Raw genomic sequence first — 57,671 nt, 5'->3', positions numbered from 1 at the left:
AAACAATTAATGGTAAGGAATTCTGTATAACAGAAGCACAGATTGGTGCAATTTCTAACGGTGTTATTTATACAGATTTAAAGGCAGAAGGTCTTGGAGATACATTTACATACAACCTTAGTTCAGATTCCTACAAGGCTTCAGGTTACAGCTTAAACAGCGAAAACTTTAAGGCGGATAATGTTTTAGCAACAACAGTCCAGGACAAGTTATACGTTCTTTATGGTAACAATCAGATGGCCAATGATGACGACGATGATTGGAACTTTGGAAAAGGAACTACAAAGAAATCTAGTGCAGTTAGCATTAACGGTGACGAAGAAGAAGTCGCAGCAGGAATTGAATCAGTATACATTAATGTAACAAGTGGATATACAAATGTAGTAGACAGCAGTACAGACGGCGGTTATGTAGAAGGCACAGGCTACTATTTGCCAGGTGATACATTTAAACTTATTGCAAAAGCTGACGATAACTTTACAATAACAAAGTTTACTGTTAATGGTAAGAATGTTGCTAAAGGTAAAAAAGGATATGTTTATACAGCAAGAGCTAATTCATTAGGCAGCAAGGTAACAGCAAAAGTTTATACAAAACAGAAGGTTACTGTAACAAAGGTTGGCGCAACTTCAATTAAAAAAGCCAAGAGAACAGCAAAGAAACTTAAGCTTACTTTAGCAAAGGCTTCAAATGCAATAGGATATCAGATTGCTTACTCAACATCAAAGAAGTTTACAAAGAAAACAACTAAGTATGTAACTAGCAAGAAGACATCAGTTACTTTAAAGAAATTAAAGAATAAAAAGTATTATGTAAAAGCCAGAGCCTATACAAAAGCTGGCAAGAAATCTGTATACGGAAGCTGGTCAGAAGTTAAGACTATTAAAAAAGTTAAAGCAAAGAAGGATAAAACTAAAAAGTCAAAAAAGAAATAAAGTGTTTGTTGTAGATTAATTTGAATATTTAGTAATAATAAAGCACAATATTTTGAAATCATAAAAAGCGATTAATTGGAAAAAATAATACCGGTTAATCGCTTTTCTATGTAATAAAAAATTTATTATTTGCAAAGATTTAGAAAGTTGTTATAATAGTGAACTGTAAGTGACAATATCCTAGTAAATGAATATGGTTGCAGGATAAGGCACACAATAGTAAATGAACCGGAGTTGATGATTATGCCGGTTTGGAATACAAAATCTTGAAGGAGGATACAGTAATGGATGTAAAGATTACAAAGGAAATGACAATGGGTGAACTTTTATCAATAGACAGAGGCGTAGCCATCGTTCTTATGGAAGCAGGAATGCATTGCATCGGATGTCCATCATCAATTGGAGAATCTTTAGAAGAAGCTGCTATGGTACATGGAATTAACCCTGATGAATTATTAGTTAATATTAATAAATATTTCGAGAAAAAAAAAGTTGAAGAATAATCTTTAACTGTAGAGATAACAAGAGCAGTTGTGGGTATTGTTTATGCAAACAGTCTCACAGCTGTTTTTATATGTAATAAAAAATTACTTCAGAATTTCTTATTGCATATAAATCGTTCCACTAGGGATGTACACTCACGTGAAAGGAAGATAGTGTGGAAACAAAACGTGCTGGTTGCGTGGAATGTGGCTGGCCACATTCGTGGTTCCTTATTAATCAAAAAGTTGAAATATTCTCCAAAAACAGGTAACATTAAATATATCAAAGATAAAAGGGTGTAATAATATGCATTTTAGAATGAATAAATTTATGCAGGAGGGGGCTTTTAAACAGTTATTTAAAAAGCAGACTCAGGGCATACAGGAAAAATATAATATAAAAAAAGCAGATGTAAGAATAATAGGTTATTTGAAAAGTTGTGGAGAAAATAATACAGCAAAGGATATTCAGTTTGTATCAAAAATGAACAAGGGGCACATATCCACAGCAATGGAAAATCTCTGTAATCAGGGGTATGTGAAGGCAATTCACGATGAAAAAGACAAAAGAGTGATACATTATGTTTTACAGGAAAAGGCAATGCCGATTTTGGAAGAACTGGATAAGATAATGGAAGAAACAGAAAATGAGATAATGAAAGGTGTTACTGATGAAGAGAGAGAGGTCGTAAAAAGAGTATCCGGGAAAATGTGGGATAATCTTAACCGACTTCTTGAAAATAAGTAACAAATGAAAAAGAAATGTAAACTTTTAATGAATGTTGTTGACATTTCTTTTTTTTAGGAATAATATTGTTTGAAAACAAACTATCACCAAAGAGTGTGGAGTGCTAAAATATATTGGTACATTAGAATAAAACAAAATAAAATAATATGTCCTATTAGTTGGTATATTATTAAGGAATAACAAGGAGGAATTATGGTTCGTTTACTTAAACATATGAAAGCAAAAGAATGGGCGATGGTTATTGTAAGCATTGCGTTTATTGTTTTGCAGGTTCAGCTGGACTTGAAGTTGCCTGATTATATGTCGGACATAACAGTGCTTGTACAGACAAAGGGCAGTGAAATGTCAGATATATTTACGGCTGGAGGAAAGATGATGGGCTGTGCCCTAGGTTCATTGGCATCAGCAATAGTTGTTGGATTTTTTGCTGCAAAAATAGCAGCTAATTTTTCAAAGAGATTAAGGGAAGATGTTTACGATAAGGTAATGTCTTACACTGATAAGGAGATTAACAGCTTTTCAACTGCCAGTCTTATTACAAGAACAACTAACGATATTACACAGATACAGTTTGTTATAGCTTTAGGTTTACAGGTTATGATTAAAGCTCCAATTATGGCGGTAATGGCAGTAGCCAAAATCAGTTCAAAGAACTTTGAGTGGACAGCGCTTACATTGGCTATAGTTGCTTTTGTAATTTTTATTTTATTATTTGTGGTAATTTTTGCATTACCTAAGTTTAAGAAAATCCAGTGGCTTACTGATGATTTAAACAGAGTTACAAGAGAAAACCTGACAGGTCTTATGGTTGTGAGAGCTTACAATGCTGAAGATTATCAGGAAGAAAAGTTCGACAAGGCAAATAACAGATTAACAAAAAACAATTTACAGGCATATTTGGTAATGTCAATTATGAATCCGGGACTTAATCTTGCCATGAATGGTTTAACTTTAGGCATTTACTGGATTGGAGCAATATTAATAAACAATGTTGCACTTACAGGCATGGCTGCCATAAAGGAAAGAGTTGGACTTTTCTCTGATATGGTTGTATTTACATCTTATGCAATGCAGGTACTGATGGCATTTTTGTTATTGGTAATGATTTTTATTTTGTTACCAAGAGCAACAGTTGCTGCAAAGCGTATTAACGAGGTTCTTGACACAGAAGTCTCAATGAAAGATGGCGTAAGAGAACAGGGTGAAGAATCATTAAAAGGTGAAGTTGAGTTTAAGAATGTTTCGTTTGCATATCCTGACGCAGCAGACAATGTAATTCACAATATTAATTTTAAGGCACACAGAGGAGAAACGGTGGCTTTAATTGGTGCAACAGGTTCAGGAAAAAGTACAATTATTAACTTAATACCTAGAATTTATGATGCAACTGAAGGACAGATATTGGTAGATGGAGTAAACGTAAAAGATTATTCAGAGAAAGCTTTACGTGACAAAATAGGTTTTGTACCACAGAAAGCATATTTGTTCTCAGGAACAATTGAGCGCAACGTAGGTTATGGTGAAGCAAAAGTTAATATGGATGATATAGAAAAGGCTGTTGAAATAGCCCAGGCAAAAGAATTTGTGGAAAATCAGCCGGGTGAATATGACGGTATGGTTGCTCAGGGAGGTGGAAACTTCTCCGGTGGTCAGAAGCAGCGTTTATCAATAGCAAGAGCCATTGCAAAGCAACCTGAAATTCTTGTATTTGACGATTCATTCTCAGCCCTTGATTATAAAACAGATAGAGTTTTAAGGGAAACAATTAAGAAGGAAATTGCAGATACAACAAATATTATTGTTGCTCAGAGAATTGGTACAATAAAAGACGCAGACAGAATTTTAGTTATAGAAGATGGAGCAATTGTTGGCAACGGAACTCACAGTGAATTAATGAAGAATTGTCCGCTTTATCAGGAAATAGCGTACTCACAGTTATCAAAAGAAGAATTGGAAAAGGAGGAAGTGTAAAATGCATGGTAGAAGAATGACTTACGAAAAACCAACAGGTAACACCTTCCAATCTCTTGGAAAATTAGGGAAATACTGTAAACCATATTGGGCAGTAATGATTATTGCAGTTATATGCGACATGTTAGGTGTAGTTACAAAATTAATCGGCCCAAACAAAATAAGCGACATTACAAATAAAATCTCTGCAGGCCTAACAGGAAAAATGGACATTGACGGTATAGTGTCAATTTGTGTTTTCTTGGTAGTTTTGTATTTAGTGGGAACAGCTCTAAGTTACATTACATCGCTGATAATGACTATTGTCACCCAGAAATTAAACAAGGGACTTAGAACAAATATTTCTAAAAAAATTAACAATCTGCCAATTGGTTATTTTCATAAAACCACAACAGGTGACGTGTTATCAAGAGTAACAAATGATGTGGATACAATTGGTACAACAATGCAAAGTAGTATTACCACACTGGTTTCTGCAGTTACCATGTTTGTAGGTTCAATTGTGATGATGGTATATACTAATGTGGTTATGGCAATAACAGCAATTCTTGCATCAGTAATTGGATTTATTTTAATGTTCTTAATAATGGGTCATTCACAGAAATACTTTGCAGCTAAGCAAAAATGGTTAGGGGCAATGAATGGTCACATTGAGGAGGTTTACTCAGGTCATAACATTGTAAAATTATTTAATGGAGAAGCAAAGGAAAAAGAGAAGTTTATTAAATTAAATGAAAAAATGTGCGAAAGCGATTGGAAGTCACAGTTTTTCTCAGGCTTAATGCAACCAATTATGGCATTTATAGGAAATTTTGCTTATGTTGCAGTTTGTGTAATGGGTGCATATTTGGTAATGAACGACTATACAACTTTCGGTACAATTGTTGCATTCATGATTTATGTAAGATTATTTACAAATCCTTTGGCGCAAATGGCACAGGCGGCTACACAGCTTCAGTCCACAGCAGCAGCTTCAGGAAGAGTTTTCGAATTCCTTGAGTCTGAAGAAATGGAAGATGAAAGCCATAAGGTTGAAAGTCTGCCAAAAAGCATTAAAGGTGATGTGGAATTTGACCATGTTAAGTTTGGCTATACAAAGGATAAAGTTATCATACATGATTTTAATGAACATGTTAAACCGGGACAGAAGGTTGCCATTGTAGGCCCTACAGGTGCAGGAAAGAGTACATTAGTAAATCTTTTAATGAGATTTTATGAAGTTGATTCAGGCGACATAAAAATCGATGGCATTTCAACTAAAGATTTAACAAGAGAGAATATACATGATTTATTTGGCATGGTATTACAGGATACATGGACTTTTGAGGGATCTATCAGAGAAAATCTTGCTTATGGAAAAGAAAATGTTACTGATGAACAGCTTGATAAAGTATGTAAGGCAGCAGGGTTAAGTCATTTTATTAAGTCCTTACCAAAAGGTTATGACACAACACTTGATGAAAAGTTAAATATGTCAGCGGGACAAAAGCAGCTTCTTACAATTGCAAGGGCAATGGTTGAGGATGCTCCAATGATGATTTTGGATGAGGCTACAAGCTCTGTTGATACAAGAACAGAAATTAAAATACAGGAAGCAATGGACAAATTAACAAAAGGCAGAACTTCTTTTGTTATAGCTCACAGACTTTCAACAATTAAGAACGCTGATATAATTCTTGTTTTAAAAGACGGCGATATAATTGAAAGTGGAAATCATCAGCAGTTAATGGAGCAAAAAGGATTCTATGCTGACCTGTATAATAGCCAGTTTGAACAGGTGTCATAAGAAAAATATTGTACAAAATTAATATAATTTTATAGGATAGCAGAAAAGGGCTATTTTTCATCATAATTTTAGAGTAGAATGTATATGTTTGGAAAATTGGGAACATAAGAAGGGAAAAACTATGACTAAAAAAATGATAAGAAAAATAGCCCTTGTTTTGGCTATTGCAATGATTACACAATGTGGGTTTGGCTTAAAATTATTTTCTATAGATGTAAAAGCTTCCACAGGGACAGCTAATACGGTAACAGAAATAGAAGCCGGTAGCATTGAAGCTACTACAGGTCAAAATGAAAATACAGGTAGCGGTGACTCAGGAGAAGTGGTCCCTACAGGAAGTGGCGGAGAGACAGTTGAAACAGCTACAGATGAAACATCATCTGATTTACCTACAGAGACACCAACGGAAACACCATCAGAAACAGAAACACCAACAGAGCCTGTTACAACACAAAGTAGTGAAATAATTGACGGTTTATATAGAGTAAAAAAGGGTGTGCTTGTAGAGTATGTGGGAGACAAAGAGGACAAGACAATAACAACTCTTACAATTCCTGCAAAAGTAACAACTATTAATGAATATGTATTTGAAGACTGCAAGTATATTAAAACATTAAAATTTGCAGAAAACAGCAAAATTGCAACAATTTATAAATATGCATTTAAGGGTTGTGATGCTTTAAAAACAGTTACATTGCCAGGCACATTGAAGACAATAGGTTACAAGGCATTTGCATTATGTCCGGCACTTAAAAAACTGACAATTCCAAGTTCTGTTACATATGGAAATCAGATTTTAGGTTCAAAATCGAATGTTACTTCAGTTACTTTTAAGAAGGGTATGAAAACAATTCCTTCAAATATTTTAAAGAACGCTAACAGGGTTGAGACTGTTTCAATATCATCAACAACAATAACAGTTGGCACAAGTGCTTTTTATGGATGCTCATCTTTAAAAAAAGTATCCCTTCCAAGCACTACAACATCTATTAATACATATGCGTTTTATGGCTGTAAAAACATGACAAGTTTTACAATGTCAAGTAACATTAAAACCATTGGTAAATACGCATTTAAAAATTGCTCAAAGGTTGAAAAGATAACACTTTACAAAACTATTGTTTCAATTGGTGACGGGGCCTTTACAAATGACAGTAAATTAACACTGCTTGTATATGCAAACTCAAAAGGAAAGGCTTATGCAAGAGCAAAGAAGTTGAAGTGGGATTACACTAATTCAGAAAAGAAAAGAAGAGCAGCAAATAAGACAATTTACGACAATTATCTGGCAAAAGTAACTGCCGGTGACAAGAAAAAATACAAATTAAAATATTTATCAGACTATGTACCCCAGGGGACCTGTGTTCTTGGAAAATATGTAATAGTTTCCATGTATCATAAGCATTTGGCAAAGCGCTCAATACTGGTTGTTTACAGTAAGTCCACCGGAAAATTTGTAAAAAATATTGTCTTGCCTAATTATGATCATGTTGGCGCAATTACCAATGTAAAAGGAAGACTTGTTGTTTCTTTAAATAACATATCAACACCTGATTATGGAGCTGTGTACAGTTACAGCAAGATAAAGAAAGCAAAGCATGGAAAAGTATTAAAACCTGGCTATCGTGTGAGATTCTCGGGAGATGCAGACTTTGCAATTTTTGACGGGACTTATTTTTGGGCAGGTAAAAGTGCTAATACAAACTATGCAACAATGCAGGGCTACAAAGTTAAAATTAAAAAGAAAAAATTAACGTTCACAAGAAAGTTCAGTTATTATGTTCCGGCTAACAGTCAGGGACTAATTGTTCAGAAAATAAGTAAAACAAATAGAAGATTTATATTTGCTCAGTCTTATGGCAGATTAAAGAACTCATCCTTAATTACATACAAGAAAAAAGTAAGCAAGGCTGGTGGACTTGGCAGTCCTGTAAAAACGGAAACCTTGCCATGTATGCTTGAGGGAATTTGTATGAGCGGGAATAAGTACATATTCTTTACATTTGAATCAGGTGCATCGCTATATTGTGGAAATCCTGACAATACAAGTGAGCTACAGATAAAATTTGTTTGTAGAATAAGTAAAAGCAAAATGGGATTTTAAAATTACAATCAATAAACATGGAACTCCTTTGATTAGTAGGTTGGAACTATTAATCGAAGGAGTTCTTTTTTTGCCTGCCGTGTAAAACGTCATAAGAGTGCCATTCGTTGATTATAAATATCTACAAATGTAGAAAAATGTAATTTAAATGAAAATGTTTTTAGAAAACCCACAATAAAAAAAACTAAAAACAAACCGGTTTTCTCAAATCAAAAATCAATATTGATGAAGAAAAACGTTGCAAATATTTAAGAGAAACGTTTCAAATGTGCAAAATGCACAAAAATAATCATAAAACAATTTCAAATTTGTAAGATTATTGTAAAAAACGTTTTTATAATCTATTCTATAAAATGTGTTTTAAAATCCAAAGTTGATTTTGGGATAGGAACGGATATAGTGCTATATATTTTGATTTTATTTGCATACAGAATCCGGAAACTGTATGTACCTATAAGAAGGGAGAAAAAATGAGGAGAGGTAATTTTTTTGCCAAGGCTAAAAAGACAACAGCAGTTGTTTTAGCTACAGCTATGGTGTTTGGAATGGCACCAACACAGTGGAGCGTTAAAGCAGCAGACGATTCGCCATATGTAATTTCACAGGGAAGAATGGTTTATGCAAGTTCATCGGTAGTAAACAGTGATCCAACCTATGCAATTGACGGAACAAGAGGAACGAGATGGGAAAGTGCATGGGGAAATGATACAGAATGGATCTATGTTGATTTAGGAAAGGTTACAAATTTTTCGAGTATTAGTCTTCAATGGGAAGGCGCTTATGCTAAACAATATCAGATTCAAACATCAAATGATGAAGAAAACTGGAAAACAATTTACACAAATAATAATTGTCAGGGTGGAGACGAAAACTTAAATTTACAGGGAAGTGGAAGATATGTAAGACTTTATATGACACAGAAGGCACTTAGTGCATATGGATATTCACTATATGAATTTCAGGTTTTTGGAACTGACGGAGTTACAAAAAGACCTGAAAATTACGGAACAAACATTGCAGAAAACAAAAACGTTCAGTCATCATCACTTAGAGATGTTTGGTGGATGTATGACGATAACGGTGTAATTAATCAGTCGTCCGTACTTGCAAAAAATGCAGTGGATGGAGATGACAACACATACTGGTGCTCTGGAGAAAGCGACAAACAGTGGTTTATGGTAGACCTTGGTAGAAATTATGATATTGGACGAGTTGTAATTGACTGGAATTCTGATGCAGGAAAAATGTACGACATTCAGGTATCAACAAACGGAACAGATTGGACAACTGTTTATAGACAACAAAAAGGATACGGAAATGCAGTTGCTAATGTACCAATGTTTGCCAATGCAAGATACGTTAGAATGTACGGATATACAAGAGTTGAAAGTGGTAGCGGATTTAGCATAAAAGAATTTAAAGTTTATGAATATAAGCAAGGAGACAGCAAAACAAGTTACACAATTGAAGATTTGCCAAAATCATATGTATCATCAAATGGAAAAGGAACGTACCTTTCTAATTCAATGTACAATGAAAAAGCAAAACTTCCTGTATACAAGGAAGATTCAGTAAAAAGTCCTGTTGACAGTAATGATTGGTGGCAGTCAATTTTAATTAACAAGTTTGGTAATTTATTATCAACACTTCCTCTTAAAACAAAATACTCAACAAAGGGACTTGCAGTTTTAACAGCAACAGAAGGCTGGCTACCGGACATGGGAGAAACGGATGTAAATGTTTCAGTTAATTCTGAAACAGAACCGGATTTCTATATTTTACCGGAGAATCTTGACACATCTTCAGCATGTGACAAGGTTGCAGATTACAGTGATTTTGCTGTAACAGCAGAGTTATGTGATGACAATCATGTGGCAATGAAGAGTACACATGTAAAAGGTTCACCATACGTTTACACAGAATATGGTGACACAGAAACAGTTTATATTTCATCTTCAAGTATCACATCAATTTTTGATGGAAATGGAAACGAGATTTTAGCAAATAATTTATCATCTATAAAAACAGACCATATTGGACTTGAAGTAACAGACAGCGACAACAAGGCAAAAACAAAAACTTCAAAAAGTTATTATTGTTTAACAGTGCCTGAAAATACAACATTTAAGAAAATCGGAAGCTATATTAGAATTACTTTCCCTGGAAAGAATGGCTACATGTCAATTGGATCAATGTTAAATAAGTCACAGATTGAAAAATTCTACAGACATGGATATGCTTTCGTAACAGATACAAAGGTTACATATGATTACAACGATGGAACTTCAAAAATTACATCTAACTACAATGTAACAACAACATTAAAGAGAAATGGATTTACAAATGAAACAATTCTTTGTATGTTGCCACATCAGTGGAAGAATTCAACAGATGACAATAGCTCATTTGCAACATATACATCTGTAAGAGGTGACTTAAAAGCAATTGAAAGTAATTCATTTAAGACAACATCAGAGTTTGCAGGACTTCTTCCAACTTTTGCACTTCCAGCAGATTCACAGTTTGATGGCGAAGCATTACTTGGTTATTTAAATCAGTTAGAAGACGCAACTAAGAACTTAAATCCTGCAGGTGATGCATACTGGGAAGGTAAGAACTTACATCCACTTGGAATGGGAGTGCTTATGGCAGACCAGATTGGAGTAACAGATTTAAGAGACACATTCTTAAAGAGAATGAAGAAAATTCTTGTAAACTGGTTCACATATGATGGAAAAGACGATATTAGTTATTTCATTTACAATCAGAACTGGGGAACATTATATTACGAACAAAGTGAATTTGGTGCTAATGCTTCAATTTGTGACCACCACTTCACATACGGATACTTTATGTTTGCAGCAACAGTTCTTGCTACATACGATGAAGAATTTTACAACGATTACAAGGGCATGATCGAAATGATGATTAGAGATTATGCAAACCCTTCAGATAATGACAGTGAATATTGCAGATTCAGAGCCTATGATTTATATGAAGGTCATTCATGGGCAGGTGGTTATGCTGACAATGACTCAGGTAACAATCAGGAATCAGCATCAGAATCATTATTCAGCTGGGTAAGTATGTATCTTTGGGGTGTACTTACAGAAAATGACACATACAGAGATGCCGGTGTATTTGGTTTTACAAATGAAATGGAAGCAGTAGAGCAGTATTGGTTCGATTATGATAAAGACAACTGGATTGCACAGTGGCCATACGATGTAGTTGGTCAGGTTTACGGTGGAATAAACTTCTACGGAACATTCTTTGGTGGACAGCCATTATATGTATATGGTATTCAGTGGCTTCCAATTTCTGAATATTTAACATATTACGGAATGAACCAGACAAGATGTGCTGAAATTTATCAGGGACTTTTAAATGACACTGACATTGCAATGGACAAAGCAGTTAAGGCTGCAAACAAAGAAGGCAAGTCACAGGAAGAAATTGATAAGATGCTTAAGGAATATCCACAGGCAGACACAGGTTGGCAGCATATTACATGGCCATATTTATCACAGACAAATCCTGATCTTGCGTTAAACAAATTCCTTGCAAATGACACAAAGGTCCAGAAAACTGATACAGCTAATACATATTGGTTTATTAATTCAATGAAAGAATTAGGTGTTAAAACAACTGATATTGTAGCTACAGGAGACTGTTCAGCAGCAGTATACTACAATAAGACAACAAACAAATATACAGCAACAGTTTGGAATCCAACAAACAAGACAAAAGTTGTAACATTCAACAACAAATCAGGCAAAATCGGAACAGCTACAATTGGTGCAAAGGCACTTGTAAGTTTCGAAGTTTACAAAGATAAAGCATTTAATGTATCACAGGCTTCAACACCTGAAATTTCAGTCCCAACAGGAACATATGATGATACACAGTATGTAACTATTAAGACAGATACAGAAGGGGCAACAATTCATTATACAGTTGATGGCACAATGCCAACAAAATCATCACCTGTATATAATGGAACATTTGCAGTATCAAGTACAGCTACTGTAAAAGCAATTGCTGTTAACGATGAATATATTACATCAGCAATGGCATCATCAACAATTACAGTTGACGGTACACCTGTTTCAAAGGATACAAATATTGCTTTAGGTAAAAATATTCAGGTTTCATCAGCGGAAAATGCAACTGTTGGTGGAGACAAGATTGTAGATAATGATACAAGCACAAGATGGTCTTCAGAATTTTCAGATGATCAGTGGTTTGTAGTTGATTTAGGAAAGAATTACACAATTAACAAGGTTACATTTAACTGGGAAGCAGCCTACGCAAAAGCATACAAAGTACAGACATCAACAGATGGAAACAACTGGAATACAGTTTACGAAACATCAAACTGTAAAGGTGGAGAAGAAAGTATTGTATTTGATGCAACAACATGTAGATATGTTAAGATGCAGGGTGTAAAACGTGCATTAGACTATGGATATTCTCTATGGGAAATGGGCATTTACGAAGCAGTAACAGTACAGGCTCCACAGTTTAGCTTAAGCTCAGGAACATACAAGGGAACACAGAATGTATCAATTTCAAGTAACACAAAGGGTGTTGAAATCAGATACACAACAGATGGTTCTACACCAAACAAGAATTCAAAATTATATGTTCCAACAGTTAAAATAAGTAAGAAAACAACAATAAAAGCAATTGCTTACAGAAAGGGCATGATTGATTCAGCAGTATCACAGGCAACTTATACTATAACAGGTGGCACAGAAACACCTGATGTACCGGATACACCTGAAGAAACAGATGCAAAAGCAATTACTAAAGGAATTACAGCTACAGCATCAGGAAGTGAAAGTGATGCAATGGCAGCAAAATACGCTGTAGACGGAAACACTGGTACACGTTGGTCATCAAATTTTGCAGACGATGCGTGGATTACTTTAGACCTTGGGAAAACATATAAAATTAGCAAAGTTGTATTTAACTGGGAGGGTGCTTACGGAAAAGCATACAAGATTCAGACATCAATGGATGGAAAAACATGGACAACGGTTAATAATGTGACAAATGGAAAAGGTGGAGAAGAAACAGTTCCATTTACACAGACTGAAGCAAGATATGTAAGAATGCAGGGTGTAGAGAGAGCCTTACCATACGGTTACTCATTATGGGAAATGACAGTTTACGGTATAGCATCAGGTTCAAGTGATACAAGCGTGCCATCAGGCACAAATGTTGCAAAAGAAGCTACAGCAACAGCGTCAGGAAGTGAAAGTGATGCAATGGCAGCAAAATACGCAGTAGATGGAGATGATGGAACACGTTGGTCATCAAACTTTGCAGATGATGCCTGGTTAGCATTAGATTTAGGTGAAGCTTACACAATTAACAAAGTGTTCCTTAACTGGGAAGGTGCTTATGGAAAAGCATATAAGATTCAGACATCAATGGATGGAAAAACATGGACAACAGTTAAGAGCGTAACTAATGGAAAAGGTGGCAAGGAAACAGTTTCATTTGATGCCACAAAAGCAAGATACGTAAAATTACAGGGTGTAGAGAGAGGTTTACCATACGGATATTCATTATGGGAAATGGAAGTTTACGGAAAATAAGCAAAACTTATAAAATATTGTAAATGTTTAATAAATAAAGAAAAAAGTTAATAAAATTAACAAAACACTAAATTTACTTGTGTTTTTTATATTCAAATGATAAACTTTCCAATGAACAAGGACGTTCGACAATTATTTGTCGCACGTCCTTGTTTTGCTTTTTGGGACATTTTATTCCCCCTTTTTAAGTAAAATGTCTTAATTGGAGATTAGAAAAATATGTATAGGAAATGGAGGTACTTGTTATGAACTCAGGAGACACAGGGTTTATACTCATTTGCTCTGCGTTGGTGTTTTTTATGACACCGGGGCTGGCATTCTTTTATGGAGGTTTAGTTAGGAGAAAAAATGTGGTCAACACCATGATGGCAATTGTTATGATTATGGGACTGGCAACAGTTATGTGGGCTTTGTTCGGTTATTCATTGGCATTTGGCGGAAATCATGGAGGCATTATTGGTGACTTTAGATGGTTTGGATTGGAAGGTATAGGTTGGAATGTAGGACCGTATGCAGATTCAATACCAAATCTTGTATTTTGTGCATTTCAGATGATGTTTGCCATTATTACACCAGCTCTTATAACAGGAGCAGTAGTAGGCAGAATGAGATTCAAGGCTTTGTTTATTTTTATAGCATTATGGTCTTTGGTGATTTATTATCCATTGGCTCATATGGTATGGGGCCAGGGCGGACTTCTTGCTGAATTAGGTTCAGTAGACTTTGCAGGAGGTGACGTTGTACATATTAGTTCAGGTGTAACAGCCCTTGTACTCGCAATTGTTCTTGGAAGAAGAAAAGGTTACGAGCGAATGACATATAGAATCCACAACATACCGTTTGTTGTATTAGGAGCTACAATTCTTTGGTTTGGATGGTTTGGATTCAATGCAGGTAGTGCTTTAAAAGCAGATGGGCTTGCAGCCCATGCATTTATGACTTCGGCAATATCATCGGCAGCAGCCCTTTTGTCGTGGATGTTTATTGATATGGTAAATGATAAGAAAACAACTTTGGTTGGTGCATCAACAGGTTTGGTACTTGGTTTGGTTGCCATTACACCAGGAGCTGGATTTGTACCAATTTGGGCATCATTTATTATTGGAGCATTAGTTAGCCCAATATGTTATTATGGCGTTATTTTAGTAAAGAAAAAATTAAAAATTGACGATGCACTTGATGCATTTGGATGCCATGGCATTGGTGGCATCTGGGGCGGCATCGCAACAGGAATTTTCGGTAAAAGTTCTATTAATTCAGTAGCAAAATGGGATGGCCTTGTATATGGCGAGTGGAGATTATTTGCAGCACAGATTGAAGGAATTCTCATTACAATAGCAATAGCTGTAGTGGGTACACTTATATGTGTTGGAATTGTAAGAATATTTACACCTCTTAGAGTAACAGACCGTGAAGAAAAATTAGGGCTTGATATTTCCCAGCATGGAGAAAGTGCATATCCAAGTTTCAACGGTATGGACCAGTAAATTGTGGAGTAGAAATATTTATATTGGAAATAGTTGATTATTAGGAGGATTAAATCATGATAATGAAAATAGATGCCATTGTCAGAGAAGAAAAGTTTGAAGATGTAAAAAACGCTTTGATGGACATAGAAGTAAATGGTCTTACTGTTTCACAGGTTATGGGCTGTGGATTACAGCGAGGCTACAAAGAAATTGTAAGAGGTATGGAAGTTGAACCTCAAATGCAACCTAAAATTAAATTTGAAATAGTTGTTTCATCTGAAGAATGGGCAGATAAAACTATAGATGCCATAAAAAAAGCTGCTTACACAGGAGAGTACGGAGACGGTAAGATTTTCTGCTATCCTGTAGAAAAAGCTGTAAAAATAAGAACAGGTGAGACAGGCTATGATGCAATTCAGCGTCAGGAATAAAAAAGTAAGGAGATGTGTAAAATGATTATTAAGGTAGAAGCAATTGTCAGAGAAGAAAAAGCAGAGGATGTTATTGCAGCATTAGATCACATTCAGGTAAACGGTGTTACAGTAACAAAGGTTGAAGGTTACGGCGCACAGAGAGGTGCTGATAACTGGGTTAAAGGCATGAAACTTGAAACAAAAGTAAGACCTAAAGTTAAAGTCGATGTAATTGTATCATCTGAAGATTGGGCAGACTTAACAGTAAGAGCCATTCAGAAAGCTGCCTACACAGGAGACTATGGAGATGGAAAGATTTTTACTTATGAAGTAAGAAGCGCACAGAAAATCCGTACAGGTGAGACAGGTTATGATGCAATACAGCAGCAGGAATAATTTAGGTATATAAATAAATAAAAGCACAGTAGCTTTATTGAAAAGCAGACAATGAAACTCATTAAAAAATGGACTATATATGTAATTGATCGTGGTAATATGAAAATCGTATAAGTATTACGACAAACTTTAAAGTCTTACATTTAGTGAGAAAGATTGTCTGCTTTTTATATGTAATTTCTTATTACATATAAACGTTCTACTGGAGATAGATTCTGGCACGAAAGGAAAAATATTGCTAAAGAAACACGTGCTTAGGGCGTAAATATAAATAAAAAATATTTTTATACAAAAAGTGCATTGACTAAAACATAATAAAATGTTACAAAATATATGAGAAAGGCGAAAGCCGTAAAAAGAAGGAGATTATATAAAATGAGAAAACTTAAGGACAAACTATTAGAATTAAGCCACAATAAAGGTTTAATCAAAGTAAGAAACTACAAAAAAGGATATGTGAGAAAAGGAATAACTGCCTTATTTTTAGCATTAACCCTTACAGTATCGTCTTTGGGAAGTGGAGATTTGTATGCTGTAAAAGCAGGTAGCAGTTGGCTTGATAGTAATATTTATGATGACGAAGATGAAGATCAGGAAATTACTATTGTAAATAAGGGTGAGCTTAAAGAAGATATGGAAGTGAAGCTTATAGGACCGGAAAACTGTATGTACAGATATTCTTTTGTCCCAAAGGAAACAGCCATATACACTTTCTATACAGTAGGTAGTTCAGCTACTTATGTTCGTTTGTATGACTCAAATGGAACACAAATACAAAGTGGCGGGAATAGTAGCAAGGTATTTCGTTTAAACTGTTGCATAAGTAAGAAGTTAATTGGAGGGGAGATGTATTATTTTGATTTACAGGAGAGTAATTTTCACTCAATTGCATGTAATGTAATAGTTAAACAAATGGATATGGATGAGACATATAGCTGTACCAAAGATATTGATAACTATGGATTACATGATCAGGAAATACAGTTTGAACCGGTGCTATATAATATTATTGGTGAGGAAATAAAGAATCCAAAAAACATGACATATTTATGGTATAAAGGGGACGTTGATGAGGATGAAAAAGACGACAATATATGTTTAGGCACAGATAAGAAATTTAAGACAAAATGTGATGGATATGCCGATTGCCGTGAATATTCAGCATTGGTGTATAAAAATGAAAAGTTCTTTGAAAAAATATATTGCCAGACAAAGGTAATAGAGTACAAATATACAATGAACCAAGGAGAAAAGTTGGAAGATTTAGACGAGTATACAACATTATTAGAGTTTACTCCCGAAAAATCAGGTTATTATAAGCTATATACAACAGGACTTAATACAGGAACCTTGCGTTTGTATAAAGACAAAGACTACACAAAAAATTGTAAAAATTACGTTGCGATGGCAGAAGAAAATGCAGAAGACTGTAAAAATGTTACCATAGAATATTATTTAAAAGCAGGGGAAACATATTCTTTTATAATGGAATATTTTTATTATAATGTAAGGATGTCAGTGGCCATTAATTTTGTAGGAGATGAAACCTCAACTACAGAAAAGAAAGAAAATAATGAAACATCTTCAAAGGTTGGTGAGTTGCCTTCAAAGGAAACTGGCATTTCAGAGAGAACAGATTCTCAGGTTCGTCCTACAACCGGAAACGTAACAGTAAAAGCACCGGTAAAAGTGAAAATCAAAAAAGCATATAAAAAGAAACAGAAAAACAAAAATAAAACTAAAATTTGTTTACTATTTAATAAAGTAGGAAATGCAAACAAATATGAGATTAAAATAAGCGACAACAAGAAATTTAAAAAGAAAAAAACTAAAACAAAATTAAGTAGGAAAACAAGTTACACATTTAGTGGATTGGCAAAAAGTAAAAAGTATTACATAAAAGTAAGAGCTATTAAAGTAATAGGCAAAAATAAAAAATATGGCAAGTGGAGTAAAGTTTATATTGTAAAATAATACAAATTATTAATATCCATTATTTATGGCGGATTGCTTAAAAATTCTATAAATGTTATAATGTCTAAAATACGGCTTAGTGTTTGCTAGTTTGAAAGGAAAGTATGATATGAAGGATTATATTATTAGTTGTTGTTCAACTGCGGATTTAACAGAAGAGCATTTTAAGGACAGAGATATTGAATGTGTTTTTTTTCATTATGAACTTGATGGAAAAGAATATTTAGATGATTTGGGAAAATCAATGAGTTTAGATGATTTTTATCAGGCAATGATTGATGGAGCAGAAACCAAAACATCTCAGGTAAATGCAGAAGAATACGAGGCACATTTTAGGAAATTTTTAGAACAGGGACTTGATGTATTGCATGTAACATTGTCATCAGGAATTTCAGGCACAATTAACTCTGCATTAGTTGCAAAGGCTAATTTGGAAGAAGAATTTCCTGACAGAAAAATTTATGTTGTTGATTCATTGGCAGCATCATCCGGGTTCGGTTTATTAATGGACAAGTTGGCTGATTTAAGAGATCAGGGAAAAACAATAGATGAAGTATATCAGTGGGCTGAAGAAAACAAAAAAAGAGTAAATCATTGGTTCTTTTCTACTGATTTAACATTCTACATTAAAGGTGGAAGGGTTTCAAAAACTTCCGGTATTGTAGGCGGTATACTTGGTATATGTCCATTGCTTAATGTGAATTTCGAAGGAAAATTAATTCCAAGAGCAAAGATTAAGGGCAAGAAAAAAGTATACAAGGCTATTGTGAAAAAGATGGAAGAATTGGCTGACAATAGATTAGAATATAATGATAAAGTTTATATAAGTAACTCAGCTTGTATGGAAGATGCTAAGGCTGTTACAAACTTAATAGAAGAGAAATTTCCGAATACAAAAGGGAAAATTGAAATATACAATATAGGAACAACAATTGGCAGTCATACAGGTCCGGGAACAGTAGCATTGTTCTTCTGGGGCGACGAAAGAGTTGATTAAGTGCATTTATAGATTTTAAGAATGGAGAAAATAATGAAGATAGCAATTTTAACAGATAGTAATGCTGGAATTGATATAAATGAGGCAAAGGAACTTGGTGTACATTTAGCTTACACACCAATAGTTATCGAAGAGGAAACTTTTTATCAGGAAGATGGTTTGACTAAGGAAAAATTTTACGCAGAATTGAAATCAGATAAAAACATAACAACATCTATGCCCTCTCCAGGAGATATAATGGATAGATGGGATAAGTTATTAGATGAAGGTTATGAGCAGATAGTTTATATTCCGCTATCAAGTGGCTTGAGCAATTCATGCCATGCGGCAATTCAGTTATCAGAGGAATATGATGGCAAAGTTCAGGTAGTGGATAACCATAGAATTTCTGTTACTATGCGTCAGGCTGTTTTAGATGCAATCTGGATGGCTGATAATGGAAAAGATGCAAAGGAAATCAAAGAAGCACTTGAGGCAAATGCCTTTGATTCAATAATATATCTTACTGTTGATGATTTAAAATATTTAAAGAAAGGTGGACGAGTTACACCGGCAGCGGCAGCTCTTGGAGCAGTTTTAAATATTAAACCTGTCTTAAGAACTGTTGGAGAAAATTTTGACGCAGTAGATAAGGTTAGAGGTAGCAAGCGTGCAATTTCAAAAATGCTTGATTACACAGAAGAATATGTAAACAAACTTTTAGAAAATAATGATACATCTAAGATTCGAATTGGTGCAGCAGGAACCTTTGAAAAAGAAGAAGACGCTAACAGTTGGCTTGAACAGGTAAAAGAAAGATTTCCTAACATACCTGATATTTATTATGATCCGTTATCACTTGTTGTTGGGGTTCATACAGGTCCTGAAGCAGCAGGAATTGGCGTAAGTTTAATTTTGAGAGAAGAATAATAATGAGTTATAAATTTTTTTCAAACAAAGAGTGTGAGTATTATCCATGCCACAAAATAGCAGAAGGAGAAGAATTTAACTGCCTATTTTGTTTTTGCCCGTTGTACTCAATGGGAGAAAAGTGTGGCGGAAACTTTACAATTCTTAGCAACAACATAAAGGATTGCAGTAATTGTACTTTTCCACATAGAAAAGATAATTATGACAAGGTAATTGAAAAATTATCAGGCAATTAATTACAGGAAATATAATACGAAAAACATAAATAAATGTTTCACTAGGAATACACCCTGGTGCAAAAAGAATATAGTTGCGTGGCAACACGCACTCAGTACTTAGAATGTCGCTTGCGACATTCTTTTCTTTTAATAAAAATGACAAAATTTCAGTAATGTATAAAAATATATATTTTATACATAAAATAGAGTATACTAATAAACAGTGACAAATTAACAATAATACAAAGGGGAGGAGAAAATGTTAAGAATTGAAAATTTAACAAAGAAGTTTGGAGACAAGAAGGCAGTTGATAGTCTTTCTTTACATATTGAGCCTGGTGAGATTTATGGCTTTATTGGTCATAATGGTGCAGGTAAAACAACAACTATTAAGTCGATAGTAGGAATTTTGAAATTTGATGAAGGTGAAATTCTTGTGGATGGCATGTCTGTGAAAGAGAACCCGATTGAATGCAAGAAGAAAATAGCGTACATACCTGATAATCCGGATTTATATGAATTTATGACAGGTATCAGTTATTTGAATTTTATTGCAGATATTTATAATGTAAGTTCACAAGACAGAACTGAAAGAATTAAGAAATATGGTGATTTGTTAGAATTAACTGATGATTTAGCACAGCCTATTAGTGCCTACTCTCATGGAATGAAACAAAAACTGGCAATTATTTCAGCCTGGATTCACAATCCAAAACTAATAATAATGGATGAACCATTTGTAGGTTTAGATCCAAAATCTTCTCATATTTTAAAAGAAATGATGAGGGATGTGTGTGACAAAGGTGGGGCAATTTTCTTTTCAACTCATGTGTTGGAAGTGGCTGAAAAATTGTGCGATAAAATTGCAATTATAAAAAATGGCCAGTTAATTAAATCCGGCACAATGGAAGAAGTGAAGGGTGACGAATCTTTAGAGGCAGTATTCCTAGAAATGGAGGCTGAACAATAATGATAAAAGCCCTATTAAAAAAGCAACTTAGGGAAGTTATATCTCTAATGTTTCGAAATAAGAAAAATGAACAGAAAATGTCAAAAACAAAAATGGCATCATACATAATTGTATACACAGTTTTGTTTGCAATTGTAGCTGTAGTGTTTTTTAGTATGGCAAATATATTCTGCAAGCCATTTTTACAGGTAGGATTGGATTGGCTGTACTTTGTTATAATGGGAATGGTGGCGATTACATTTGGAGTAATTGGAAGTGTATTTAACACTTATGCAAGCTTGTATCAGGCAAAAGACAATGATTTGCTAATGTCACTTCCAATCCCGGCACTATATATATTGCTAATTAGAGTTGCCGGAGTGTATATTGTAGGTTTGTTTTATCAGTTGTTAGTAATGATACCAACAGCAATAGTATACTTTTTTAATGCAGACATAACTGTGGAAAGAATTATCGGTTGTATTGTAATTACAATAATGAATTCGCTGTTTTTACTGGCAATGTCATGTATATTAGGCTGGATAGTGGCAGAGGTTAGTTCCAGATTGAAATTCAAAAATCTGGTGACAGTAATCGTGTCCGTAGCGTTCTTCGGAATTTACTATTATATATCGTATAAAGCTTATGATGTAATGCAGGGGATAATTGCTCAGGCGGCGGTTGTTGGAGAAAAAATAAAAGGGGTAGCATATCCGTTGTATGCAATGGGTAAGGGAGCTACCGGTAATGTGAAATATATGGCAATATTTTCGCTAATGGTTCTAATTTTGCTGGCAGTTGTAATTTTTGTTTTGGCAAAAAGTTTTTTCAACATAGCTACTGAAAAAAAAGGCGAAAAGAAAAAGGTTTATAAAATAAAAACTGAAAAGCAAAAAAGCGTCTCCAAAGCATTACTGTTTAGAGAGTTAAAAAGATTTACTTCAAGCGCAGTGTATATGTTAAATTGCGCACTAGGCTGTTTATTTATAATAGTCATAACAGTAGCAGTAGTAATAAAAATAGATGAAATAAACAGGCTCATAAGCCTTACAGGCATTAGAAGTGTATATCTTAGTTTTGGTATAACTTTGATGATTTGTGCAGTTATGTCAATGAACGATATTACCGCACCATCAATTTCTCTAGAAGGAAAAAGTATATGGATTGCGAAAACATTGCCTGTGGACACTTGGCAGATTTTGAGAGCAAAATTAAAACTTCATAATATAATAACAATCACACCTATGGTTATATGTAGTGTGATACTGGGCATTGAATTTAAACTATCAATATTGCAGATAATATTAGTTACAGTTGTACCCGTTATTTTCGTAATGCTTAATGGTGCGTTGGGCCTGATAATTAATTTGAAAATGCCAAATTTAAACTGGGTTACTGAGGCGGCAGCCGTAAAACAAAGCTTTGGTGTATTTCTTGCAATACTTTTAGCATGGGCAATGATTGCAGTAATGGCAGTGGTGTATTTGAAAGTATGTGTAGATTGGATAGGTGCGGATACATATTTAGGCATTCTAGTATTAGTGCTTCTATGCTTACTACTTATTGCATATAAGTGGTTAAAAGATAATGGGACAGAAATATTTAGAAATCTTTAGTTTGCATAGAAATATTATTAAAAAAGAACCTGTATACAATTTTATGTTAAGTCTTTACCGGATTACAAAAATCAGTAAGGAGAGTAGTATATAAAAATTGTATACAGGTTCTTTAATATTTAAATAATTAATCAGCAAATTTTACTTTTTTAACTTTGCTCCACTTGCCGTCACAGTATTTATTGTAGCCTTTTACTCTAATGTAGTAGTTTTTTGTTTTTGGTTTCTTCTTTAATTTAAAAGAATTTTTTGAAGCTTTCTTAATAGTTACAGTTTCAACATCATCCTTAAATTTTTTGTCAGGTGAATATTGAATCATATAGCCTGCGTCATATTTGGAAGATTGTTTTTTCCACTGTAATTTTATGCTCTTTGTCTTTTCAATTATCTCAGTAAAAAATCCTTTTGTAGGAATCGGTAATTTTTCTGTTTTAAGAGAAATTGTTTTACTCCACTTGCCGTCTCCAATATTGCTTTTAAAAGCACGAACAGAGAAATAATATTTCTTATTAAAAGAAAGACCTTTTATCGTAGTGCTTAAATTCTTTTCGTTATTAAAAATTTTGTATTTAACATTTTTCTTAAAACTTTTACTGGTTGAGTATTTCAAATAATAACCGGTAACATTTTTTTGACCTTCCCAGCCAAGTTTGATTTTGTTAAGTTTAACAGTCTTAGTTTTTATGGCTTCCTTTTTAGGAAGAATCATAAATGTGGTTGTGCAGGTACCTACAAACTTTTTATCTAATCCCGTAAGTTTAACCTTGGCAACACCGGGATTTTTATTTGAAGAATATTTAATCTTATATTCGGAAGGGGAAACTACCTTGCCATTTACAACTAAAGAAACACTAGGAGTAATTGCTTTTCCCTTTGATCTGAAGACCTTGGAAGATAAAGCAATGGTTCCGTTCTTTATACATGTGTACTTGATACTTTCCTTATTAGGTGTTGAAATTTTTCCGTCTATAAAATTAAATACAACATCCTTATCGGTTGTTCTGTAAACCTTAACGAACTGCAAAGCAAGTCTTTTTAAAACAGAAGCTCTTGGAAGTCTTGCTGTTGAAGCTCTTGAAGAAGAAATTATTGCGTATTGCGGCTGAACGGCCTTTATAAAAGCGGTACAGGATGATGAACCGGCACCATGGTGACCAACTTTTAAGACGTCAGCCTTAAAATTATACCCTTTAGCAAGTAACTGCTTTTCCATTGTTGAAGGCAAATCGCCTGTAAGCAAAAGGGATTTACCACCACAGGTTACTCTTAGAACAATACTGCATTCATTGTAAGTTGTTCCCTGAAAACCATCATAAACAACAGTTACAGTCGCATCTCCAAGCTTCCAAGATTCTCCATCAATAGGATTTCTGTAAGGACAGCCCTTTTCCTTTACGCTATTAATGAATTTTGAATAAGTTTTGTTACCTTTAACGCAAGGCGAATAGAAAACCTGTCCAACTTCATATTTCTCAAAAATTTTATTGAAGTTACCAACATGGTCTCCGTCAGGATGAGTGGCAACTACATAATCTATTTTATTATCAGGTATATTTAATTTGCTAATATAATTGGCAACTAACTCAGATGCACTTGGTGGACCTGAATCAACAATCATGTAATGTCCCTTGCTCTCAACTACAAGGGCATCACCTGAGCCAACATAAATAGAATGAAATGTCATTTCGTTGTCGTTAGCCGATACGTGCATAGCGTAAAAACATGTTGAACATAATAATATGGCTAACACAAATAAAAGTTTTTTTAAAGTTACATAAGCTGTTTTCATTTTTCTTTTTTATTACTATTTAATAAGTAAGAAAATCTTATAAAAGCATTTCATCAGAAAAATACCATAAGTATAAATCAAATATTCATGACCATTAAAATTGAAAAATCAATTTAGCATAAATTATGCATTAACGGCTTTTTCATAAGATTGTTCTAAATAGTAATATACCCTCCTTAAAATTATCCAAAAAATTAGAATATCAATTACTAAAAGTCCTTCAGAAAATTTGCCTAAAGACTGTAAAGCACTATAGTCTGAACCAATCCAAAATACAAAAGTATTTAGGACTATAAGTACCATAGACACAAACCATGTGATTTTTCCCCATTTTCTTTCGTCTCTGCAACATACATCAGGACACATTGCAAATAACCCGCCTGTAAATAAAAAGGTGGTTAAAATAATTGAACACATATAAGCTATTCCAATAAACATGGCTAAATTACATAATAACAAACCATTGAAAACAAAAGGAAGTGCTTTTAATAGTATGTGCAATATTAAGCCACAAAATGTACTTAAAGAACCATAACTGAATTTTTTATTTACTTTTTTTAATAAAAAACATGCAATAAAAATTAAGATAAATCCAAGCCCATCATTGAAAATGTCAATATGTACAGTTCCAAAATATACTTTGTCGATTACCTTTGTCTGGGTTGTGCCTGTAGAATCCGTAGTGCCGGAAACCAAAGGTGTTTTTTCTAAGGCTGAATCAGAAGAACCAGAAGTATCAATAAGCTTATAAGTACATTTAGCACCATAGTTTGATGCAATATTGTAGTATTGAAATTCTCCAATAACATTATTGGAATTACTATAGTCATGTGGATACTTGACGCCTGTAGATACATCCACATCAAGTGCTAACAAAATAAATCCTATAGCCAATAGTATAAAGGCTAATTTAAACTTTGATTTCATTAATAATACCTCCGCCGTAGTATTTTAATTACAAAAAACGTTCCAAAACTCTAATGTATGTAATTATATATTAAATATAGGTAGAAAAGCAACATTATTACATTGTAAAAAAGGAAGAATGTAGTATAATTAAGAAGATTTTAAGTAAAAAACTAGCTTTAAAAATTAAAATGCAATGAGCAGGAGGAAATGAAATGAAGAAAATAATGACAAAAAGCTTATCATTATTCTTAGCTGTAGTTATGGTAATAAGCTGCATAACTGTAAGCAAACCAAACAGAGTTAATGCTGACAGTACAGCGTACACAATCAAGGTTAATTTAGGAACAAACTGTACAACAGTTTACAAAAACGGAAAAGCCATCAAGGCAATGATTTGTTCTCCAAGTAATGAAACACCAACAGGAACATTCTATGTACCTGTAAAATACAGATGGCATGAAATGATTGGAAACTGTTATGCACAGTATTGTACAAGAATCTGTGATCAGATTTTATTCCATTCAGTTTGGTATTACAAGAAGGGCGATAAGTCAACAATGTCTGTTGCAGCCTACAATGTAATGGGACAAAAGGCATCTCATGGATGTGTAAGACTTTTATGCAAAGATTCAAAATGGATTTATGACCATTGTGCAGTTGGAACAAAAGTAGTAATTTTCTGGGGCAAAAAAAGTGATGATCCAATAAAACGTCCATCATTTACACCAATTACAAACGGAAAATTCACAGATTGGGATCCAACTGATCCAGATCCAAAGAACCCATACAAGAAAAAAGTTCCTACGGTCAAAGCTAATAAGACTAAAATCGAATTTGGTACAAAAGTAAAATTAAAGAATTTAGTATCAGCAAAAGACAGTGCAGGAAATGCAATTGCCAAGAAGAAAATTAAGACAAAAGGAAAAATAAACACAAACAAGCTTGGTACATACAAAGTTAAATATACTGTAAAAGATTCTCTTGGAAACAAGGTTACAAAAACATTTAAGTTTAAGGTTGTAGATACAAAGGCACCTGTAATTAGCGGTGCGGCAGATAATAAAGATGTTGCTCAGGGTAGCAAAGCTAACGTTTTAACCGGTGTTACAGCAAAGAGTGTACCGGGAAAAAATTTAACATCAAAGATTAAAGTTTCTGTTAAATATAAGAACAAAAAAGTTTCTGTAAAGAAAGGTAGCGTAAAATTCTCAAATAAAGGAACATATAAAATTACATATAGTGTAAAAGGCAGAAACAAAAAAGAAGCTAAGAAAACTGTTAAATATACAGTAAAAAGTCATAAAGTTAAGCTTACATTAACAGCTTCAAAGGTAACTTTAGTTCAGGGTACAAATGCAGAATTTGGTTATACTTATGTTAAGAGCTTAAAGACTTATGATGACAAAGATTTGAAAATCAAAAAATATGTTACATACACAGGAAAAGTTGACATGAACAAGCCTGGTAAATATGTAATTACATACAAGGCTCAGTACAAAAATCAGACTTACACAGCAGTAATAAAGAAGCTTACAGTTACAGTTAAGGCAAAACCAGCAACACCGGAACAGCCAACAACACCGGAACAGCCAACAACACCGGAACAGCCAACAACACCAGAACAGCCAACAACACCTGAAACAACAACTACAGCTCCTGAAACAACAACTCAGGCAAAGTAGGCGTAAAGAGGTAAATATGTATTCTTATAAAAAAAGAGTAAGTTTTAGTGAAATTGGAAAAGACGGTATAGTTCCTTATTATGGAATATTGTATAATTTACAAGATTGTAGCACATTTCAGTCAGAGGATTTAGGAATTGGCATTAGCTACTTAAAAAAACACCACAGGGCGTGGGTACTTTTAGCTTACAAAATACAGATTTTTAAGGATTTAAGATTTGGTGAAGAAGTTGAAGTTGGCACAAGTCCGTTAAATTTTCACAAGGTAATGGCAACAAGACAGTTCTGGATTAAGGATGCAAATGGTGGGTACATTGTAAAGGCTGAATCTATTTGGAGTCTGCTTGATACAGAAAAGCGCATGCCCGTAAGAATAACTGAAGGTGACATTTCCAAGTACCAATTAGGTGAGGCTTTTGACTCACTTAAAGTGTCAAGAAAATTAAAGTTTCAGGGAGAAAGAGAAGTTCTTGGAACAACAAAGGTTTTCAAAAGTTTCATAGACACAAATGGTCATTTAAACAATGCAGATTATATGCGGATTGTTGAACAGTTTCTGCCAAAGGGAAAAAAATATAATCAGATTGAAATTGTATACAAAAAGGAAGCTTTAATAGATGAAGAAATAGTGTGTGTGGCTTACAATAATCAGGATTATCTTGGCATAAATCTTGAAAGTGCTGACGGTCAAATACATGGACAAATAAAATTAAAAAATATTTAGGTAAGAAACAGTTTGCAGATGTCTGTAAACTGTTTCCTGCCCCTTGGAGGAGAATCTAATGGAATTAGGAAAGACATTAAAATTAAGAGTGGTAAAGAAAACAGATTTTGGTATTTATTTAGGAACTGAGGATGATAAGGTTCTTTTACCAAAAAACGAGGTGCCACAGGGAACGGAGCTTGGAGATACTGTAGAAGTTTTTATTTGCAGGGACTCAAAAGACCGATTGATTGCTACAATTCACAAGCCGGTAGCAGAAGTTGGAGAAACTGCTTATGTTGAAGTAAAGGAAATAACTAAGTTTGGGGCGTTTCTTGACTGGGGCCTTGGAAAAGATTTGTTTCTGCCTTATAAGGAACAGACAACAAACATTAAAGCAGGCGACAAAATTTTAGTGGGCATCTATACAGATAAAAGTGACAGATTATGCGCCACAATGAAAGTGTACAACTACCTAAGCTGCAATTCCACATACGAGGAAGAAGATATTGTAAAAGGCGTTGTATATAATTACAATCCAAACTATGGAGCCTTTGTTGCGGTTAATAATAAATACCACGGTCTGATTCAGACAAAAGAACTTACAATGAAAGTTCATGTAGGAATGGAAGTGGAAGCCAGAGTTAAAAGTGTTCGACCTGATGGCAAGCTGGATTTGGCTCTTAGAAAAAAATCATATTTGCAAATAGAAGAAGATGCTGAAAAAATATTGCAGTTTATGAAAGAAAATGGCGGAAAAATTGACTACACAGACAAGGCATCACCGGAGGTTATTAAGCGTGATTTTAACATGAGCAAAAGTGAATTTAAGAGAGCTATTGGCAGATTGCTCAAAGAACACCAAGTAATTATTGGTGAAAATAACATATTTATAGAGAAATAGCAGTAGCCATATGCAAAATATACAAAGATTTTTTTGTTATTTTGTTTATTTGCCATATAGTATTTTCCTACGATGTGATTTAGAATATCAACATACAAAAGGTAGTGAAAACTATTTCTAGGAGGAAAAGATATATGGCAAGTTTATCATTAAGAAATATCTGCAAAGTTTATCCAAACGGATTTGCAGCAGTTAAGGATTTTAACCTTGAAATTAAGGACAAGGAATTCATCATCTTCGTAGGACCATCAGGTTGTGGTAAGTCTACAACACTTAGAATGATCGCAGGTCTTGAAGAAATTTCATCAGGGGAATTATACATTGGGGATAAGTTAGTAAATGACGTAGAACCTAAGGATAGAGATATCGCAATGGTATTCCAGAACTACGCATTATATCCACATATGACAGTATATGATAACATGGCATTTGGTCTTAAGTTAAGAAAAGTACCAAAGGCTGAACAGGAAAGATTAGTTAAAGATGCAGCTAAGATTCTTGACCTTGAACAGTTACTTGACAGAAAGCCAAAGGCTTTATCAGGTGGTCAGAGACAGAGAGTTGCTATGGGACGTGCAATCGTTCGTAATCCTAAGGTATTCCTTATGGACGAACCTCTTTCAAACTTGGATGCTAAGTTAAGAGTTCAGATGCGTGTTGAAATTGCAAAGATTCATAAGAGATTAGGTGCTACAATCATCTATGTAACACATGACCAGACAGAAGCTATGACACTTGGTACAAGAATCGTAGTTATGAAAGATGGTGTTGTACAGCAGGTTGATTCACCTAAGAACTTATATGACAAGCCAGTAAACTTATTTGTAGCAGGATTCATGGGTTCTCCACAGATGAACTTCATCGATGCTGAAGTTGAAAAGGTTGGAACAGATATCAAGTTACATGTTGGCCAGGCTAGAACATACATTACAGTTCCAGCTGAACAGGCTAAGAGGCTTGAAGAAGGCGGTTATGTTGGTAAGACAGTTGTTATGGGTATCAGACCAGAAGATATTCATGATGAAGAAAGCTTCATTGCAAAATCACCTGAAAGTGTATTTACAACAACTATCAGAATTTACGAATTACTTGGTGCAGAAGTTTACTTATACTTCGATGTTGAAGGATTTGATTGTACTGCAAGAGTAAATGCCCGTACAGAAGCAAGAGTTGGTGATGAAGTTAAATTCGCTATGGACTTATCAAAATTACACATCTTCGATAAGGACACAGAAAAGGTAATTACAAACTAATTAGGGCCCTTTGTCAAGCATGGGGGTAACTCAAGTTTATAACCAGGTTGTGAATAACATTCATAACCTGGTATTTTTATAAGGAACTTTATGCAATATTAAGCAGGTAAATATTATATGTGAGGATGCTGGTGCAAGCGAGTATTATATAGAAGTGTCGTCAGATGGCCAAACATTCACGCGAATTGCGGAAGAGCAAGATGGAATTTCGTATAATTATAAAAATGACACGATGATTCTAGATGAAATGGTGAATGCCCGCTATATAAGAATTAATGGTACGTCTAGAAACACAGAATATGGGTATTCTATAAGGGATATTGCTGTTTATGGAAAAAGTATTGATACAAAACCAGATGGAACAACACCAGATACATCAACACCAGACACATCAACACCAGATGAAACAACAACACCAAAGCCAACAACAGCTAAGCCAAAGGCAACAACAAAGAAAGTAACAAAGAAAGCTTCACTTAAGCGAACAAAGATTGCTAAGAAAGTAACAAAGAAATTTAGATCAAAGAAAGTTAAATTAACATTCAAGAAAGTTATGGGTGCTAAGAAGTACACAGTACAGGTATCAAAAAGTAAGAAGTTTAAGAAAGTTCTTTACAAGAAGACAGTTAAGAAGATAAAAGTTACTCTTTCAAGCAAGAAATTAAAGAACAAGAAGAAATTATACGTTAGAGTAAAAGCAGTTGGCGCTAAGAAGTGGTCAAAGGTTGTTAAAATTAAAGTAAAGAAATAATTAAAATTACATATTTTAATCTAACAGAGTCCCTTATGAACTGTAATGGTTCGTAAGGGATTTTTTTTCACTTGTATTTTACAGTAAACTGGTTTAAAATATAACTTGAATAATTGTTTATATACACAAATGCAGTTAAAAAAGCAAGGAGAATTATATGATTTCAAATCAAATTTTACAGAACACAATTGAAGGAATTAAGAGTATCTCAAGAGTAGATTTACATGTGACAGATACAGATGGAAAGGTTGTAGCCTCAACATCACATACAAGTGAACAGTTTGAAAATTCAGTTTTGGCATTTGTAGCATCACCAGCAGACAGCCAGTCAGTACAGGATTACCAGTTTTTTAAGGTATATGATGAAAATCAGTTAGAGTTGATCTTGATTGCCCAGGGAACAAGTGATGATGTGTTTATGGTTGGAAAGATGGCTGCTTTTCAGATTCAAAACTTACTTGTTGCATACAAAGAAAGATATGATAAGGACAATTTTATTAAGAATCTTCTTTTAGACAATCTCCTCCTTGTAGATATATATAATAGAGCAAAAAAATTACATGTAGATGTGGATGCAAGAAGATGTGTCTGCATTATTGAAACAAAAAATGAAAAAGACAGTGTTGCACTTGAAACAGTTAGAACATTGTTTGCAGGTAGCAAAAAAGATTTTATTACAGCAGTAGATGAAAAGAGTATTATCCTTGTAAAAGAAGTTGATGACAATCAGGGATATGAAGAAGTTGAACATATTGCCAACACAATAGTTGATATGTTGAATACAGAAGCTATGGTTAAGGCAAACGTAGCTTACGGAACAATCGTTAAGGAAATCAAAGAAGTTTCACGTTCATACAAGGAAGCAAGAATGGCACTTGATGTTGGAAAGATTTTCTTTAGTACAAAGAATGTTGTTGCATATAACAATCTTGGAATTGGTCGTTTGATTTATCAGTTACCTATTCCACTATGTAAGATGTTTATTAATGAAATTTTTGATGGCAAGTCACCGGATGAATTCGATGATGAAACATTAACAACAATTAACAAGTTCTTTGAAAATAGTTTAAATGTCTCAGAAACATCTAGACAGTTATATATTCATAGAAACACATTAGTATATAGATTAGACAAGCTTCAGAAGACAACAGGTTTGGACATTAGAGTGTTCGAAGATGCCATTACATTTAAGATTGCATTAATGGTTGTTAAATATATGAAGTACATGGGTAATACTGAATTTTAGTAATATTGAATTTTAATCTATTTATTAAAGACTTAATATGATATTTAATAGAAGGACATTCATACATTGTTTAAGTGCTGCTTTAAGTACAGAAATTTAAATATTTCTAAATATTACATATAAAAAGGACACAGAATTTTAACAAATTGCTATTTAAATATATAAGTGGACAGGCTGGGTAAGCATTGGTGTTGATTCAGTGATGTCGGGACTTATATTAATGAACTAATATAATAATCATATTTTACTTTTATGGAAGAAATAGAACATAAAAGAAATTAAAAAATTATATTCGACAAATTTTTATTACATTTGCGTAATATAATTTTTTGGTGTGTAAAAAAATAAGATTGCGATAATGTATAACATTTAATGTGGAAGATTAGTTCATTACACATATGTTAAGGAGTAGACAAATGATTAGTATAAAAGGTGTAAGTAAATCTTATGGAAACGGCGCACCTGCTCTTAGCAATTTAAATTTAGAAATTGAAGATGGCGAGTTTGTATTCGTTGTTGGAGCCAGTGGTTCAGGAAAATCTACTTTTATTAAATTGCTTTTGAAGGAACTTAATCCAACAGAAGGAATGATAACAGTAGGTAACATTAAATTATCTAAATTAAAATCAAGAGGAGTGGCTAAGTATCGTAGAAAACTTGGTGTAGTTTTCCAGGACTTTAGATTACTACAGGACAGAGATGTATATTCAAACATTGCTTTCGCACAGCATGTTATTGGAGCGTCTCCAAGAGAAATAAAGAAGAATGTTGCAAGGGTACTTTCCTTGGTAGGTTTATCAGAAAAGTATCGTTCAAATCCTAATGAGTTATCAGGTGGTGAGCAGCAGAGAGTTGCTTTGGCAAGAGCGTTGGTAAACAAGCCTGACATATTACTTGCCGATGAACCTACAGGAAACCTTGATCCTGAAAACTCATGGGAGATTATGAAATTATTAGATAAAGTAAACAAACAGGGAACCACCGTTATTGTTGTTACTCACAACCTTGAAATTGTAGAGGCAATGAACAAGAGAGTAATTACAATGAAGAAAGGTGTAAAAGTCAGCGATAGCAAGGTGGTGGAATAAATGAATGGAAGAACAGTAGGATACTGCTTTAAACAGGGTGTCGTTAATATTAAGAGAAATAAGTTGTTCTCAATTGCATCAATTTGTACAATTGCTGCCTGTATTTTTCTTATTGGAATTATACTTTCTATTATTATTAACGTTAATTCTGTGGAGAAGCAGGTAGAGCAAAACGTTGGTGTTACTGTATTTTTTGATAAAGGTTTAAAACAGGAACAGATTGACGCTATTGGTGCAACAATAAAAGCTGATAAGCATGTTGAAAAATACAAATACACATCAGCAGAGGAAGCTTGGAAGGAATTCCAGGGAGATTACTTCGCAGAAGATCCTGAATTGGCAAAGGCATTTGCAAATGATAATCCATTAGCTGATTCAGCATCATATACAGTTTTCCTGAAAAACATTGATGAACAGGATGCTTTTGTAAATAGAATCTCAAAAGTTCAGGGTGTTAGAAAGGTTAAACATTCAGAGCAGGCAAAAGAAACATTAAGTAAGTTTTCAAAACTTTTAGGATATGTATCAATAGCTTTGATAGTAATTTTATTAGGCGTGGGAATTTTCTTAATCAGTAATACAGTTATGATTGGTATAACCGTTAGAAGACATGAAATTAAAATCATGAAATTGATTGGTTCAACAAACGGCTTTGTTAGAGCACCATTTATTATAGAAGGTGTTATAATTGGTCTTGTTGGTTCAGCTATACCTCTTGTTATTTTAAGAGTGATTTATGAAAGATTAATAGCTTTTGTAATGTCAAAGGTAGGAGTTATGGCAAGTTCAATTTCTTTTGCAACAGTAGGTGAAATATTTGGAGTGCTTGTTCCATTAGGACTTGGAATTGGAGCCGGAATTGGTTTAGTTGGTTCATTCCTTTCAATTAGAAAGCACTTAAAAGTTTAATGGAGGAGATAAACAGATGAAAAAGAATTTTTCGAGAATATTAAGTTTATTACTTTCCGCAACATTAGTTTTATCAATGGCAGGAACATCATTTGCCAGCGTTTCAAGTGAAAAAAGCAAGCTGTCAGATTTAAATAGCCAGAAAATTAAGAAAAATGCAGAAAAGAAAAAACTTCAGGCTTCAAAAAGTGAAGTCGAAGCTTATATTGAAGAAGTTGATAAAAAATTAACTGATTTATCAACACAGATATATAAAACACAGCAGGAATTAGATAAGACAGAAGTTAATATTAAGAAAACAGAGAAGAAATTAAAAGCAGCAGAAGAAAGCATTAAGGCTCAGTATGCTGACATGAAGTTAAGAATTAAGTATATGTACGAAAATGGTGATACAGAATTACTTGACTTAATTTTAAATTCAAAGAGCATTACAGAATTCTTAAACAAAGCTGAATATATTACAGAATTATCTCAGTATGATAGAAAAATGCTTAACAAGTTAAAGCAGACAAGAAAGACAATTTCTGATTCAAAAACTTCTTTGGAGAAAGATAAGAAGAACCTTGTAACAATGCAGACAAAGCAGAAGACAGATAAGTCACAGCTTGAAAGTACAGTTGCATCAAAGCAGTCAGAATTATCTGAATATGAAGATTTGCTTGAGCAGAATGAGGCTTCTTCAGATGCACTTGATCAGGAAATTAAGGCACAGGAAGAAAAAGTAGCTCAGGCTAAGATCGCAGCACAGACAACACAGGCTCCAACTCAGGCAGCTGCAAAAGCACAGACAAATACAAACAATAATACAAATAACAACACAAATAATAATAACAATACTGATACAAATACAAACCCAACACCAAGCAAATCCAGTGGTTGGATTTATCCGGTACCAGGACACACATCAGTTTCATCAGATTATGGATACAGAAAAGATCCATTCTCAGGTAGTAGCACATTCCACAACGGAATTGACTTCCCTGCACCAGGTGGAACTCCTGTAGTAGCAGTAGCAGACGGTACTGTAGTTTGGGCAAATTATAATGCCACAGCAGGAAACTGGACAGGTATTAAACACTCAAATGGTGTAACATCAGTTTACATGCATCAGTCATCAATTTTAGTAAGTGTTGGTCAGCATGTAAGTCAGGGACAGACAATTGGTTTAGTTGGTACAACAGGTTCATCAACAGGTAACCATTTACATCTTGGAGCAACAAGTGGAACAACACCAGGTAACTGGGTAAATCCATGGAGTTACTTCTAAACAGAATGAAACATAATATTTTATAAATAGTAAAGAATGAAAAATTAATTATTTAGTTTTTCATTCTTTATTGTTATAAAAGAAAAAATAGTTTAATATACATAAGTAGTATGATTCGCAAGGAGAAAGTCCTGTTAAAAAATTCATAAAAGTGATTATGTTATTATGCAAATTTGAATTATAATTTATTTGAACATACTTAAATGAAAAGGTTAAAGTGTAAAGCGAGGAAGAGATTGATATGGAAAAAATAAATGTAAAGAAAATTAATAAAAAAATCGAGAAAAAGAAAACTAAAACAAAATTTGTACCTGGCTTTCTTTTAGGTATGTTTGCAATGTTGGTTTTGGGAGTAGCAGTTGGCGTTGGACTGCATTTTTCTCAAGATAGCGTAAAAACGGATGCTACATATGCTGTGGACAAGGCAGAATCAAAGATCAAATCTTTAGAGGCATTAATCAACTTAAAATATTTGAAGAATGTGGATCAGGAAGATTTGGAAAACGGTTTATATAAGGGACTTTTAGAAGGATTGGGAGACCCTTATTCAGTTTATTACACGAAAGAAGAGTACACAAAGTTAATGGAAAGCACTTCCGGTGAATATTGCGGGATTGGAGCTTATGTTTCACAGAACACAGAAACAAAAGTAATAACAATAACAAAAGCTTTTAAGAATGGCCCGGCAGACAAAGCCGGAGTAAAAGATGGTGACGTTATTACAAAGGTTGATGGAAAAGATGTATCTTCAGAAGATGTTGATAAAGTGGTCAGCATGATGAAAGGGGATAAAGGAACAAAAGTTAAGTTAACAGTATATCGTCAATCAGTTAAGAAATATGTGGACGTTACAATTACAAGAGGAGAAGTAAAAGTACCTACTGTAGCACACAAAATGCTTGATAAGAAGAACAAAATCGGTTACATACAGATTTCTGAATTTGATACGGTAACCGCTAATCAGTTTTCATCAGCTTTAAGTTCTTTGAAAAAGCAGGGCATGAAAAAGGTAATTTTTGACTTAAGAAATAATCCGGGTGGTTCTTATGAAGGCGTTTGCAAAATATTAGATGAAATCTTACCGGAAGGAACGATTGTTTATACTAAAGACAAATACGGAAACGAGGAAAAGCAGACTTCTGACGCAAAATGTTTAGATATGCAGATTGTCGTTTTACAAAATAAAAACAGTGCCAGCGCATCTGAAATTTTTGCCGGAGCCATACAGGACTTTGGTGCAGGAACAATTGTAGGAACACAGTCTTTTGGCAAAGGAATCGTACAACAAATTATTCCATTAACAGACGGTTCAGCAGTTAAAATTACAATTGAAGACTACTATACACCAAGTGGCAAAAACATTCATGGAAAAGGTATTACACCAGATGTAAAGATTGAGGCAAACGGAAAAACAGATGTACAGCTAAATAAAGCATTAGAAGTTTTAAAGAAAAAATAGATCATAAAAATAAATTAGAAACAATGTGACGTTTAAAAAATTCAAAGTAATAATTTTTTTAAAACAGAAAATCCATTACGGAAATTGTAGTCTATTAAAAAATATATTAGGAAGGTTTATATTATCAATTTTGTGTTATCAATTTTTATGAGGAAAATAAAACTATGATAATAGGTTTGAATTAGATATGTAATAATAGGTAAAATATAAAGCAGGATGCTAAAGGATAAATGTAATCCAAAGGCACCTGCTTTTATGCTGAGAGAAACAGAAAATGTAAGTTAGAAATCCCATAGATGAGCTGGAAATAGTTTAATTTTAAAAATATATGATATATAAAGTAATAATGAGTATAAATAAAAAAGTGTAGAGTAAAAAAGACATATATACAAATAAAAAAAGAACATGAGTTCGAAAATACTATATACTTTTTTCAGACTTTTTGTTATAATTTGTTTATGCAGTTGTCGAAAAGAAATGAGACATTTATATGTTGCTGAAAAGAAAACAAATATTATGTGTCATTGGAATTAGTTAAGTATTTATAGATGGTTAGAAATAGATTTATAGGAGATTTGTATGGATCATTTTGAATTACATTCAGAATATCAGCCAACCGGGGATCAACCTCAGGCTATTAAGCAGTTGGTTGAAGGTTTTAAGAAAGGAAATCAGTTTGAAACATTGCTTGGTGTAACAGGTTCTGGAAAGACTTTTACAATGGCAAATGTTATTGCACAAATGAATAAACCAACATTAATTATTGCTCATAATAAGACTTTGGCGGCACAGCTTTATGGGGAGTTTAAAGAATTTTTTCCTAATAACGCTGTGGAATACTTTGTTTCCTATTATGATTATTATCAGCCGGAAGCTTATGTGCCAAGTACAGACACATATATTGAGAAGGATTCTGCAATAAATGATGAAATAGATAAATTACGACATTCGGCTACTATGGCGTTAATAGAGCGAAAGGATGTTATTATTATATCTTCGGTTTCGTGTATTTACGGTTTAGGTGATCCAATAGATTACAAAAACATGGTAGTGTCCCTTAGACCGGGAACTATTAGAGATAGAGACGATATTATTCATAAGCTAATAGAGATTCAGTATGACAGAAATGATATGGATTTTAAACGAGGAACTTTTAGGGTAAGAGGGGAGAATCTGGAAGTATTTCCTGCATCATACACAGATAGTGCCATACGAGTTGAATTTTTTGATGATGAAATAGAAAGAATAACAGAGATTGATTCTTTGACAGGCGAAGTGCGTCACGAATTAGAACATGTGGCTATTTTCCCAAATTCACATTATGTAGTTAATCCGGAGAAATTAGAGAGAGCTATTAAGGATATAGAAGCAGAGTTGGCAGAACAGGTGGCTTATTTTAAATCAGAGGATAAGCTGATTGAGGCACAGCGAATAGCAGAGAGAACTAATTTTGATATGGAAATGCTTAGGGAAACAGGGATATGTTCAGGAATCGAGAACTATTCCCGCCATATGGCAGGACTGGCTCCCGGAGCAACACCACATACGTTAATGGAGTATTTTGGTGATGAATTCCTTATAATGATTGATGAAAGCCATATTACAATACCGCAAATTCGTGGAATGTATAATGGGGACCAGGCAAGAAAAAGCACATTGGTGGATTATGGTTTTAGACTGCCATCGGCAAAGGATAACAGACCACTTAGGTTTGATGAATTTGAGGGGATGATTGACCAGATGCTTTTTGTTTCAGCTACACCTAATACTTATGAAGAGGAACATGAGTTACTTAGAGCTGAACAAATTATCAGACCAACAGGTTTGCTGGATCCTGAAATTAGTGTAAGACCAATTGAAGGTCAGATAGATGACCTTATTACTGAAATCAATAAAGAAGTTGAGAAGAAAAATAAAGTTCTGGTTACTACTTTAACAAAGAGAATGGCAGAAGATTTGACGGATTATATGAGAGATGTAGGAATTAGGGTTAAGTACCTTCACTCTGATATTGATACATTAGAGAGAACAGAAATTATCAGGGATATGCGTTTGGATGTTTTTGATGTTTTAGTAGGTATTAATCTTTTAAGAGAGGGACTTGATATACCGGAAATCAGTCTGGTTGCAATTTTAGATGCAGACAAGGAAGGATTCCTCCGTTCAGAGACATCTTTGATACAGACTATAGGTCGTGCGGCCAGAAACTCAGAAGGTCACGTAATAATGTATGCTGACAATATTACTGAGTCAATGGATAAGGCTATTACTGAAACTAACAGACGTAGGAAACTTCAGCAGGAATATAATAAGGAACATGGAATTACTCCAACTACAATTAAAAAGGCTGTTAGAGAACTTATTAGTATTTCTAAAGAAGTTGACAGAAAAATTAATGATATTGAGAAAGATCCTGAGTCAATGGATTCAAAAGAATTGAAGAAGTTAATTGACAAGGTTGAAAAGAGAATGCAGAAAGCAGCAGCAGAACTTGATTTTGAGACTGCTATTGAAATGCGTGAAAAACTGGCAGAACTTAAGAAAAAATATAGAGAATGATGATAATTAATGGAGAGTGAAAATAATGTCGGACAAGAAAAAGTACATTAAAATAAAAGGGGCTAATGAGCATAACTTGAAGAATATTGATATTGAAATTCCAAGAGACGAATTTACTGTAGTTACAGGTTTAAGTGGCTCGGGAAAATCGTCTTTGGCATTTGATACAATTTATGCAGAAGGACAGAGAAGGTATATGGAATCTTTGTCATCCTATGCCAGACAATTCTTGGGACAAATGGAGAAACCCCAGGTGGAAAGTATTGAAGGTTTACCACCGGCAATTTCAATAGACCAGAAATCTACAAACAGAAACCCACGTTCAACAGTTGGAACAGTTACAGAAATATATGATTATATGAGATTACTATATGCCAGAGCAGGTGTACCTCACTGTCCAAAATGTGGCAAAGAAATCAAGAAACAGTCAGTAGATGAAATTGTTGACAGAATTTTAGAATTACCGGAACGCACTAAGTTCCAAATACTTGCGCCTATTGTAAGAGGCAAGAAAGGTCGTCACGAGAAGGTTTTTGAAAGTGCAAAGAAAAGTGGTTATGTACGTGTAATTGTTGATGGAAACATGTATCAGCTAACAGAGGAAATAACTCTTGATAAGAATATAAAACATAATATAGAAATTGTTGTAGACAGATTAAGTATAAGAGAAGGAATTGAGAAACGTCTTACAGATTCCATAGAGAATGCGTTGAAGTTAGGTAACGGTTTGATGAATCTGGATGTAATTGGTGGAGAGACAATAACATTTAGTCAGAACTTTGCATGTACTGATTGTGGAATTAGTATAGACGAAATTCAGCCACGAAGCTTCTCGTTTAATAATCCTTTTGGTGCATGTCCAGATTGTTACGGTTTAGGATATAAGATGGAATTTGACGTTGACTTAATGATTCCTAATCAAAGTCTTAGCATAAATCAGGGGGCAATTGTAGTTTTAGGCTGGCAAAGTGCTAACGATAAAAAGAGCTTTACCAATGCTATTTTACAGGCACTATGTAAGAAATATAAGTTTGATTTAGATACTCCGTTTGAAAAATATCCTAAGAAAATTAAAGATATTCTGATTTATGGAACTAATGGTGAAAGTGTGCCTGTACATTATACAGGCCAGCGTGGACAAGGGATATATGATATTGCCTTTGAAGGTTTGATTCGTAACGTAGAAAGACGTTACAGAGAAACAAGTGCCGAATCTACCAAGGCAGAGTATGAGTCATATATGAGAATAACACCTTGTAGCACATGTCATGGTCAGAGACTTAAGAAAGAATCTTTAGCTGTAACAATTGGCGATAAAAATATTATTGATATGACAGAAATGTCGGTTAGAGACTTGAGAAAGTTTTTAGATGAAGTTCAATTAACAACTACACAGATGGCTATAGGTAAAGAAATTCTGAAAGAAATAAAAGGTCGTCTTCAGTTTTTAATTGATGTAGGTTTGGATTATTTAAGCTTATCACGAGCAACAGGTACCTTGTCAGGTGGTGAAGCTCAGCGTATTAGGCTTGCTACCCAAATAGGTTCAGGTCTTGTTGGGGTTGCCTATATAATGGATGAACCTAGTATCGGTTTACATCAGAATGATAATGAAAAGTTATTAAAGACATTGAAGCATCTTAGAGATTTAGGTAATACTTTAGTAGTTGTTGAACATGACGAAGACACTATGCTTGCAGCAGATTACGTGGTAGACATTGGTCCCGGTGCAGGTGAACATGGTGGAGAAGTAGTGGCAAAGGGTACTGCTAAGGAAATAATGAAGAACAAAAACTCTATTACAGGAAAATATCTAAGTGGCAAATTGAGAGTCCCTGTTCCTGAAAAAAGAAGAAAGCCAACAGGTTATCTTAAGGTAAAAGGAGCAAAGGAAAACAATTTAAAGAATATTAATGTAAAAATTCCACTTGGTGTATTTACATGTGTAACAGGTGTTTCAGGCTCAGGAAAGAGTTCTTTAGTTAATGAAATAATTTATAAAAGCCTAGCAAGAGAGTTGAATAGAGCTAGAACAATTCCCGGAAAATTTAAAGAAATCGAAGGAATTGAACAGTTAGATAAAGTTATAAACATTGATCAGTCACCAATAGGAAGAACTCCTAGAAGTAATCCTGCAACCTACACAGGTATGTTTGATATTATTAGAGATTTATTTGCAGCCACAATGGATGCAAAGGAGCGTGGATACAAGAAAGGAAGATTCAGCTTTAATGTAAAAGGTGGACGTTGCGAAGCATGTTCAGGTGATGGAATACTTAAGGTTGAAATGCATTTCCTGCCAGATGTGTATGTGCCTTGCGAAGTATGTGGAGGAAAGCGATATAACAGAGAGACTTTAGAAGTTAAATATAAGGGTAAAAATATTTATGACGTTCTTGAGATGACGGTGGAAGAAGCTATGGAATTCTTTAAGAATGTTCCAAGAATATATAATAAGGTTAAGACGCTTTATGATGTGGGCTTAGGATACATCAGATTAGGTCAGCCAAGTACACAGTTGTCAGGTGGTGAAGCTCAACGAATTAAACTGGCAACCGAGCTAAGTAAAAGAAGTACAGGTAAGACAATCTATGTTTTAGACGAACCTACAACGGGGCTTCATTTTGCCGATGTTCACAAACTTGTGGAAATTCTTCAGAGATTAACTGACGAGGGAAATACAGTTTTAGTTATTGAACACAATTTGGATGTAATAAAGGCTGCAGATTATATTATTGATATGGGACCTGACGGCGGAGACCGAGGTGGTACGGTAGTAGTTGCAGGAACACCGGAACAGGTGGCAGAACATCCTACAAGTTACACAGCCAAGTTTGTAAAACAGAAGTTGGAAGAGGCAAAATAGAAGAAAAATGGTCATTTTTAATAAGAAAACGATTCATAAAAATGTTTAAATAAAAACACTTTTATGCAACACTTACAAACTTAAAAAAGTATAAGAAAAATGCTTTTAATTTGTGTAAAAACATGCTACATTAGAGTTACAAAATAAATAAGCATTAAGCACCTGGAACGACTTATACAGTGCATTTAACAACCACCTTGTTATTAGATGTCGACCTAATAGCAACAGTATCTAAGATAAGAGGTGAAAGAAATTTTACCCAATGATATCTGCTGACATGGCAATCAACGGGAGATTGTTTTAGTAGTAATTATTGGATAAGATGTTACATTGAAACGGAAAGGATAGGAAGTATTCAAAACGAAGAATCAATGGGCAATAACATCTTATGGTTAGAGTAGATAAGGAAGTTAAAGCAGGACAAATGAGAGGAATGATACACATAATATTGTAAATGATTACAATAAGTATAGTAGTAGATTCAGAGAAGATTTATGAAGGAGAAAAGTACCTGCGGTTGAGAATGTAGTTGTAAAGTTAAGGTGTTGAGATAGTGAAGCATCTGTTATATGAAATGTAGCAGGTGCTTCTTTTAATATGTAATAAAAAATCTTCCAGAATTTTAATTTAGTCTTAAATAGTTTACTATGAATGAAAACTCGCGCAAAAAATCAGTTGCGAATAGGCATGCACTTGAAGTAAAAAATGTGGTAAGCCGTTCTTTGCTCTGGAAGAGAGAATTATGTGGAAATCTTTGTTGAAGGATTACATATAACTTCCTTGTACATTTAAGCAAAATAGAGTAAAATAACAGAAGTGCAGGTCTTTTATTGTTCCTGCAATACGGATATACAGGAGGAAACATGGATAGAGAGTTAGTTATCGTAATAGATTTCGGAGGACAGTACAACCAGCTTGTTGCCAGACGAGTTCGTGAATGTAATGTTTACTGTGAAATTTATTCATATAAAACAGATATCGAAAAGATAAAAGAAATGAATCCAAAAGGAATTATTTTAACAGGTGGACCAAACAGTTGTTACGAAGAAGGCGCACCAACTTATACTAAAGAGTTATTTGAACTTGGAATTCCTGTACTTGGATTATGTTATGGAGCTCAATTAATGCAGCACATTCTTGGTGGTAAAGTTGAAAAAGCTCCTGTAAGAGAATATGGAAAGACAGAAGTACATGTAGATACAACTTCAAAATTATTTACAGGTATTGAAGAAGATACAGTTTGTTGGATGAGCCATTTTGACTACATTTCACAGGCTGCACCAGGATTCAAAATTACAGGTCACACAAGCGATTGCCCTGTAGCCGTTGCAGAATGTGAAGAAAAGAAGCTTTATGCAATTCAGTTCCATCCGGAAGTGTTACACACAGTTCGCGGAAAAGAAATTTTAAGCAACTATGTATATAACGTATGTGGTTGTGCCGGTGATTGGAAGATGGACTCATTCGTTGAAAATTCAATAAAAGCAATTCGTGAAAAAGTAGGCGATGGAAAGGTGCTTTGTGCTTTGTCAGGTGGTGTTGATTCATCAGTGGCAGCTGTACTTTTGGCAAAGGCAATTGGAAACCAGCTTACATGCGTATTTGTAGACCATGGTCTTTTAAGAAAGAATGAAGGCGACGAAGTTGAAGCTGTATTTGGCCCTAATGGTGATTATGATTTAAACTTTATTCGTGTAAATGCACAGGATAGATTTTACGAAAAACTTGCAGGAGTTGAAGAACCTGAAGCAAAACGTAAAATAATCGGAGAAGAATTCATCCGCGTATTTGAGGAAGAGGCAAAGAAAATCGGAGCAGTTGACTATTTGGTTCAGGGAACGATTTACCCTGACGTTGTAGAAAGCGGTCTGGGCGGAGAATCAGCAGTAATCAAATCTCACCACAATGTAGGTGGATTGCCTGATTATGTTGATTTTAAGGAGATTATCGAGCCACTTCGCGATTTGTTCAAGGACGAAGTTCGTAAGGCTGGACTTGAACTTGGCATTCCAGAATATTTAGTATTCCGTCAGCCATTCCCAGGTCCGGGACTTGGAATCAGAATCATCGGTGAAGTAACAGCCGAAAAAGTGAAAATTGTTCAGGATGCAGATGCAATCTATCGTGAAGAAATTGCAAACGCAGGTCTTGATAAAGAAATAAACCAGTATTTCGCAGCATTAACAAATATGCGTTCAGTAGGTGTAATGGGAGACGAGAGAACATACGACTACGCAGTAGCCCTCAGAGCCGTAAAGACAATCGACTTTATGACAGCCGAATCTGCTGAAATACCATACGAAGTATTGAACAAGGTAATGAACAGAATAATAAACGAGGTGAAAGGAGTCAATCGAGTAATGTACGATTTGACAAGTAAGCCACCTGGAACTATAGAGTTTGAATAGTTCAAAAACAAGTTAAATATGCCCACAAAGCCCATAAATAAAGGCTTTGTGGGTTTTTGGATTTTTTCAGTGACAATAAAATGACAATAATTTGTGCTATTTTTTTCTAAAATCGTCTACTATAGTACACTTGTGAACTGAAAATAGAAAAATAGACATATAAGAAAACTTTACAGAGTTAAAAATAGTATGTATAAGAAATTATCTAATTCTTGGGACAAAATCAAAGCTAAAAGAAAATATTTAATTAGTAATACCATATATTTTGTAAAAAAAGATATTATTATGTAAGTAGATTATACAGGAGGGAAGCAGATGAACAACTTTTTTGAACATAAAATACTTGTAAAATATGCAGATGGTTGTCTTGAAAAAAGAAAGGACTGGAATTGGTTTAGCAATGAAATTATTAGAGCCTTTGATTTAGATGATATAGGTAGTTGGCATGACTTTATAAATTATAATCATTTGAGAAACTTATACTCATATTTTATTAGAATTGTATCTATAGAAGGATTTATTATAGAGGATAACAATCCTATTATACATGATAATATTATGTTGGCTCAATTTTATCAAGGACAAATAGATGTTGAACATTGTAAAGAGTCGTTAACAACAAAATATGGACAAATAATGCTTTTAATCGTGTGGATAACTAGATTAGAAAATGCGGATAATGCATCAGAGTACATATATAATATTAATTTAATGACTCAACATAACTATTATGAATTAATAGATATGACTTCAATATTATTGGAGAAAGACAATCTATTGAAATATTTTGATGATATAAAAATTGAGGGTATTGAAGAACTCAAGCAGTGTTTCATAGATAATGCTGAACAAATATTTTATCCAGTACATGATAAATTTATTGAGAATCATAAGAATCAGCTAGTTTCCGTAAATAGTTTTTCATATCAGCATATCAATAAAGATTCTGACTGGACTTGGGAGGAATCGTATCTTATAGAAATGCTTATGACTTCTATAGGAGATAGAACGCTTAATCCAATGTTTCAAGGTGGTGGGAGAAAAACTCCTAATCCTGAATTATGGACTGAATACATTTTAAATAAGATGACAGAATATTTTTCAGATTCAGTAGCAGATTTTGTAATAGAGACTGTTAGATATATATTGTACGGGGTTACGCCATCAGACAGAACTGTTTTGACTCATTGTAAGTTGTATTCTGATGCGTTTGATACGCTGTTAGATAATAATAAGACAGATGTTTCGTCATATACAGTATTATCATACTTATTTCAGGATAAAAAAATCGGACATCTTAGTAGAAAAACAGATTACATAGATTTTATTGTGAAAATTCAATCTGTGAACAATATTAAAGTTGTTAAACAATATTTGGAAGATAAAATTCCAATATCGAAAGAACAAAAAAAGCAAGTTAACCAATATTATGATAATTTATATAAAGAAATTGATAGTGTAACGAATGTTAATGAGTTTATTAGATATCTTCAAAATAAAGATAGCGTTAAAAAAATTGACTTGCAATATCTTTCGAAAGTAGTAGAAGCTTTTAATCTATATACCGAAAATAAAGAGGATCGGATGATACCTACTTTATTTTATGAATTTATGATTTTTCTTATGGAAATAAATTCTAAGGGACTAAATATTGACAAAAAAATAATTCATCAATTTATGATTCAAGTACAACAACTATGGGAGAACGAATATTACACAGCAGTTGTTGGGCAATTACACACATTTAGTAATACAACTGAAGTTTCTAAAATTGAAATTGAAGAGAGTTGCAAATCGCTGATTGAAAATCCTTTGGTATTTGCATATTCTAGCCCAATTGCTAAGGAAAAAGAGATTATTAAGATAATGCAAAACACTGCAGAAAATCCTTTTACTTATATGTGTTCCCACATGGAGATTCATAAAGTTTTTCCTATAGAAGAAATTCCGATAAACTACCATAGGCACGAAATAGATAATCTTCTCAAGCAGCTTGTAGAAAATATTAAGTCAGAAAAAGCATATAAGTTTTTGAACAATATGGAAACAGATGCACATATTAGGGCAATACATACACGACAGAAACTATATGCGGAAATGCTCGCTGCAACATTGATGCAGGAAGAAAAAATGTATAATCGAATTGCTGAAAAATCTGAATATACACTCATTATGTACGATGAAAATCTTAAACTTGCACATATTACTCAGTTATTTCCTATATTAGAAAAAGTAATTAGAAAATTGGCTATCACCATAGGATATGTACCTTTCAAAGAAAATAAGTCTGAATTTATGAAGTATAAAGATTCTAGTTCAATATTAAGAGAAATTATATCTGATATATTTTCGGTTAGTAAATCGTTTGAAAATGTTCCTGATCTATTTATGGCATATAATTTTATGTATAATGGTAATTCACTAAATATAAGAAATGAGTGTATACATGGACGCAATTATTTATCAGGTAGAAGTTTGAGGTTTGGATTTCGAATAACTATGATAATAATAAATATGCTTTATCAAAGACTTGAAATTATTGAAGCAAATGAAAAGGAAGTTTATGAAAATGTTGAGACGGATTAAGAAATAAATCCAATCTATTGTAAGATGGACAGTGAGTCTTAGATTTATAGCATTTCAATTGATATAGCTTTGAAAAATTAAATGTAATTTACATTTATGAATGGAGAAAAATTTTACTTTGAATTAAAATACCCTGTGGTGCCACCACAGGGTTAATATGATAAATTAGGTTTTTCTGCGAAAGAGATTGTAAGAAACTTATATGCATAGTTTACTGATTTATGCTTTCTGTAATAAAAATCTCATTTATTAATCTTTTAAATTAACTTTCCTTAATCTTTTCTTTGCATTGGAAAGGTTTGTATCGACTTCAATTTCCTTCTCACTTTTAGCATTATATATAATGTCAGCTTCATTTGTTCCAAAACTCATATATTTAGCCTGCCATAAGAGATATGTTTCTTCGTCAATCTCTTCATTGATAAATCTTTCGTACATTGTTGCCCAATGAGTAATCATTCTTTTTAGGTTAGCAAGTGGAGCAACAGTTGGATCGTCAACTTCTATATCAGAAGATACTTCCAAATAAACTTTTCCATCAATAACAATTGGAGTTAAATCCAATGTTTTCTCAATATCAAATAAATATTGAAGTGAGCTAGCTGCAGAAGTAGGATTTGGAGCAGATAGTTCATATGGCGTAATTTCTAAGGCATTAGCAATATCAAATATTGTATCCGTGTCTGGATAACGATTTCCAAGTTCGTAATTTCTTATGGTAGATTCATTTACGCCTACAGCAATTCCAAGGTCTTTTTGAGTCATGCCTGCAATTTGTCTGTAGAATCTAATCTTCTGTCCTAAATTAGCTGAAGCTAGGTTTTTGGCGTTTAGAGAGAACTCTCTTTTATTTTTTTTCATAGAAACATTCCTTCCCATATCTATTCATAACTATTTGTATTGTATCATAAACAGTTCATTTGTGAAACATAAATATTATCAAACAGTTCAAAAGTGAAATGTTTTTGTTGACAGTACATAAATGAACTGATAAAATGAGTACAATACAGTTCACAAATGTACTGCGAAAACAATAGATTATAGTTTTGTATTTTATACGGAAGGAGGTGATTGTATGTCCGAAACACTTTTTATAAGAGCAAAAGATATAGCTGAGGAAATGGGAGTATCAGAAGCTTATGGTTACAAACTTATCAGACAACTTAATAACGAACTAAAAGAACAGGGATTCGTAACTGTTCAGGGAAGACTTAGCAGACAGTACTTCGAAGAACGTATTTATGGTACTAAGGCAAAAGAGGAGGATAAATAAATGATTTGTAAAAACGAGAAAACTGGTAAATGGGAAGTACGCACCTATTATAAAAATTATAAAGGTGAACGTAAGCAGAAGACAAAAAGAGGTTTTAAAACAAAAAGAGAAGCTCAAGATTGGGAAAGACATTTTAAATTGCAGGATCATCAAGATATGAATATGACGCTTGAAGACTTTTATGAGTTATATAAGCGAGATGTTAGTAACAAGGTTAGGCCAAATACCTGGGAACAAAAAACTGTTGTTATTGAAACGAAAATTATTCCCTATTTGGGGAAAAGAAAAATTGATGAATTGAAAGTTGCTGATATTTTTGAATGGCAGAATGAGATGAGAAAGTTAAAAACTAAAGAGGGAAAGCTTCTTTCAGATTCTTATTTAAATACTATTCATGGACAGTTAAGTGCAATGTTGAATCATGCTGTTAAATTCTATGGTCTTAAATGGAATGTAGCAAACAAAGCAGGAAATATGGCTAGCAAAAGAAACAGAAAAGTTGATTTCTGGACTCAAAAGGAATATCAGAAGTTTGTTGAGAAGATATGTGATAAGCCACAATCATTCTATGCATTTGAAATTCTTTATTGGACGGGAATTAGAGTTGGAGAGTTTCTTGCATTAACACCAAATGATTTTGATTTTGAAAATAATATTTTGAAGATTACAAAGTCGTACAAAAAAGTTGGTGGAAAGGATATTGTTACTGACCCGAAGACAGTGAAAAGTATAAGAGAAGTTATATTGCCAGATTTTTTGGTGGAGGAAGTGAAAGATTATTTGGATAGCTTATATGGTTTTGGAAAATATGACAGAATCTTTCAAAATTCAAAAAGCTTTCTTGGACACGAAATGGATAGAGGTTCAAAGGCTGCAGGGGTTAAGAGAATAAGAATTCATGATTTGAGGCACTCGCATGTATCTTATCTAATTGATAAAGGTTATTCAGCACTTGCGATTGCAGATAGACTTGGACACGAGGCGGTGGATATTACTTATAAGTATGCACATTTATTCCCAACTGTTCAGACAGATATGGCAAAAACAATGGATGAAGAAAGAGAGGCTTTGTTAGATGACTGCGAAGAGTAATGATGCCAAAGGAAGATGGAGAAATGTAATGGTTGCATTTAGAGTTTCTCCAGAAGAAAATGAAGAAATTAATATGAGAGCCAAATTAAGTGGCTTTCAGACGAAACAAGAATTTATTGTTCAATCACTACTTTATACAAAGATAAGAACTGTAGGAAATCCGTTGATGATGCTTAGCTTTAGAAAATATCTTCAAGAGATAATCGCACAGTTGAAAAGAATTGAAGCTGGTGGAGAAATCGACGAAGAAATATTTGTTCCGATTAGAACAATGTTAGATATATTAGATGGATTTGAAGAAAGAAAAAAGCCCTAAGCAAATCTTAGGACTCTATGTACCAAGGAAGTTATCCTTGCTACGTTTATCACACACCTAAATTATAGCAAGGGTTTCTTCCTACAACAAGTGGTTTATCACTAGAAATTTAAAAAATATGAAATAAAGGAGGAAATTCGCAATGAATTACAACAAGAATATTATTTCCTCTAATACAGAGGAAAAGAACGAAAAATTTAATAATGAAATTGAGTTTATTTACGAAAGTCTCGAAAAGAGAAAAGATGGGACGCCAAGACAGACTATAAGTAATGCAATTACTGTATTAGAAAATGATCCTGAATTTAAAGATTCAATTAAGAGAAATGAACTCTCATGTCAGACAGACATTGTTATGGAAATGGACTGGCGTAGACGTTCTAAATCATTTACAGATACAGACTTTAATAACATTCTTCTCCGTATGGAAAAGAGATATGGAATAACAAGAGATAAGAATGTAAAAAGAGCCATTGATATTGTTAGTAATAACAATCACTATCATCCTATTGTGGAAAAACTTGAAAGTCTTAAATGGGATGGCGTTGCCAGAGTTAGACATCTTCTTCCAAGATATCTTGGAACAGAGGAAAGCGATTATGTCTATGAAGCAACAAGAATTATGATGATGGGAGCTGTTGAAAGAGTATTTAATCCAGGCTGCAAATTTGAATATATGGTTTGGTTAGTTGGTGGACAGGGTGCAGGTAAATCAAGCTTCTTAAGATTTTTAACAATGGATAATGAATGGTTCTCAGATGATTTAAGAAAGCTTGATGATGAGAATGTATTTAGAAAGATTCAGGGACATTGGATTATCGAAATGGCAGAAATGCTTGCTACTTGCAATGCGAGAAGTGTTGAAGAAATCAAATCATTCTTAAGTCGTCAAAGTGAGACTTATAAGGTGCCATATGAAACTCATCCAGAGGATAGGCCTCGACAGTGTATCTTCGTTGGTTCCTCAAATAATGCTGATTTCTTACCTTTTGACAGATCAGGTAATAGAAGATTCATTCCGATATTTGTTGATAAGGATAAGGCAGAGCATCATCCACTTGAAGATGAGGATGAGACAAGAAATTATATAGAACAGTGTTGGGCAGAAATTATGGATATGTACCATAGAGGTGTTAATACAAAACTTGTATTTAACAAGGAACTTACAGAAAAATTGATTGAAATGCAGAAGAACTGTATGCCGGAAGATACTAAGGTTGGCATTATTGGAAACTTTCTTGAAACGACAGATGAGGATTATGTATGTTCTTCTATGATTTATGAATTGGCATTTCATCACGAAAATGAAGAGCCTAAACCTTATGAATCAAAAGAAATTGGCTCAATTATGAGGAATGAATTTTCAAATGATTGGGAACAGATATCAAGCCATAGATTTGAAAAATATGGAACTCAAAGAGGATGGAAGAGAAAACATATTGATGAATTTATGGAAGTAGATGATAATGTTCAACTGCCCTTTGATGTATAAGTTTGTAACTTGTCGACATGATGTCGGGAAGTGAAAGAAAGTGACATGATGTCAGTAAAGTTTAGAGTATGAACCTCGGGACTTGAAGTCCCGAGGTGAGATGACACAAGCTTACGACATGAAGTGGTAAGGTCAATGTTTGTAAACAGTGAATGTAAACAGTCTATGAATTGAGTAATGTCAGGCAATTTGTAAACAGTAACAGTGACTAAAAAATCGGACTGTTTACATGAAAATGGTTAGCAATCCCTTTATTTATGGGAAATATGAATTTGGTGTAAACGATAAACTGTAAACAGTGGTGAAAAAACTAAAAAAATAATTTGTTTTAAGCTGTGTTTACAATTTTTGTTTACTTGGAGGAAAAATGGAAAAGAAAAATAAAAGATTAATGATAGATCAAGATTTATTTAGAATGATGTATCAGTATTTTCTTTGTAATAGAGAAGATTTGCATGAGGCAATCTGTGAAGGCTTAGTGGCAAAGATGGACAAGCTTATTGATAGAAATTTATATACAAAAAGCCTAACAGCTGATACTGATGAAGAAAAAGAGACGAATAGATTAGCCTATCTTAATCGAAAAGGAATACCAGAGGATTTTCGTTGGTAGTTTTCTTTGATGATTAAGACCTGTGGGTGACACCCACAGGTAAAAGTAACATCAAGCCGTTCATAATGAAATTGAAAATGGAAACAGGATTAGATGTTACGCTTGCTCATACACATAGGTTTCTATCTAAATAGTGGTGAGCAGAATTGATGCCGTAAAGGCAGCAATTAAAGCTCTCGGCAGAGCACCCGCACTTTTGCCTGTCAAAAGTGCTAGGGGGTTATCAATTAAGGCAGAGCCTAATTGATAAGAAACCACACTCTGCCACTATTTGAGGGCATTACTAAAAGAAAAGATAAACACAGGAGTGACAAGATTATGGAAAGATTATCTTATACAGCACACCTAAGCAATGGAGATCATGCAATCAATAGCAAGTCAAAACTCTCAGGCGTGGCAAAGCATAATTTACGTAAGTACCGCTCCGAAGAATATGATAAGGAGAACATAGTAATATTATGTGGTACGGATAAATTAGTGCAGGATGTTAAAAAAATATATAAGGAACAGTTTGATGAAGCAGTACAAAAGTACAATGCAAATCAAACAAGAGACGATAGAAAAATAGCAAACTATTATGAGAAGGTTGCAAATGATAAAAAGAAAGATATGGCAGTTGAACTTATCTTTCAATTAGGAGACAAGGATTACTGGGACCATCATTCTGAAAAACGAAGAGATATGGATATAGTGTATGATAAGATTCTTGAAAAACTTCAAGAAGAGGCACCAGAGCTTGTAGTAGCAAATGCAGTAATTCATTACGATGAAGCAAGCCCCCACATGCACGTGGTGGCGGTTCCGGTAGCAACAGGATTCAAAAAAGGATTGGAAAAGCAAGTATCAAAACGAAAGGTTTGTACAAAAGAATTTTTGGAAAATGTGTTGCAGGGTCGTTTAAGGGACTTTGTAGATGATAATATGGTTATGTGGTTAGATGAGTATGGGCTCAATGAAAAGCAAGAAGGCAGAAATAAAGACTTATCTGTTATGGAATACAAACGTCGGCAGGAACAAAAGAAATATGATGAGTTTGTTGAAAATAAAAGGAAGATAGATAGAGAAATTGGTCAGAAGAGCTTTGAAAATCAGATGGCAGAGCAGAAGCTAGAAAATACTTATAAAAAGTTAGCTGAAGTAGAAAGTGAAGAGGCATGGGGACTTAAGGATATAATTAAGCTAGAAAAGATGATTGATAAAGGTCCTGAAGAACCTAAGGGTCTAGTGAGTGCTAAATCATATAGAGAAAAGGTTGTGCAGCCATTTCTTAGAAAAGTACGTAATCTAGTTAAGGATTTAATTGCATATGCAAAGAGTAGTGTGGCAAGAGCGCATGAGCTAGAGAAGGAACTTGATAAGGTTAAAAAGGAAAGCGATGCAGTCTATATAATGAACAAAGAACTTAATCAAAGATTAAGATATAAAGAGAACATTATTGTGGATAAGCAACGCAAGATTGATGAGCTGGAAGAGGATTCCGAGAAACTGGGATTCTTTAAAAGATTTCTGAAAAAGTCAGATTATGACAAGGTAATAGAATTAGGGGAAGAGGAAAGAGATAAGCTGCGCACTAGAGGGAGTAGGAGCAGGTAATTAGAAAAATTTAATATGCCTAGTTCTCGTTTACTAAAGAAAGAAAATTTGTTAGAATAATATATGCAGAGTTGATAATAGGAGTAAAGTATGGCTAAAAATTTATTATTAAGTCCAATGTTAAAGTGGGTTGGAGGAAAAAGACAATTATTGCCAGATATAGTGCCGATGATAAATAAAAAGGCTCCATTATATGTTGAGCCTTTTATTGGTGGAGGTGCTGTATTGTTTAATATGCAGCCAAAGAAAGCTATAATAAATGATTATAATCAAGAGTTGATTAATGTATATATAACAGTACGTGATAACTTAGAAGAATTATTGGATGAACTAAGGATTCATGAAGAAAATAATTCATCAGATTATTATTATGAGATAAGGGCATTAGATAGAGCGGAAGAATTTGCACAAATGTCAAATGTAGAGAAGGCGGCTCGAATTATTTACTTAAATAAAACATGTTATAACGGTCTGTACAGAGTTAATATGGCGGGACAATTTAACTCACCATATGGCAAATATAAAAATCCTAATATTGTAAATGAGGCTGTATTAAGAGCAATTTCCAATTATTTTAATACCAACGAAATTACGATACTTAATGGAGATTACAAAGAGGTTTTAAAAGATTTAGAGAAAGAAGCATTCGTATACTTGGATCCACCGTATATGCCAATTTCATCATCATCTTTTACTGGATATACAGAAGGTGGATTTGGATATAATAGTCAAGTTGAATTAAAAAAAGAATGTGACAAATTGAATGAAAAAGGAATTCGATTTGTACAATCAAATTCTGATTGTGAGATAATACGAGAATTATATAAAGATTACAAAATAAAAACAGTAAAAGCTAAGAGAAGTATAAACAGTGTTGGGAACAAACGAGGTGAAATAAACGAGGTGTTAATTTACAATGAGTAGAGGTACAATTTCAGCAAATGAAGCATGGCAAAAACTTATAGATAAATATGATATAGTTAATAAAGTTAATACTGATGGAGTATTTTACATTAAAGCAAGTGAAATAAAAGAGTTCAAGGAACCTAGATTAATGGCAAAGTGGGATTGTACTGCAGCACTGCCATCTGTTTTCAAAAGTAATAATTTGAATATCCTACCAGACAGTAGAAATTCCTACGTTTTGGGGGATTTTCTTTTATACAAAGAAATACCCGAATTGACAGAAGCAGTAAATAAAATGGATTATGTTGAATTGCCAGAATATGAAACAATTGATGTTAATAATATTTCATCAGAAGCAAATGCAATAAATGTTTTAATATTATCAGGTATATTAGATGATTTTTTAGAAGATGAAGAAACTGTTGAAACTTTCAACGGCAGAATGGGTACTGGAGAATTTGATTTTGTTGTTGACACAGTTAGGGGAACAAAACAAAAAATATCTGTTAAGAATGCTCAATGTGAGATAGATGGTGGATTTGAGAATGAAAATGAAGTTATCATAATGGAAGCCAAGAACGTACTGAATGAAGATTTTCATGTAAGACAATTGTATTATCCATATAGGTTATGGAAAAATAAAGTTACCAAGCCAATTAGATTGATTTTTTCAATTTATACTAATATGATTTTCAGATTGTTTGAATACAGATTTGTTGATGAAAATGACTATTCATCGATAGAGCTTGTAAAGACAAAAAATTATTCATTACAAGACACAACAATAGAAATAGATGATTTAGTAGAGGTTAGAGAAAGCACAAAGGTTGTTTATAATGATAATCAAGATGAAGATCTTAAAGTTCCATTTATTCAAGCAAATTCTTTTGAAAGAGTTATTTCTTTATTGGAAAACATGAAAGATAATCCTATGACAACAGAACAAATAGCTTCTTTGATGGAGTTTGATGAGAGACAATCTGATTATTACTATAATGCAGGAGCGTATATAGGTCTGTTCGAGAAAAAGACTGAAGACGGGCAAAGAAAAGTATTTCTAACAAAATTAGGGGAGGAAGTTTTTTCTCTGAATTATAAAAAACGACAGCTTAAATTTGTTGAGTTGATATTGAAACATAAGATATTTGCAGAATGTTTTGATATGGTTATAACTAATGGTGGAGAAATGCCGGATAAAGTTATTATAGAGAATTTGATGCGAGAATATAATGTGTGTAATGAAGGACAAATTGTAAGAAGAGCAAGTTCGGTTCAAGGATGGTTGAAATGGATTTTCAATCTTAGGAATTTATAGGGAGAAATTATATGAAGTGGGAGCCAGATAATTTTCAACTAGAAAAGTCATCAGTTTGGTCATTTCCAGAGAGAGGAAACTGGGCTACGCATGATTCAAAGTATAGGGGAAATTGTTCTCCATATGTTATTAGAAATCTTTTGTTAAGATATTCAAAAGAGGGAGATTGGGTATTGGATCAGTTTGTAGGAGGAGGAACTTCTCTTGTTGAAGCAAAATTATTAAATAGAAACATTATAGGAATTGATATTAATCCAAGGGCATTAGAACGTTGCAAAAATAAGATTGCTTTCGATAATGGAGAAGGTAAAGTTGTAATTAGAAAAGCTGATGCTAGAAATTTAGATTTTATAAAAGATGATAGTATTGATTTTATATGTACACATCCACCTTATGCAGACATAATACAATATAGTGAAAATATCGATGGAGATATATCGTTACTTGGATATGAAGATTTTTTAAATGAAATCGAGCAAGTGGCAATAGAAGCATACCGTATATTAAAAAAAGGAAAAATATGCTCTTTTATAATTGGAGATATAAGGCAAAAAGGCTGTGTGAGACCACTAGGCTTTGATACTATGCAGAGATTTGAAAGAGCAGGTTTTAAATTGAAAGAGATAATTATTAAGGAACAGCATAATTGTAAAATGACCGATAAGTGGGAAAAAATAAGTGTTGGGAAGAACTTTCTTTTATTAGCGCATGAATATATTTTTGCTCTGAAAAAATAGAAAAACAACTGAAATATGGTGATAGGGGAAGAAATGGGCTATATTTACATAATGACAAATCCAGCATTACATGACATGGTTAAAATAGGTTATGCAACTGATGTTGAGACAAGAAGACAGCAATTAAGCACAACGGCATTACTATACGAATATGAAGTGTATGCCACATACGAGACATCTGGAAATCTTGAAGATAAAAACTACATAGGATGATTGATAATTTGAATCCAGATTTAAGAGTATCTAAAAACAGAGAATTCTTTGTTATGTCGGCGGAAGATGCTTATGAATTGTTAGAGGCCGTAGCTGTAATTAGTGGTTCTCAAGATAAATTAAAGAGAGTAAAAAAACAATATACCCTAAAAGCAACACAATCTATTAGACGTCCACCTATTAATTTCTATAAATGTGGTTTAAGAGACGGTGATGAACTCGTTTGTATAGAGGACCCATCAATTGTTGCGGTAGTAGCAGCTGAACATAAAGTTTTATATAATAATGAGCTCACTTCATTGACAGCAATAATGAAAAAACTGAAAGGTTGTTCTAATATTTCTGGACCTTCATATTTTACATATAAAGGTAAAGCAATTGTTTAAATAGCAGAAAGAACGCAGTGGAAAGCTTAATAAATAACGGTAGAAAAGTTCTAAAATAGAAAAAGATGTAGTTCAAACTATTGTTTTAAATTTGATTGATATTTTTTATAAAATGATTATTCCAATTATTGTTGAAGTGATTAATTCAGTTAGGATATACAAGGAATGGATATATGCTAAAAGCATTAATGTAGGTATTATGTGTGATACTGTTTTATTTGCTTCAGTATTTTTAATAAAAAGGTTTTGTTTTTTAAAATACACAGTAAATTAGCAGAATTTTGCAAGAAACATATTCCTTTTATTAAGACGATATCTGATATACTTAGAAAAGTACTAAAGGAGGTTTAAGAATAGTTAATGACAATAAATACATATGATACAATATTATATACAGCATTATTTGTTGTTCCAGGTTTTTTGATAGATGAAATAATAAGAACAATTATGCCGCAAAAACGTTTATCAGCCCAAACAGCTATTTTACAATATATAAAATATAGCATAATTAATTTGACTTTATGGAGTTGGCTATTTCTTTTGATAAACGGTATTAAAGACGAATGTGGAGTTATGTATTGGTTATTGATATCTTTAACAGTCATACTAACAAGTGTCGTCACTGGTATAGGAATAGGAATAATCAAAAAAAAAGAAATTATAAAAAATATATTTATAAAATTTGGAATTCAAACAAAACATCCAATACCAACAGCGTGGGAATATAAGTTTAGTAATACAAACGAGCCTAAATGGGTGATAATTACATTATCAAGTGGTAAA

Annotated in this window: 45 protein-coding genes (2 of these 45 cut by a window edge); 42 read left to right on the top strand and 3 right to left on the bottom strand. The window is 33.5% G+C overall.

Going from position 1 to position 57,671, the window contains the following annotated elements; translation table 11 throughout:
* The 16 genes from DWZ69_RS07230 to DWZ69_RS07155 all read left to right on the top strand — a co-directional run.
* Positions 1 to 935 carry the final stretch of a S8 family serine peptidase gene (locus DWZ69_RS07230; protein ID WP_118436539.1) on the top strand. 2,995 nt of this gene lie to the left of the window's left edge, so the window shows 935 of its 3,930 coding nt (coding positions 2,996-3,930); the start codon falls outside the window, past its left edge; the stop codon is at positions 933 to 935.
* 284 nt (positions 936 to 1,219) lie between these two features.
* Positions 1,220 to 1,438 (top strand): DUF1858 domain-containing protein, encoded by a 219-nt coding sequence (locus DWZ69_RS07225; RefSeq protein ID WP_117999941.1) that lies wholly within the window; start codon positions 1,220 to 1,222, stop codon positions 1,436 to 1,438.
* Between the two features lie 286 nt (positions 1,439 to 1,724).
* Complete coding sequence (locus DWZ69_RS07220) at positions 1,725 to 2,165, top strand: MarR family winged helix-turn-helix transcriptional regulator (RefSeq protein ID WP_118436537.1); 441 nt, start codon at positions 1,725 to 1,727, stop codon at positions 2,163 to 2,165.
* 192 nt (positions 2,166 to 2,357) lie between these two features.
* Positions 2,358 to 4,136 (top strand): ABC transporter ATP-binding protein, encoded by a 1,779-nt coding sequence (locus DWZ69_RS07215; RefSeq protein WP_118436535.1) that lies wholly within the window; start codon positions 2,358 to 2,360, stop codon positions 4,134 to 4,136.
* Between the two features lies 1 nt (position 4,137).
* Positions 4,138 to 5,922 carry an ABC transporter ATP-binding protein gene (locus DWZ69_RS07210; RefSeq protein ID WP_118436533.1) on the top strand — a complete coding sequence of 595 codons (1,785 nt, stop codon included), beginning with the start codon at positions 4,138 to 4,140 and terminating at the stop codon, positions 5,920 to 5,922.
* 121 nt (positions 5,923 to 6,043) lie between these two features.
* On the top strand, positions 6,044 to 8,026 hold the full coding sequence (locus DWZ69_RS07205; protein ID WP_118436531.1) for a leucine-rich repeat domain-containing protein: 1,983 nt from the start codon (positions 6,044 to 6,046) through the stop codon (positions 8,024 to 8,026).
* 470 nt (positions 8,027 to 8,496) lie between these two features.
* On the top strand, positions 8,497 to 13,632 hold the full coding sequence (locus DWZ69_RS07200; protein ID WP_118436529.1) for a discoidin domain-containing protein: 5,136 nt from the start codon (positions 8,497 to 8,499) through the stop codon (positions 13,630 to 13,632).
* A gap of 245 nt (positions 13,633 to 13,877) precedes the next feature.
* Positions 13,878 to 15,119: an ammonium transporter gene (locus DWZ69_RS07195; protein ID WP_022164920.1), complete on the top strand. Its 1,242-nt coding sequence runs from the start codon at positions 13,878 to 13,880 to the stop codon at positions 15,117 to 15,119.
* A 56-nt stretch (positions 15,120 to 15,175) separates the two neighbouring features.
* Complete coding sequence (locus tag DWZ69_RS07190; protein WP_117999935.1) at positions 15,176 to 15,532, top strand: P-II family nitrogen regulator; 357 nt, start codon at positions 15,176 to 15,178, stop codon at positions 15,530 to 15,532.
* Between the two features lie 21 nt (positions 15,533 to 15,553).
* A complete protein-coding gene (locus DWZ69_RS07185; protein WP_117999934.1) occupies positions 15,554 to 15,910 on the top strand; it encodes a P-II family nitrogen regulator in 357 nt (118 codons plus the stop codon).
* A gap of 375 nt (positions 15,911 to 16,285) precedes the next feature.
* Positions 16,286 to 17,884 (top strand): fibronectin type III domain-containing protein, encoded by a 1,599-nt coding sequence (locus tag DWZ69_RS07180; protein ID WP_117999933.1) that lies wholly within the window; start codon positions 16,286 to 16,288, stop codon positions 17,882 to 17,884.
* A 109-nt stretch (positions 17,885 to 17,993) separates the two neighbouring features.
* On the top strand, positions 17,994 to 18,881 hold the full coding sequence (locus DWZ69_RS07175) for a DegV family protein (RefSeq protein ID WP_117999932.1): 888 nt from the start codon (positions 17,994 to 17,996) through the stop codon (positions 18,879 to 18,881).
* Positions 18,882 to 18,914: 33 nt separating this feature from the next.
* Positions 18,915 to 19,790 carry a DegV family protein gene (locus tag DWZ69_RS07170; RefSeq protein WP_347475121.1) on the top strand — a complete coding sequence of 292 codons (876 nt, stop codon included), beginning with the start codon at positions 18,915 to 18,917 and terminating at the stop codon, positions 19,788 to 19,790.
* A 2-nt stretch (positions 19,791 to 19,792) separates the two neighbouring features.
* Positions 19,793 to 20,026 carry a cysteine-rich small domain-containing protein gene (locus DWZ69_RS07165; RefSeq protein ID WP_022165243.1) on the top strand — a complete coding sequence of 78 codons (234 nt, stop codon included), beginning with the start codon at positions 19,793 to 19,795 and terminating at the stop codon, positions 20,024 to 20,026.
* Between the two features lie 241 nt (positions 20,027 to 20,267).
* Positions 20,268 to 20,978, top strand: a complete 711-nt coding sequence (locus DWZ69_RS07160; protein WP_117999931.1) for an ABC transporter ATP-binding protein — start codon at positions 20,268 to 20,270, stop codon at positions 20,976 to 20,978.
* Positions 20,978 to 22,573 carry a hypothetical protein gene (locus tag DWZ69_RS07155; protein ID WP_117999930.1) on the top strand — a complete coding sequence of 532 codons (1,596 nt, stop codon included), beginning with the start codon at positions 20,978 to 20,980 and terminating at the stop codon, positions 22,571 to 22,573. The genes DWZ69_RS07160 and DWZ69_RS07155 overlap by 1 nt, the downstream gene beginning before the upstream one ends.
* Positions 22,574 to 22,700: 127 nt before the next feature.
* Here DWZ69_RS07155 and DWZ69_RS07150 read toward each other — a convergent pair whose 3' ends face one another.
* Together DWZ69_RS07150 and DWZ69_RS07145 are read right to left on the bottom strand one after the other, a co-directional pair.
* The gene (locus tag DWZ69_RS07150; RefSeq protein WP_117999929.1) at positions 22,701 to 24,362 is read right to left on the bottom strand and encodes an MBL fold metallo-hydrolase; all 1,662 of its coding nucleotides are present in this window, start codon (positions 24,360 to 24,362) and stop codon (positions 22,701 to 22,703) included.
* A 123-nt stretch (positions 24,363 to 24,485) separates the two neighbouring features.
* On the bottom strand, positions 24,486 to 25,289 hold the full coding sequence (locus DWZ69_RS07145; protein WP_117999928.1) for a hypothetical protein: 804 nt from the start codon (positions 25,287 to 25,289) through the stop codon (positions 24,486 to 24,488).
* Between the two features lie 194 nt (positions 25,290 to 25,483).
* Between DWZ69_RS07145 and DWZ69_RS07140 the strand changes: the two genes are divergently transcribed.
* From DWZ69_RS07140 to DWZ69_RS07075, 14 genes are all read left to right on the top strand, one after another.
* Entirely contained in the window at positions 25,484 to 26,953 is a 1,470-nt protein-coding gene (locus tag DWZ69_RS07140) for an immunoglobulin-like domain-containing protein (RefSeq protein ID WP_117999927.1), read from the top strand.
* A gap of 16 nt (positions 26,954 to 26,969) precedes the next feature.
* Complete coding sequence (locus DWZ69_RS07135; protein ID WP_117999926.1) at positions 26,970 to 27,677, top strand: acyl-ACP thioesterase domain-containing protein; 708 nt, start codon at positions 26,970 to 26,972, stop codon at positions 27,675 to 27,677.
* 58 nt (positions 27,678 to 27,735) lie between these two features.
* Positions 27,736 to 28,560, top strand: coding sequence for a S1-like domain-containing RNA-binding protein (locus tag DWZ69_RS07130; protein ID WP_117999925.1), 825 nt, complete (start codon positions 27,736 to 27,738; stop codon positions 28,558 to 28,560).
* Between the two features lie 134 nt (positions 28,561 to 28,694).
* Positions 28,695 to 29,813: a sn-glycerol-3-phosphate ABC transporter ATP-binding protein UgpC gene (gene ugpC, locus DWZ69_RS07125; protein WP_117999924.1), complete on the top strand. Its 1,119-nt coding sequence runs from the start codon at positions 28,695 to 28,697 to the stop codon at positions 29,811 to 29,813.
* Positions 29,814 to 29,910: 97 nt separating this feature from the next.
* Positions 29,911 to 30,564, top strand: coding sequence for a discoidin domain-containing protein (locus tag DWZ69_RS07120; RefSeq protein WP_117999923.1), 654 nt, complete (start codon positions 29,911 to 29,913; stop codon positions 30,562 to 30,564).
* Between the two features lie 157 nt (positions 30,565 to 30,721).
* Positions 30,722 to 31,810, top strand: coding sequence for a helix-turn-helix domain-containing protein (locus DWZ69_RS07115; RefSeq protein ID WP_117999922.1), 1,089 nt, complete (start codon positions 30,722 to 30,724; stop codon positions 31,808 to 31,810).
* Positions 31,811 to 32,226: 416 nt separating this feature from the next.
* Positions 32,227 to 32,898 (top strand): cell division ATP-binding protein FtsE, encoded by a 672-nt coding sequence (gene ftsE, locus DWZ69_RS07110; RefSeq protein ID WP_117999921.1) that lies wholly within the window; start codon positions 32,227 to 32,229, stop codon positions 32,896 to 32,898.
* Positions 32,899 to 33,807 carry a permease-like cell division protein FtsX gene (ftsX, locus tag DWZ69_RS07105; protein ID WP_117999920.1) on the top strand — a complete coding sequence of 303 codons (909 nt, stop codon included), beginning with the start codon at positions 32,899 to 32,901 and terminating at the stop codon, positions 33,805 to 33,807.
* A gap of 16 nt (positions 33,808 to 33,823) precedes the next feature.
* Positions 33,824 to 35,074 carry a peptidoglycan DD-metalloendopeptidase family protein gene (locus tag DWZ69_RS07100; protein WP_117999919.1) on the top strand — a complete coding sequence of 417 codons (1,251 nt, stop codon included), beginning with the start codon at positions 33,824 to 33,826 and terminating at the stop codon, positions 35,072 to 35,074.
* Between the two features lie 241 nt (positions 35,075 to 35,315).
* A complete protein-coding gene (locus DWZ69_RS07095; protein ID WP_117999918.1) occupies positions 35,316 to 36,533 on the top strand; it encodes a S41 family peptidase in 1,218 nt (405 codons plus the stop codon).
* Between the two features lie 579 nt (positions 36,534 to 37,112).
* A complete protein-coding gene (uvrB, locus tag DWZ69_RS07090) occupies positions 37,113 to 39,092 on the top strand; it encodes an excinuclease ABC subunit UvrB (protein ID WP_117999917.1) in 1,980 nt (659 codons plus the stop codon).
* Positions 39,093 to 39,117: 25 nt separating this feature from the next.
* Positions 39,118 to 41,958: an excinuclease ABC subunit UvrA gene (gene uvrA, locus DWZ69_RS07085; protein WP_199521899.1), complete on the top strand. Its 2,841-nt coding sequence runs from the start codon at positions 39,118 to 39,120 to the stop codon at positions 41,956 to 41,958.
* A gap of 863 nt (positions 41,959 to 42,821) precedes the next feature.
* The gene (gene guaA / locus DWZ69_RS07080) at positions 42,822 to 44,366 is read left to right on the top strand and encodes a glutamine-hydrolyzing GMP synthase (RefSeq protein ID WP_117999915.1); all 1,545 of its coding nucleotides are present in this window, start codon (positions 42,822 to 42,824) and stop codon (positions 44,364 to 44,366) included.
* A gap of 315 nt (positions 44,367 to 44,681) precedes the next feature.
* Entirely contained in the window at positions 44,682 to 46,952 is a 2,271-nt protein-coding gene (locus tag DWZ69_RS07075; RefSeq protein ID WP_117999914.1) for a hypothetical protein, read from the top strand.
* Between the two features lie 249 nt (positions 46,953 to 47,201).
* Here DWZ69_RS07075 and DWZ69_RS07070 read toward each other — a convergent pair whose 3' ends face one another.
* Positions 47,202 to 47,813 carry a helix-turn-helix transcriptional regulator gene (locus DWZ69_RS07070; protein ID WP_158561100.1) on the bottom strand — a complete coding sequence of 204 codons (612 nt, stop codon included), beginning with the start codon at positions 47,811 to 47,813 and terminating at the stop codon, positions 47,202 to 47,204.
* 214 nt (positions 47,814 to 48,027) lie between these two features.
* Here DWZ69_RS07070 and DWZ69_RS07065 point away from each other — a divergent pair, with 214 nt between their 5' ends.
* The 12 genes from DWZ69_RS07065 to DWZ69_RS07010 form a co-directional block, all read left to right on the top strand.
* A complete protein-coding gene (locus DWZ69_RS07065; RefSeq protein ID WP_117999912.1) occupies positions 48,028 to 48,225 on the top strand; it encodes a LysR family transcriptional regulator in 198 nt (65 codons plus the stop codon).
* Positions 48,226 to 49,317, top strand: coding sequence for a site-specific integrase (locus DWZ69_RS07060; RefSeq protein WP_117999911.1), 1,092 nt, complete (start codon positions 48,226 to 48,228; stop codon positions 49,315 to 49,317).
* Positions 49,301 to 49,633 (top strand): hypothetical protein, encoded by a 333-nt coding sequence (locus tag DWZ69_RS07055; RefSeq protein WP_117999910.1) that lies wholly within the window; start codon positions 49,301 to 49,303, stop codon positions 49,631 to 49,633. The genes DWZ69_RS07060 and DWZ69_RS07055 overlap by 17 nt, the downstream gene beginning before the upstream one ends.
* A gap of 142 nt (positions 49,634 to 49,775) precedes the next feature.
* Positions 49,776 to 51,125, top strand: coding sequence for a virulence-associated E family protein (locus tag DWZ69_RS07050; protein WP_117999909.1), 1,350 nt, complete (start codon positions 49,776 to 49,778; stop codon positions 51,123 to 51,125).
* Positions 51,126 to 51,492: 367 nt separating this feature from the next.
* On the top strand, positions 51,493 to 51,738 hold the full coding sequence (locus DWZ69_RS07045; protein WP_117999908.1) for a complexin-2: 246 nt from the start codon (positions 51,493 to 51,495) through the stop codon (positions 51,736 to 51,738).
* Between the two features lie 318 nt (positions 51,739 to 52,056).
* Positions 52,057 to 53,331 carry a plasmid recombination protein gene (locus DWZ69_RS07040; protein ID WP_117999907.1) on the top strand — a complete coding sequence of 425 codons (1,275 nt, stop codon included), beginning with the start codon at positions 52,057 to 52,059 and terminating at the stop codon, positions 53,329 to 53,331.
* A 90-nt stretch (positions 53,332 to 53,421) separates the two neighbouring features.
* On the top strand, positions 53,422 to 54,255 hold the full coding sequence (locus DWZ69_RS07035) for a DNA adenine methylase (RefSeq protein ID WP_117999906.1): 834 nt from the start codon (positions 53,422 to 53,424) through the stop codon (positions 54,253 to 54,255).
* The gene (locus tag DWZ69_RS07030; RefSeq protein ID WP_117999905.1) at positions 54,248 to 55,552 is read left to right on the top strand and encodes a type II restriction endonuclease; all 1,305 of its coding nucleotides are present in this window, start codon (positions 54,248 to 54,250) and stop codon (positions 55,550 to 55,552) included. The genes DWZ69_RS07035 and DWZ69_RS07030 overlap by 8 nt, the downstream gene beginning before the upstream one ends.
* A gap of 11 nt (positions 55,553 to 55,563) precedes the next feature.
* Complete coding sequence (locus DWZ69_RS07025; protein WP_117999904.1) at positions 55,564 to 56,289, top strand: DNA methyltransferase; 726 nt, start codon at positions 55,564 to 55,566, stop codon at positions 56,287 to 56,289.
* A 33-nt stretch (positions 56,290 to 56,322) separates the two neighbouring features.
* Positions 56,323 to 56,502 (top strand): GIY-YIG nuclease family protein, encoded by a 180-nt coding sequence (locus DWZ69_RS07020; RefSeq protein WP_158573368.1) that lies wholly within the window; start codon positions 56,323 to 56,325, stop codon positions 56,500 to 56,502.
* Positions 56,503 to 56,510: 8 nt separating this feature from the next.
* Positions 56,511 to 56,888, top strand: a complete 378-nt coding sequence (locus DWZ69_RS07015) for a hypothetical protein (RefSeq protein WP_147337644.1) — start codon at positions 56,511 to 56,513, stop codon at positions 56,886 to 56,888.
* Positions 56,889 to 57,248: 360 nt separating this feature from the next.
* Positions 57,249 to 57,671, top strand: the 5' portion of a protein-coding gene (locus DWZ69_RS07010) for a DUF6338 family protein (RefSeq protein ID WP_117999901.1). Its footprint extends 177 nt past the window's final position; the window shows 423 of its 600 coding nt (coding positions 1-423); the start codon lies at positions 57,249 to 57,251; its stop codon lies off the right edge, out of view.

Origin of the sequence: Eubacterium sp. AF34-35BH, assembly GCF_003477765.1 — a bacterium.
Classification (GTDB): Bacteria; Bacillota; Clostridia; order Lachnospirales; family Lachnospiraceae; genus Eubacterium_G.
Note: the sequence above shows the minus strand (reverse complement) of the source record. Positions and strands in the feature narration are given on the sequence as shown.

Bases quoted from the DNA above. Each gene is read 5' to 3' on its own strand.
- DWZ69_RS07130 (WP_117999925.1), top strand. From the start codon at position 27,736: ATGGAATTAGGAAAGACATTAAAATTAAGAGTGGTAAAGAAAACAGAT.
- DWZ69_RS07225 (WP_117999941.1), top strand. From the start codon at position 1,220: ATGGATGTAAAGATTACAAAGGAAATGACAATGGGTGAACTTTTATCA.
- DWZ69_RS07100 (WP_117999919.1), top strand. From the start codon at position 33,824: ATGAAAAAGAATTTTTCGAGAATATTAAGTTTATTACTTTCCGCAACA.
- DWZ69_RS07165 (WP_022165243.1), top strand. From the start codon at position 19,793: ATGAGTTATAAATTTTTTTCAAACAAAGAGTGTGAGTATTATCCATGC.
- DWZ69_RS07170 (WP_347475121.1), top strand. From the start codon at position 18,915: ATGAAGATAGCAATTTTAACAGATAGTAATGCTGGAATTGATATAAAT.
- DWZ69_RS07050 (WP_117999909.1), top strand. From the start codon at position 49,776: ATGAATTACAACAAGAATATTATTTCCTCTAATACAGAGGAAAAGAAC.
- ftsE (WP_117999921.1), top strand. From the start codon at position 32,227: ATGATTAGTATAAAAGGTGTAAGTAAATCTTATGGAAACGGCGCACCT.
- DWZ69_RS07150 (WP_117999929.1), bottom strand. From the start codon at position 24,362: ATGAAAACAGCTTATGTAACTTTAAAAAAACTTTTATTTGTGTTAGCC.
- ftsX (WP_117999920.1), top strand. From the start codon at position 32,899: ATGAATGGAAGAACAGTAGGATACTGCTTTAAACAGGGTGTCGTTAAT.
- DWZ69_RS07220 (WP_118436537.1), top strand. From the start codon at position 1,725: ATGCATTTTAGAATGAATAAATTTATGCAGGAGGGGGCTTTTAAACAG.
- DWZ69_RS07175 (WP_117999932.1), top strand. From the start codon at position 17,994: ATGAAGGATTATATTATTAGTTGTTGTTCAACTGCGGATTTAACAGAA.
- DWZ69_RS07040 (WP_117999907.1), top strand. From the start codon at position 52,057: ATGGAAAGATTATCTTATACAGCACACCTAAGCAATGGAGATCATGCA.
- DWZ69_RS07045 (WP_117999908.1), top strand. From the start codon at position 51,493: ATGGAAAAGAAAAATAAAAGATTAATGATAGATCAAGATTTATTTAGA.
- DWZ69_RS07215 (WP_118436535.1), top strand. From the start codon at position 2,358: ATGGTTCGTTTACTTAAACATATGAAAGCAAAAGAATGGGCGATGGTT.
- DWZ69_RS07185 (WP_117999934.1), top strand. From the start codon at position 15,554: ATGATTATTAAGGTAGAAGCAATTGTCAGAGAAGAAAAAGCAGAGGAT.
- DWZ69_RS07055 (WP_117999910.1), top strand. From the start codon at position 49,301: ATGACTGCGAAGAGTAATGATGCCAAAGGAAGATGGAGAAATGTAATG.
- DWZ69_RS07070 (WP_158561100.1), bottom strand. From the start codon at position 47,813: ATGAAAAAAAATAAAAGAGAGTTCTCTCTAAACGCCAAAAACCTAGCT.
- uvrA (WP_199521899.1), top strand. From the start codon at position 39,118: ATGTCGGACAAGAAAAAGTACATTAAAATAAAAGGGGCTAATGAGCAT.
- guaA (WP_117999915.1), top strand. From the start codon at position 42,822: ATGGATAGAGAGTTAGTTATCGTAATAGATTTCGGAGGACAGTACAAC.
- DWZ69_RS07190 (WP_117999935.1), top strand. From the start codon at position 15,176: ATGATAATGAAAATAGATGCCATTGTCAGAGAAGAAAAGTTTGAAGAT.
- DWZ69_RS07075 (WP_117999914.1), top strand. From the start codon at position 44,682: ATGAACAACTTTTTTGAACATAAAATACTTGTAAAATATGCAGATGGT.
- DWZ69_RS07145 (WP_117999928.1), bottom strand. From the start codon at position 25,289: ATGAAATCAAAGTTTAAATTAGCCTTTATACTATTGGCTATAGGATTT.
- DWZ69_RS07025 (WP_117999904.1), top strand. From the start codon at position 55,564: ATGAAGTGGGAGCCAGATAATTTTCAACTAGAAAAGTCATCAGTTTGG.
- DWZ69_RS07160 (WP_117999931.1), top strand. From the start codon at position 20,268: ATGTTAAGAATTGAAAATTTAACAAAGAAGTTTGGAGACAAGAAGGCA.
- DWZ69_RS07115 (WP_117999922.1), top strand. From the start codon at position 30,722: ATGATTTCAAATCAAATTTTACAGAACACAATTGAAGGAATTAAGAGT.
- DWZ69_RS07020 (WP_158573368.1), top strand. From the start codon at position 56,323: ATGGGCTATATTTACATAATGACAAATCCAGCATTACATGACATGGTT.
- DWZ69_RS07095 (WP_117999918.1), top strand. From the start codon at position 35,316: ATGGAAAAAATAAATGTAAAGAAAATTAATAAAAAAATCGAGAAAAAG.
- DWZ69_RS07035 (WP_117999906.1), top strand. From the start codon at position 53,422: ATGGCTAAAAATTTATTATTAAGTCCAATGTTAAAGTGGGTTGGAGGA.
- ugpC (WP_117999924.1), top strand. From the start codon at position 28,695: ATGGCAAGTTTATCATTAAGAAATATCTGCAAAGTTTATCCAAACGGA.
- DWZ69_RS07135 (WP_117999926.1), top strand. From the start codon at position 26,970: ATGTATTCTTATAAAAAAAGAGTAAGTTTTAGTGAAATTGGAAAAGAC.
- DWZ69_RS07065 (WP_117999912.1), top strand. From the start codon at position 48,028: ATGTCCGAAACACTTTTTATAAGAGCAAAAGATATAGCTGAGGAAATG.
- uvrB (WP_117999917.1), top strand. From the start codon at position 37,113: ATGGATCATTTTGAATTACATTCAGAATATCAGCCAACCGGGGATCAA.
- DWZ69_RS07030 (WP_117999905.1), top strand. From the start codon at position 54,248: ATGAGTAGAGGTACAATTTCAGCAAATGAAGCATGGCAAAAACTTATA.
- DWZ69_RS07205 (WP_118436531.1), top strand. From the start codon at position 6,044: ATGACTAAAAAAATGATAAGAAAAATAGCCCTTGTTTTGGCTATTGCA.
- DWZ69_RS07195 (WP_022164920.1), top strand. From the start codon at position 13,878: ATGAACTCAGGAGACACAGGGTTTATACTCATTTGCTCTGCGTTGGTG.
- DWZ69_RS07180 (WP_117999933.1), top strand. From the start codon at position 16,286: ATGAGAAAACTTAAGGACAAACTATTAGAATTAAGCCACAATAAAGGT.
- DWZ69_RS07210 (WP_118436533.1), top strand. From the start codon at position 4,138: ATGCATGGTAGAAGAATGACTTACGAAAAACCAACAGGTAACACCTTC.
- DWZ69_RS07140 (WP_117999927.1), top strand. From the start codon at position 25,484: ATGAAGAAAATAATGACAAAAAGCTTATCATTATTCTTAGCTGTAGTT.
- DWZ69_RS07200 (WP_118436529.1), top strand. From the start codon at position 8,497: ATGAGGAGAGGTAATTTTTTTGCCAAGGCTAAAAAGACAACAGCAGTT.
- DWZ69_RS07155 (WP_117999930.1), top strand. From the start codon at position 20,978: ATGATAAAAGCCCTATTAAAAAAGCAACTTAGGGAAGTTATATCTCTA.
- DWZ69_RS07060 (WP_117999911.1), top strand. From the start codon at position 48,226: ATGATTTGTAAAAACGAGAAAACTGGTAAATGGGAAGTACGCACCTAT.